Origin of the sequence: Thermonema lapsum (assembly GCF_011761635.1) — a bacterium.
Classification (GTDB): domain Bacteria; phylum Bacteroidota; class Bacteroidia; order Cytophagales; family Thermonemataceae; genus Thermonema; species Thermonema lapsum.
On record NZ_JAASRN010000002.1, the window covers coordinates 346029 to 403699 of the forward strand.

A 57671-nucleotide genomic window follows, 5' to 3' on the forward strand; every position below is an offset into this window, starting at 1 on the left:
ATGCCGGTGGTATCACTTTGCAGCGGTACGACCAGTACATGCTTGGGTTTGCCTTCAATCAACGAGCCGGTAATTACTTTGGGATAATCCTCGGGGATGTCGGTCAGACTTATTTTATCCCCTTCGCGCCAAGCCGCCCCTACGATGCCTTCTCCCCAAGCCACTTTTTTCTTGAGGTATTTGGGGCGTCCGTAGGCATAGCTGGCTTTGAGCTCCAGGTAAGGCGGCTCCTCATCGTCTTCTACAATGAAGAGGGCGCCCATCTGACATTCGGTATACTCTACCAAAGTAGAAATGATTTCATACGACTGACGCTCGAGGTCGTTGTAATTGGAACGCAATATCTCGCCAAAGATAGCCAAGCCTTCGGCAGCCCATTTGCGCTTGGCTTCTTCCCGTATGTATTCTGCCAGTTTTTCGTCGCGCGTTTTGGTTTCTTCCACGCTTGCTTTCAGCTTGGTAACCATAACGCTGAAATTTCTGGCTATATCGCCTACTTCGGTTTCATCGTCAAATTCAGCCAGTGCTTGCGCGGCTTCTTCGTTGTTGATGTTTTCTGTAACAGCGGTGGTGAGCTTGTTGAGACGACCGATAGGACGCGCCACAGCATAGTGCTGATAGAGCGCCACGCCAACCCCCACCAGCAAGAGTATCAACAGAACAGAGGCAAAAATAAGTTTGGCACGCCACCACAAGGTATCTATATGACGAGCCGTGCTTTCGGCAAGCAAACGGCTGTCATTATGTAGTTGTATCATATGTTGCTTGGCTTCGGCACGCAAACCGCTGTCTTCGTTCAGCCCTATTTGTTTTTCCAAAGCCACAACCCTATTGAAAGCCTGCAAATAGTCGTTGAGGTGGTCTTTAACAGTAAGGCGCAACACCGGGCTCATAGATGCTGGAAGAGCGGCTTCCAACTCCTGTGCTGCTTTTTCCACCCTGCGTATCAAACGGGCGTCTTTCTTCAAGAAGAAGTCTTTTTCATAGCGGCGCATCTTTTCAAAAAGTGGCAAAGCAAGGGTGTCCTGCTTTTTCAAAATCAAGTTGAGCTTACGTGCGGCAATATGCATTTGCCCCATCGCACCACTTGCAACATACCCCCTTTCTTTGACGCGTTCCTGCAAGCGTACAAAGGTCTTGTCAAACGCTCGCCACTCTTTGGTCATTCTTTCCAGCAGAGAATCCACGCCCAACTCTACTGCCATACGCTCATGATACACCCCCTCTTGTTGAGCCAAGCGGGCAAGCAATTGGTTGCCTTCTTGCTTTACCTTTTCGTATTCAAAAAGCACACGGCTTTTGCCGGTCTCCATGTAGTGTTCGTTGCGCTGCTCTACTTCTAAAAAGGTTTGCAAGAGTGCATAAGCCCTGTGCACCTGTGCATTCAACTGCTCGCTTTCGCTACGGTAATTGTCATATTGTGCAATATATCGCACATAGAAGAAGGCAGCACCCCCCACTGCCATGCCCAAAAGCAAGAGCAGCGACGCACTTAGCCATAACTTGGAACGAATATGCCTAAATTTCCACATAAACTGCTTCGTTTTATTCTATTTCCTCTTCGAAGCTATAAAAGTCGGGGTCCAAGGATACCGACTGTTTCTGATATGCCTTCACAAACCAATTGATGGTAGAGGCATCGATAGCTTCCTTATTTAAGTATACGTCGATTTCTTCCAAGCAGTTCTCTTCATCACGATAAACTTCCACAGTTTCCTGCACTTTCACTTCTCCTTCCTCGATAAGCTCCTGCACTATCTCTTCATACAGTGCCTGCGCTTTGGCTTGCATGGCTTCGGGCAGCTCATGCACTGTTTCCCATCCTTGCCAAGCAGGCAAGAGGGCTTTCAAGCGCATGCCGGCTTCTTCGTGCAGCTCATAGTGGTAGAGGGTAGCCAAAGTATGAATCACAGCATCACAAAGCCATTGTTTGCCTTCTCCATCATACCGCAAAAAAAGCACATGGGCGTAGAGCCCGTCATCTTCCGGCTCAAACTCGGGATGAAAAATCCACGCTTTTTCTCCGGTTTTCAGCGGTTCCAACCAACGTGCATCTATTTTATTTGCTTCCATTCAATTTGTCTTGTAACGAGTTGAAATTTAGGCATTTTACAAACAAACTCCAAATCTACGATTTTGCATGCGAAAGCCCAAGTGGCTATTTGAAGACTACCACTCCAAAGTTTTTTTTTCAAGAAAAGCAGCAATGCCGCGGCGGCAATCTTCGGTTTCGCGTGCCATAGCATTCATTTGTGCGGCATACTGCAAACCCTGCTCGAGGGTACGTTCCTGTATTTCGGCAATGATGCGCTTGCTCAGTTCCATCGAAGACGCCGAGTTTTGGGCACACAACTGTGCAGCATAGGCTTTTACTTCGGCTTCGAGACGGTCTGCTTCCACAAGCCGGTGCACCAGCCCTATGCTCAAAGCTTCTTCGGCGTCAATCAGACGCCCCGACAGCAGCAGCTCTTTTGCCCGTCCCTCTCCTATCTTGCGCAACAGGAACAAGGAAACGATAGCCGGAATAAAACCTATTTTCACCTCGGTATATCCGAACTTGGCTTCGGGCACGGCAAAAGCAACATCACAGACCGTAACCAAACCGCAGCCACCGGCAATGGCATGTCCCTGTATTTGAGCAATGACCACTTTCTTCAGTGTGTAAATCTTATGAAACAACTCTTTCAGGCGCGAGGAGTCCGCCAAATTTTCTTCGTAATTGTTTTTTTGCAATTGCTGTAAATAGGCAAGGTCGGCACCTGCACAAAAGACGCTTCCTTTTGCACGCAAAACCACCACTTTCACTTGTCCGTCTGCTTCGGCACGGCGGAAAGCGTCGTGCAACGCCTCTACTATCTCATCATTCAAGGCATTGCGTTTGTCGGGGCGGTTCAAGGTGATATAGGCAACGCGCTCCGACACTTCATAAAGAACCACATTTTCCATTGTTATCTTTTTTTAAAATTCTACATAACAAGATAAACACAAACAGAATGGCAAATGAAAGGTTTTCACCAAACAATCGCTTCCTTTCCGTGTGCTTGCAAATAGGCATTGGCTTTGCTGAAATGGCGACATCCCCGAAAGCCCCGTGCCAAGGGCGAAGGATGTGGCGCCTCCAGTACCAAATGCTTGGTTGAGTCTATCACCTTGCCTTTTTCTTGGGCATAGCGCCCCCACAACAGAAATACCAGATGTTCTTTTTGCTGTGAAAGTGCCCGTATAGCTGCATCGGTAAATTGTTCCCATCCTTTGCCGCGATGTGAACCGGCTTCACGCGCCCGCACCGTCAAGATGGCATTGAGCAACAAAACGCCCTGCCGCGCCCAGCGCTCCAGATTGCCCGAGGCAGGCGGCGGCGTCCCCACGTCTTCCTGCACTTCGGCAAATATATTGTGCAATGAAGGCGGGATGGGCACCCCATCGTTGACCGAAAACGCCAAACCATGCGCTTGTCCCGGTCCATGGTAGGGGTCTTGCCCTATGATGACCACCTTGGTATGATGGAAAGGACAGACTTCAAAAGCCCGAAATATCTGTCTGCCGGGCGGATATACCGTATGTTTTTGATATTCTTCTTTTACAAATTGCACCAAATCATGAAAATAGGGCTTGCTGAATTCTTCTTTGAGTACCTCTTTCCAAGAAGGTTCTATTTTGACATCTATGGTTTGCACAACTGTGTGTGTTTTTTTAGGGTCATACATGTATCCTGCAAGAGTCAAAAATAAAAAAGCAGACGCACTACCACCAAAGCCCGCTCAGCGGCTCAAAAAATTGGAAACAAACATTGACAATAAAGACAAAATTTTGAACAAAATATTGAATTAATGATAAAATTTCGCTTTTTTTGAATGCTTCAAAACTGAAAACAAAAACAACCATGAGTTTAAGCACACTGACCGAACGCATGCAAACCCTCGTAGGCGACAACAGCTCACTGGGGGCTACCATCAAGTTTGTAACCGACGCCGGCGTGGTATATGTGGATGCCACCACCACCCCGCCTCAAGTACACAACGAAGACAAAGAAGCCGAATGCGTGGTAGAACTCTCTGCCGAAGACGCACAAAAGCTGCTGGATGGCGACCTCAACCCCATGAGCGCCTTCATGATGGGCAAGCTAAAAGTAAAAGGCAACATGGGCGTTGCCATGAAGTTCATGCAAATTGTTTCCTAAAGCCGTATGGCTTCTACCCCATACGTTTAGTATGCATTCCTAACTTCAACCGCTGCATAACCACAGCGGTTTTTTTAATGTTTTCTTAACAGAAAATTGCTTCTCTTCTAAGAATTTTTATTTTTGTTTTTGCTATTGCAGTAGCTTGAATGAACAATTATTAAAAAAATGAACCCTATGGACTTACAAAAGTTATCCCAAGAAGTAAGTCGTTCTCTCGAATCGGGCGGCAAAAAGTATAATTATTACTCGCTGCCCGCAGTAGAAGAGAAAGGCTTTTCTGTACGTCGTTTGCCCTACTCCATTCGCATATTGCTGGAAAATGCCCTGCGCAACTTCGACAACTTCGGCATTACTACCGAACACCTCGACACCTTACTTCACTGGCACCCCTCGGGCAGCGACAAGGAAATTCCTTACAAGCCGGCACGCGTTTTAATGCAGGACTTCACCGGTGTGCCCGCAGTAGTAGATTTGGCTTCTTTGCGCTCCGAGATGCAGCGCAAAGGCAAAGACCCGAAGAAAATCAATCCGCTCATTCCCGTAGATTTGGTCATAGACCACTCCATTCAGGTGGAATATTTCGGTACGAGCTATGCCTTCCGCCGCAATGTAGAACTGGAATATGAGCGCAACAAAGAACGCTATCAGTTGCTCAAATGGGCACAAAAGGCTTTTAAAAACTTCTCTGTAGTGCCTCCCGGCATGGGCATCTGCCACCAAGTGAACCTCGAATACCTCGCCAAAGGGGTGATGGAAAAAGAGGGGGTGCTTTTCCCCGACACGCTGGTAGGCACCGACTCCCACACGCCCATGGTCAACGGCATTGGTGTGCTGGGCTGGGGGGTAGGCGGTATCGAGGCAGAAGCCGCGCTGCTGGGGCAACCTATTTATTTCCTCACGCCGCAGGTCATCGGTCTGAAGCTCACTGGCGAATTGCCGGCAGGCACCACCGCTACCGACTTGGTGTTGACCATCACCCACTTGCTGCGCAAATATGGGGTTGTAGGCAAGTTTGTAGAAGTATTTGGCGACGGACTGGACAAGCTCACCGTGCCCGACCGCGCAACCATCTCCAATATGTCGCCTGAATTTGGGTGTACCGTTACCTTCTTCCCCGTAGATGAGCGCACCCTCGACTATATGGCGCTCACCGGGCGCCCCGAAGAATGGATTCGCGTGGTAGAAGACTACTGCAAAGCCAATGCCCTGTGGCGCAATAGCCAAGACCCAATAGAATATTCGCACGTGCTGGAACTGGACTTGGGCAGCGTACAGCCCACCGTTTCGGGTCCGAAGCGCCCGCAAGACAAGATTCTGGTAAAAGACTTGAAAGAAAGCTTCAAAAAGCTGCTCAAAGAAGAGCATCAACGCGACTACATAGAGCCAGAAGCGCGTCAAGAGAATGTATGGCTCAACGAGGGGGGCAGCCAAACTGCTTTTAGCGAGCAGGCACAAAACCGTTCGACAGATGCCGAAGTAATCGTGGAAGAAGTAAAAAACAAACAACGCACGGTGCGTGTCCGCCTCAACCATGAAGAGTATTTGTTGAGCGACGGCGCCATAGTCATCGCTGCCATCACCTCGTGCACCAACACCTCTAACCCAAGTGTGATGTTAGGGGCAGGTTTGGTCGCCAAAAAAGCCATTGAGCGCGGCTTAAGTGTAAAGCCTTGGGTAAAAACCAGCTTGGCGCCCGGCTCTAAGGTGGTTACCGACTACTTGGAACGTTCTGGCTTGCTTGAAGAGTTAGAAGCTCTGCGTTTTCATGTAGTAGGCTACGGCTGCACCTCTTGCATCGGCAACAGTGGTCCGCTGCCCGCCCCCATCGCCGAAGCCATAGAAAAGCATCAATTGATTGCTGCCAGCGTGCTGTCGGGCAACCGCAATTTTGAGGCGCGGGTACATCCGCAGGTAAAAATGAACTTCCTTGCTTCGCCCATGCTGGTAGTTGCCTATGCTATTGCCGGTCGCGTAGACATAGACCTTCTCAATGAACCCTTAGGTTATGACCCCAACCTCGAACCGGTCTATTTAAAAGACATATGGCCCACACAGGAAGAAATATTCGAGGTGATGCAGAAGGTCATCGCACCGGAAGACTTCCGCAGAAACTACACGCAGATATTCGAAGGCGACGACTTGTGGCAATCGCTGCCGGCACCTTCGGGCGAGATTTATCAATGGGACGAGCAGTCTACTTACATCCAAGAGGCGCCCTTCTTCACGAACCTGCCAGAAAAGCCTGAGCCCATCAAGCCGCTGGAAGGCGCCCGCGTCCTGTTGTATTTGGGCGACAGCGTTACCACCGACCACATATCGCCTGCCGGTTCGTTTAAGCCCGACTCTCCTGCTGGCAAGTACCTGATAGCCAAAGGTGTGCAGCCCAAAGACTTCAATAGCTACGGTGCGCGCCGTGGCAACCACGAAGTGATGATGCGCGGCACTTTTGCCAACGTGCGTATCAAAAACAAGCTGGCAAAACGTGAGGGCGGTTACACCACCTACCTGCCTACAGGCGAAGAAATGACCGTCTTCGAGGCGGCAATGAAATACCAAGCAGACGGCACCCCGCTGCTGATACTGGCAGGCAAGGAATATGGTAGTGGCTCCTCGCGCGACTGGGCTGCCAAAGGGACCTACCTGCTGGGCATCCGGGCAGTGATTGCCGAAAGCTATGAACGCATTCACCGCAGCAATCTGATTGGTATGGGGGTGCTTCCGCTTCAATTCAAAGAGGGCGAATCGGCGGCAAGCTTAGGTCTCGATGGCACCGAAATATTCAGTATCGAAGGCATAGATGACAACATCAAACCGCAGGCGGTTTTACACGTGAAAGCGCAAAAAAGCAATGGCAACACTGTAACCTTTGATGTGATTTGCCGCCTCGACTCAGCAATAGAAGTGGAATATTACCGCCATAAAGGCATATTGAACTACGTGCTGCGGCAATTCTTGCAAGAGGCGTAAACACCTGCCAAGCCCCTCAACCTGAGGGGCTTTTTTATTTCCACAAGCACAAGAGCCGAAAGTCTGAACAACAAGCAACAGAAAGCTTCGAAGGAAGGAAAGAAAGACTTAGGCACCAGAAGAAACAATTTGCCTCCATACCTGCAAGAACTCATTCAGTATCATGGCTGTGGCTCCCCATATGATGTGCTCTCCCACACGAAAACAAGGGATGTGATATTCTTGGTCTTTCCAAAGACGTACATGCACGTCACGGCAGCGCTCAAACTCATGCAACGGGATTTCGAGTGTAGCGGCTACTTCGGTAGGTTCTGGCTCAAAAACAGGGGCATAGTCTATGACTGCCACCTGTGGATACACCATAAAGTTGCTGGGTGGAATATACAAAGGACTCAGGCTTCCGACGACCTGTGGCGGGCTTAGCGTTACTCCTATTTCTTCGGCTGTTTCGCGCAAGGCAGTATCCACATAGTCGGCGTCGGTGTCATCTACTTTGCCGCCGGGAAAGGCTATTTGCCCACTGTGGACGCCGGGATATTTCTGGCGCACGATGAAAGGTATGTGCCAAACAGCCTGTTTAGGATACAACAGCAATAGCACTGCGCCAAGGCGAGCACCGGGTGGCGGAGGCAAGTCGCGGGGTTCCTTGTCGGGGAAACGCTGCGGCGGTGCCATGCCTATATGAGCACGCCACCCCGGGAGCGGGGCGCGCAGTGCCTGCCACAATTGCTCTTTTAGCTGTCCGGGGGGCGGTTGTGGGGACTGGTAATGCATTAGAATTCGGCGTTACCGGGTGTACGGGGGAAAGGAATCACGTCGCGTATGTTGCCCATGCCAGTAATGAACTGCACGAAGCGTTCCAGCCCCAAGCCAAAGCCACTGTGGGGCACGCTGCCAAAGCGGCGGGTATCCAGATACCACCACATCTCTTCGGTAGAGATGCCTACTTCTTCCATACGGCGTTTGAGCTTGTCGTAGTCTTCTTCACGCTGCGAACCCCCGATGATTTCTCCAATACCGGGAAAGAGCACATCCATAGCGCGGACGGTCTTGCCGTCGTCGTTTTGTTTCATGTAAAAAGCCTTGATTTCCTTGGGGTAATCGGTCAAAATTACGGGCTTTTTGAAATGCTTTTCCACCAAATAGCGCTCGTGCTCTGCCTGCAGGTCAATCCCCCAAGAAACGGGGAACTGAAATTGGTTTTTCTTCTGCGGCTTCGACTGCAGCAACAGCTCGATGGCTTCGGTGTAACTGAGACGCTCGAAAGCATTTTCTACTACGAAATTCAGCTTTTCGATGAGCGGCATGGGGCTGCGTTCGCTTTCCTTCTTGCTCTTTTCTTCGTCGAGCAGGCGTTTTTCCAAGAAAGCCAAGTCGTCGGCACAATGCTCAAGCACATGGCGGATGACGTACTTCACAAAACGCTCAGCCAAGTCCATGTTGTCGTGGATGTCATAAAAGGCGGCTTCGGGCTCTATCATCCAGAATTCTGCCAAGTGGCGTGTGGTGTTTGAGTTTTCGGCACGGAAGGTAGGACCAAAAGTGTACACACGCCCTAAACCCAACGCCATCAATTCGGCTTCGAGCTGCCCAGACACTGTCAGGTTGGTCGGACGTTCGAAGAAATCTTCTTTGAAGTTCACCTCTCCCTCTTGGGTCAAGGGCGGATTTTTGAGGTCGAGGGTCGTAACACGAAACATAGCCCCCGCGCCTTCGGCATCGGAAGCGGTGATGATGGGTGAGTGTACATAGAAGAAGCCTTCTTCATGGAAAAACTTGTGGATGGCATAGGATACATGATGACGGACGCGAAACACAGCGCCAAAAGTAGCCGTACGTGCCCGCAGATGGGCGTTTTCGCGCACAAACTCCAAAGAGTGTTTTTTGGGCTGTAAAGGATATTTTTCCGGGTCAGCTGGTCCCAACACTTCTACTTCTTGGGCTTGCACCTCCACTGCCTGCCCACTGCCCTGCGAAGGCACCAGCTTGCCCAAGACACGCACCGACGCCCCAGTGTGCACCTCTTTCAGCTGTTCTTCGGATATCTGGTTGAGGTCTACTACCACCTGTATGTTGTGAATGGTAGAGCCGTCGTTTACGGTAATGAAAGCTACTTGCTTGCTGCCCCTACGATTGCGCACCCAGCCCAGTACTTCTACCGTTTGTTCTTGCGGCGCAGTAGTCAACAGTTCCTTGATGGTTGGTTTTGCCATAGTGTATGTACGCGTTTAATTGGGTATGGTCGATATAGTTTTTTCTGTCAGGGGCTTAAAGTTAGTGCTTTTTGAAGAAACACAAGCAAGGGCAGCAACCGGCTTTTGCCTCATGGACTTGCTTCGGTCAACAAGCTTGTAAAAAAATTGCCATATTTTGGAAAATCGCTATTTTGTAGTACATACAGGGCACACTGCTGCCCACTACTACGTATAAAACAAAGGTTTACTTCCATGAGTGACAAGAGTCGCCCCCGTGCGCGCGTGTTGCGCCTGCTGTTGCTGCTTATTCAAAGCCCCTATGCCTACACGCTCAAAGAGCTGGCAAAGCATATGGGGGTAAATGTGCGCACCATCAAGCGCGATTTGGAAGAAATCCGCAATGCCGGTTTTGTCATCGATTACGACAGCAAATACCGCTATGCGCTGCGCACCGAAGAGAAGGGCAAAGAACTCCAAGACCTGCTGTATTTTTCTATCGAAGAACAGCAGATGCTCTACCTTGCCATCGACAACCTGCCCTTACAAGAGCACAGAGCGCGACGCCTGCGCCAAAAGCTGGGCTCACTCTACGACTTCCACAAGCTGGGCTTGCTGGCTTATCCCAAGCCTTTTTTGACCAAGATAGAGCACCTGGCAGAAGCAAAAAAGCAAAAGCGGCAGGTGCTGCTAAAAAACTACCGTTCGGTCAACTCCAACGAAACGAAAGACCGTCGGGTAGAGGTATTCGAGCTGCGGGCAGCCGAAGACCTGTGTTTTGCCTATGACCTGCACCACCAAAGCAACCGTATTTTCCGCCCTTCACGCTGTGGCGAGGTGGTAGTGCTCAATGAATCATGGCAATACGAACATAAACACCGCCCCCTGCCTACCGACCCTTTCCTCATCGTAGATGAGCTGCAAGTGCCGGTGGATATCCGCCTGAAAACGGGTGGCTATAACCTGCTCATAGAGCAGTTTCCGATTTGCGCCCAATATTGTGAAAAGATAGATGCCGAAAGCTATGCCTTCCGTTGCAAGGTAAACCACCAGTTCATCGGGCTGAGTAATTTTCTCTTGGGCAATCACGAGCAAGTCATCGCTATTGTGGAGCCCGCCGAGCTGGTCGAGCACTTGCGGTCGCGACTTCAAAAAATGGTCTTTCTGACAAAAAGTGAAAAATTTTCCTGAGGAGGGACAGTTTTTGTCATACCTCCGGTAGTAGCTTTGTTTCGAACAGTTTCAAGCATATAAAACATCATCGCAATGAGGATTCAACTGACACTACAACATCTGCCTGAAGCAAAGGTGGATTTCAACTACCAATACCAAGTGTCGTCATGGATTTACAAGACGCTGGCACAAGCCGATGGCGACTTTGCCGAATGGCTGCACCAACAAGGGTACGTCTATGGCAAACGGGCATACCGTCTGTTTACCTTTGGCAAGCTGCAGCCCCGACGCTATAGCATAGACCAGAAAAACAGAATGCTCGTATTGCTTGAAAACACCTCAACGCTGACGCTCTCGTTCTATGTGCCGGAAACCATGCAACACTTCGTTACGGGCTTGTTCGAACAACAAAGGTTTCGTTTGGGCAGTCCTCGTTATGCCGTAGATTTTGAAGTGCAGATGGTGCGCATACTGCCACCGCCCCTTTTCAAAGAAACGATGCGTTACCGCTGCGAATCGCCTATGCTCATAAGCAAGCAAGTAGAGGGCAATCCCTACCCCCAATATCTGGCGCCCGATGCGCCAGACTACGCCTCCCTGCTGCTACAAAACCTGCTGCGCAAGTGGCGAGCATGGCAAAGGGTAACAGCGCTCAGCAATGAAGCACCACTCGAAGAAAGCCTCCCCCATGGGGTGCCTTTTGGCTTCAGCCTGCTGAGCACGCCTCGCTCCAAGCTGCTAAGAGTCAAAAAGACAGAACTACGTGGCTATGAATTCAGCTTTGAGCTGACTGCCCCCATCGAACTGCATGAAATAGGTTACTACGCCGGCTTTGGCGAAAAAAATGCCGCCGCCGGCATGGGCATGGTGCAAGTGGTGCGTGATGGAAATACGCAAGTAAGAAAAAACGCAGTATTATGAGAATACATTTAAAAATTCAGAGTAAAGGCATAACCATCCCTTACGACCATCAGCACTTGCTCACCGAAGCCGTGCACAGATGGATGGGAATTCAGCCGGGCAGCACACAACAACCTGCCATGTTCTGTTTTTCTAATTTGAAAATTCAAGATTACTCAAGTAAGGGACTGCATCTTGGCGAAAATACCTCCTTTTTTATAGCTTCTCCCAACAACGAGTTGCTGTATCAACTCATCATGGGCATTGAGAGCAACCCAGAAGTATTCTTTTCTCTAAGAGTAAAGGAGGTTTACCTCGAAAGCCCTCCGGATTTAGAAAACAGAGACATATTCTTTCCTGCAAGCCCCATCCTGATAAAACAATACTCAAAAGAAACACGCAAGTCTCGATTTATTAGCTACGAAGACCCCCAAGCCGGAGAGCTTTTGAAAAAAGCTTTGCAAAAGAAAATGTCTGTCTTTGGCTTAGACTTGCCCGACGACTTCTCGATAAGATTTGTTCCGCATGTGGGCAAAGCAAGTACAAGGCTTATCAATTATAAAGGCGTATTCAACAGAGCCAACCTCTGCCCTGTAGAGATTCAGGGCTCCCGCGAGCTAAAAACCTTTGCATGGCTCGCTGGTTTGGGGCATTCCACGGGTATTGGCTTTGGTGCAATCAAATAAAACAAAACAACTATGGAACGAAACATTCACTTGGTGCGCTATGAAGGCACTTTTGCATACATAAAACCATGGACGGCGGTGCGCGATGGGCTAACCTATAGCCAGCAATTCCTGACGCCATCTATGATAGCCGGCATTGAAAGAAAGATTTTTCCAGAGTTACTTTCCAAAGAGTGGGGCATCTATAAAATATGCGGGCACAGACTCAACTACCAAGCCATTACAAAGCAACAGGAAGTAGTACAAACAAGAGGAGTGGATTTCAAGGCAATCAAAAAGGAATTTCCAGACCCTAAAAAACCAGAAAAAGTAAAAACCAAAACCTTTCAGATACCTTTGCGGAAACGCTCTATTCTTCAAAGAGGCTGCTTGCTCTACCCCTCTCTGTGGTTGGCTTTCAAAGAAAAAGAAGATGCCCAAAGGGCATTTCAAGAACATATATGCTTGGCGCGCAACGAAGACATGTTGTTCCCAGTTGAGCTGCTTACAAATATCTCTTGGGAAGACTTCTTACAAGACAATCGTTTCAGCGGCTTTGAACTTGTATTTGAACACAACAACGAGGCATTCCCGGTAGGTTACAACCGATTCAATCACAAGGAGATGATGTATGGTTGTTTACGTGTGGTGGGTGAACCGGTAAAATAACAGACCAACCCATGATGCAAGCTATTCTATTTCCTGAATTAAAGGCTAAGGGAGCACCAGAGTACACTTCTCTGCACGAACACCTATGGCATGTAAGTATGGCTGCCCAACACATAGCCAAAGCCAACAATATGCCCGTCGTAGAAGCCCAATTGGGGGCTATTTTACACGACATAGGCAAGGCAAGTCCTGTCTTTCAACAAAGGCTACAAGCAAGCCAAAAGCCCGACAAGCCCTTCCGACATGAAATAGCCTCTATCTTCTTCTTGTCTTGCTTTCCGGAGCAGTTCCATGTCGTACTCACCGAAATGGTCATAGCACACCACAAATCTGTAAAACACGATATACGAAAAAAGGGGCTGTTGGACTTGATAGAAGAGCGAGAAGACGTATTCGAGATTCACAGCGCCCACTTCGAAGATTGGGCTCCCAAAGCACATAGGTTATTACTTTGCTTGGGCAAAGAACACATTGTGCAAACAACGCCCCCTTCCATAGAAGAAGCCCGTCGTAATTTTGAATGGGCTATTGAATATTGCGAAAAGAGAACAAAAGAAGAAGGCGTTTCTATATGGCGAGGTTTGCTGATGGCTGCCGACCACTTTGCATCTGCCTTGATTCATGAAACCCCCCGCTACCTTCAACACACTTTCCAAAAACCCATTCTTAAAAGCTTCAACAGGCAACACCCTTTGTATCCCTTATCAAGTATAGAGGCTACCTCCGACAAGCCTCACACTATAGTGCTTGCCCCTACTGGTGCAGGCAAAACAGACTTTCTGATGCGCCGCTGCCGCAATAGAGTTTTTTACATACTGCCCTTTCAGGCATCCATCAATGCCATGTATTACCGACTGAAACACATGCTTTTACCCGACAACCCCAATCTCGACATCAGAGTGTTGCATGGTAGCTCAAAGCTCGTCGTCAAAGAAGGAAAGAAAGAAGAGCGCATGTTGCAAAACTTAGTGGGCTCGGGCGTAAAAGTGCTTACCCCCTACCAAATCGCCAACATCATACTGGGCACAGCAGGCTTTGAAAGCATGATGCTAGACCTAAAAAACAGCGATGTCATTTTAGACGAAGTACATACCTACACCGATGTCTCACAAGGCATTGTGCTTGAACTCATAGAAGTCCTGAAAGCTCTTGGATGCCGTATCCATGTGGGCAGTGCTACCATTCCTTCTGTTTTATACCAAGAAATATTGAACCGACTGGGCGCAGAGCTCACCTATGAGGTGCAGCTCCCAAAAGACCAACTCCACACCTTCAACCGTCATATAGTGCATAAAATCTCGCCCGACGACATCTACAGCGAGTTAGAAAAAAAAGTGGCACAAAAACAAAAGATTCTGGTTGTATGCAACCGCATAGAAAGAGCACAAACCGTGTATCAGGAAATCAAAACGAAATTTCCACACATAGACAGCCTGCTTTTACATAGCCGCTTCAAGAGGAGCGACCGCATAAACAAAGAGCAACTACTCATGGGCTTAGACAAGCACAATCATGACATTGGCAGGTTCAACACCTCCAAAGAGGCTTGTATTGTGGTCTCTACCCAAGTGGTAGAAGTAAGTTTGGACATCAGCTTCGACACCATGATAACAGACTGCGCCCCCATCGACAGCCTCGTACAACGCTTTGGACGAGTGAACCGTAAACGCAGCGCCCACACCATAGGCAACTACAAAGAAGTGTTTGTGCTGCCCCCACCCGACGACAGCAACCAAGCCAAGCCCTATGAATTGGAAATACTACAACGCACCTATGAGGTACTACCCAATGGAGAAGTGCTCCAAGAAGCCAACTTACAAAGCATGATAGACTATGTGTTTCCAGAAATTAAAGAAGTATCGATTAAAAATCATAGCATTTTCAACGGCGGCAAGTTCCGCATTGCCCCCCTCACACACATGAGCAAAAGCCTGCTCATGGAAATGCTCGACATCGACACCGTCGCTTGCATTGTCGATAGCGACTACGAAGCCTATCAAGAAGCGTCTGCCGAAGAGCGCAGTATGTACGAAATACCTGTTCGATATTGGCAAGTCAAGCAATACCCTCAACACCCTCGTGGCAATCAGCCGTTTATCGTTCCATCGGAATGCTACTCACCGGAATTAGGTCTTGTATTGAAGCAAGAAGCAAGCTGTTTCACCCTTTAAAATCCATGAACTATGATTAACGTAACCGTAGGCAAATTATTTCTAGAAGCATACAACAAAGCGCACTCGACCCACTACACACCCCGACAATTCTTTGACGAGGTGTTCTTTCCTCTGTTCCTCGACTCGAACAAGTACATGATATGGGTAGGCAACTCGCCTTTTGTGCAATTGAAATCCGGAGAAAAAGTAAGCAATCTATCGAAAGAAAGAAGGCTTGAGCTGTTAGACACTTTCCACGAAAAAGTGAAAGCTGGCTACATAGACGCAAGCACAGCGCCCGGTTTTCCTGCCTCCGAAAAAGAAGAGTTCAACTCTACCTCCGGACAAGTAACTGACATAGCCATTGACATCTCGCCCGAAGATGTCTATTGCGCTTGGTTTGGTGCTGCCCTTGGCGTAGGCGTAGAAGGTGGGTACAGTTTCCTCTTTCAAGACCCAGAACTACTGCTGAAAATAGCCAAAGGCTGGAGCGTGTATCGGCGTTTCTTAGACGACCAAGCTATTCAAATTGCCCCCAACAAGATTTCATCATGGAACGGGCAATGGCTTTCCTACTTTCTTGAAACAAACAACCCAAACCCCATCATCAGAGATTTTGAAGAACGAGGCGCTTTCAAAGAAAGTGATAAAAATATTGAAATCAAAACACTGCCTTGGAGCAAACTCCTTTTTCGACTGTCGAAACACTACAAGCCTGAAAGTGGGTCTAGCTCGCTGCTGGCTTACATTTATTCCTTTGGGCAGACCAACCAAACCCTTGGCTTCTATTCCATGAAGCTGCACGAGGTGCGGTCTTTGATAGCGCTTTACAAAAAACTATTTGGTGCGCAAGCAGCTATACAAGATGCTTCTACCTATGAAGCGCTCTATGGTGATGCCTTAGAATATGCTTGCCAAAAAGGCACATTGGGGCTCTCTGCCCTTGAACCGAAGGCACTGCGAGAAATGTACAATCAAAAGAAAAAAGACACACGAAAACACAAAAATCTCGATGTCATTTCATTTCGAACCTATAAAACATGGTTGTTAGCTATGATTACCAAAAACAAAGAAGAACAACTCGAATACAGCAAAGAAGTAGCGCAGGCTTTGCACGAGCTACTCAAAGAAAAAGCACAAGAGAAACAAGGGAGCACCCGCTACCTCAACTTGGTGAATGAGCTACTCGAGAGTGCAACTAAGTATGAATTTTTCAAGGCACTGAACAACTTAGTGAAAGAGCTCCCTGCTGAGCACGAACGCCTGTCAACCTTCAAAGAATTGCGCGATTATGTGCACGGGCTCCCCGTAGAGGACTTCCGCTATTTCAGCGTATTGCTTCAACTCGACTACGCCTTCATTGAAAAAGAAGCCTAATGTTTCAAGTAAAATCCAAAACAATACAACTATGAGCAACAATCTTTATGTAAGGACTCTCAAAAAAGTAGACTACACCGTATTCGCCGTTGACGGTGGTCAAAAAAAATACTACGACCCCATCTTCGATAGGTCTTTACCATACTCCAGCGGGCAGCAAGTCAAGCGCTGCATCATCGAAGCCATGATGCACAAGCTCAATCAATTGCCGGCACCTACTACCTTCGTATTCAACGTAAACAAGCAGGGAGCGCTTGCCGAAGGGGAGGTATATACTGAATGCGACCCGAGCTACATAGACTTGCTCGTAGGTGGGTGGATGCACGCTTCCTCCGGCGGTAAAGAACGCACTTTGAAAAGAAGAAGCCCCCTGTCGATTTCAGCCATGCGTCCTTTGCACCCCTCGTTGGCAGGCATAGTCAAAGAAAACGCTACCTTCGACCGCTCCAATAGCCCAAACACCAAAGTCGAAGTAAAAGATGCCCAAGGCAAGCCGCTCAGTCCAGAAGAAATCAAAGAACTATTGAAAGGCAAAGACAGAAGCCTCTACCGCAAATGGATACCCGACCAAACAAGAGCCACCGGTTTGTTTGTCCAAGACCTTGCCATCGATATGGACAGACTCTTTTTAGTTACCCTAAACCCCTTTGAGCCTGAAATAAGTGACGAAACCGCCGAAAAACTTCGTCAGAATGGATGGCAAGAAAAAACAAGCCGCTATTATGGGCAAGTGTTGGTGGTGCCAGAAGAAATGAAACAGCAGATAGTCGATGCGCTTGCCGATGCCATTGTAAACTGGCAAATTACTTCCAACCAATCGCGCACCTTCGACCCGATGACAACACTGGCAATCGCCATCAGCGAAAATGCCCACTATATTGCCAATGCCATTCGGTGCAAACCGAACGAAGAGAACCCGGATAAAATGATACCCGTCATCGATGAACAAACACCGGAAGTCGAGCTCTACATCATGCCTGTAGCAGAAGAGTTCACCGATGTGAACAAAACCAACCATAGGGCACTCGAAGAAGCAAAACAACAAATTAAAAACCGCCTACTACAATATAAGCCGCAACACTTAGTAGAATAAACCCAAACAACGGAAGCTCTACAAAAAGAGCTTCCTTTTTTTATTGTTGTATCCCCTCATGCATCTGACCGCCACCCATATCAACTACTACTACCTTTGCCGGCGCAAGTTGTGGCTCTTCCACCACGGCATTCATATGGAGCACAACAGCGACTTAGTACATGCCGGCAAGTTGGTAGAAGAGTACAGCTATGCCCGGCGCAGCGAGTGCAACCGTCAGCTGGCACTGCGTGCCCGCCTCGATGCCCACACCCAGCTGTTGGGCGTCATCGATTACTTCGACCCAGAAGCGCGCCTCATACACGAAACCAAGAAATCGAACCGCAAAGAAGAAGCCCACATCGCCCAAATGCGCTTTTATCAGCTCTTGTTGAAAGAAAACGGCATAGAAGACTGCCGTGGCATCATAGAATACCCCTTGTTGCGCAGCAGCACCGAAGTGCCGCCGCTCGATGCTACCACCGAGGCACAACTCCGCCAAGAGCTGCACACCATGGCACAGATGTTGCGCCAAGCGCACTGCCCCCCTTTGCTGCAGACCCGCTGGTGCCGGCAGTGCGCTTACTACGACTACTGCTACATAGACGAAGCCGAAAACTAAACGCTTATGAAAAAGTCTTACTACTTGTTCAACCCCGGGCGCCTAAGCCGCCAAAACAACACCCTCAAGTTCGTGCCCATAGATGAAGAAGGCAAAGAAGGGCAAGCCCGCTATCTGCCTGTAGAAAGCATAAAAGAACTCTATGTGTTTGGCAGTTTAGATGCCAACAGCGCCCTGTATAATTTCTTAGGGCAACAAGGCATTGTTGTGCACTTCTTCAACTACTACGAATACTACACCGGCTCTTTCATGCCACGCGACTACCTGCTTGCCGGCAAAGTGCAGATAGCCCAAACCAAAACCTACCTAAGCGCCAACAAACGTCTTGCCCTTGCCCGGCGGCTCATAGAAGGCGCCACGCACAACATGCTCAAGAACCTGCGCTACTATGTTGGGCGCGGAGCGCCGCTGCAAAACCCCATCACCCAAATCGAAGCCTTGTGGCAGAGCACTGCCACTGCCCCCGATATCGAAACCCTCATGGGCATAGAAGGCAACATAAGACAAACCTACTACGAATGCTTCGAGCATATTGTTAGCGACTTTGCATTCGAAAAACGCAGCAAACGCCCGCCCGAAAATGAACTGAACACCCTGATTTCCTTTGGCAACATGCTATGCTACACGCTCTGCCTGCGGCAGATATTCCACACCCAACTCAACCCTACCATCAGCTTCCTGCACGAACCCGGCATGCGGCGCTACAGCCTTGCCCTCGACTTGGCAGAGGTATTCAAACCTTTGCTGGTAGACCGTACCATTTTCAGCATGCTCAACAAAAAGATACTGCAAGCATCCGACTTCCGAACCGAACTAAGAGGCTGCACCCTGCGCCCTGCTGCTGCCAAAAAGTTTGTAACCCACTGGGAAGAACGCCTACAAACCACCATCCAGCACCGCACACTCAAACGCAAGGTAAGCTATGAGCACTTGGTACGCCTCGAATGTTACAAACTCATCAAACACGTCTTAGAAATTCAAGACTATAAACCCTTTAAAGCCTGGTGGTAAAAAACGGCAAGAAAGAAAGTGTATGCATTGCCTTGAATACTAAGCAAGTTGAAAACTGTGGTATTATGTACGTAATCCTTGTTTACGACGTAGAGCAAAAGCGCACGGCAAAGATGCTGAAACTCTGCCGCCGCTATTTGCATTGGATACAAAACTCGGTCTTCGAAGGCGAAATCACCGAAGCCAAGTTGCAAGAGCTCATTCATCGGGCGCGCCGGCTCATAGACCCCGAAACCGACAGCTTGATTATCTTCACCAGCCGGCACGAGCGTTGGCTCGACAAACAAATCATAGGAAAAGAAAAATCAAGCACCGACAACTTTTTGTAAAACATTGATTATGAATGATTTGCAAATACAACAGTCGTCGAAGTCCAGCAAATGCCCGTTCAACCCAGCAGAAAATGCCTTTGTTTGAAACAAATACAAATATAAATTATTGATTTACAATGACTTACAAAAGTCGTCGAACTCCAGGCAAAATTACACTATTGCCGTTCGACGACTTCCACCCCGTTTTCAAGCACAAAAAAACACCGCCTGCACTTGCAAGAATGCATTTTTTTACTTAACTTGCCTACGGCTTTTAATCGCACCAATGTGGAATTGAAATTGATTACCTCAAATTTTTGATTTTGGTTCATACTCCTCTTTTAATCGCACCAATGTGGAATTGAAATTGTAATTGTGCTCGTTGGTGAGGCTGGCGTCGGTACTTTTAATCGCACCAATGTGGAATTGAAATAGCTGGTGAATACACACCAGATTCACAGGAGGAGTACACTTTTAATCGCACCAATGTGGAATTGAAATTTTCTGAATGTTAAGCAACTTGCTGCATATCGTTCAGCCTTTTAATCGCACCAATGTGGAATTGAAATCTCTATCGGGGATGCCTCTTAGCTTTACCCACTCTCTTTTAATCGCACCAATGTGGAATTGAAATCTCGTTAAATAAGCGGTACAAGCTAACCATCGCTTTCTTTTAATCGCACCAATGTGGAATTGAAATGAGCAAAAGAGCGTCGATGCCTTCACAGCCTGTTACTTTTAATCGCACCAATGTGGAATTGAAATTGTTTTTTGGTAACTTTTCATTGTTAAAACGGCGGCTTTTAATCGCACCAATGTGGAATTGAAATTGAGGAATTGTATATCATATAAAGCCTCTCAGTCAACTTTTAATCGCACCAATGTGGAATTGAAATAAGGTGAAAGTAAATGGTGTTGGCAGACAAAGACACTTTTAATCGCACCAATGTGGAATTGAAATGTAAAATCTTCTGGCGGTGCCTGCGAAGGCACTACCAACTTTTAATCGCACCAATGTGGAATTGAAATTTGCTGCACAGTATCCCCATGCTCTTCCTCAAAAGCGACTTTTAATCGCACCAATGTGGAATTGAAATGCTTTTATTTCTTGCCACTGGTACTTATCAAATAATGCTTTTAATCGCACCAATGTGGAATTGAAATTGTTGGGTTAAGTTGATGATTCTGTACTGCATAGTTCTTTTAATCGCACCAATGTGGAATTGAAATCGCTCGACAAGCTCGCTGACCACTGCGTTTCGTAATGCTCTACCTAATGGTTGCCATCGCACCAATGTGGAATTGAAATAATTCTGGCTTGGCGTACCAGCTTACGTCCAACCCTTTTAATCGCACCAATGTGGATGTGATTTCTTGGGGCTTTTCTATAAGCCCCAATGTTTTTGTAAGTGTGTTGTTGTAAAATTGAAATGGTCCTATGGGCAAAAAAGTATTGCTTGCTACTGTAATGTGCATTTTCGGCGCATCGTCTTTGCAGGCGCAGGGAGAGCGCTATACTGTTTTTGAATATGAACAGGTGCCCGCCCTCGAAGGTGATTTCAATGGTGATGGTGTCAAAGAATATGCATGGCTCTATGCCGCTCCTACCGTGGATATGGGTTGCGTGTATGAGCCTTGTCTGGGGTATATCGTTTTTTCTAATCCCCGTTTAAAACCCATAGAGGTAAGCAATGCCATTGCTGGTTATTTGGTCAACGAAGGCGACCTAACCGGCGACGGCGCCGACGAAATAGGGGTATTGCCCATGTGGTTTACCAGCAACTACAAGTTTTACCATCTGTTTAGCTACAACCCCAAAACCGCTACCTTCGAAGCACTCATTGAGCCCCTCACCGTCCGGCTCGATATGTACTTGGGCGATACATGGGAGCAAACCCTGCAAAACTTAGTGGAGAGCGTCTCATTTAAGCCGCTTACGCTGTTGATAAATCACGTAGAAACAGACTCCGAAGGACGTCCTTCATGGGTAAGGGAACGCATTACTTTCCGAAATAAGTAGCCTATAAAAGCTGCCTTAGCAAGGCACTTTTCAGCTCGCTGACATACAACTAATTCAAAAACAAAAATTAGCATTTTTTCCTACATTTTCTTGTATGGGGCTGCCTTTCTTAGTACCTTTATTTTACGAAAGGCTTCACCCACAAGAAAATGCAAAGCTATGGTTACACAAGTTACGGAGGGGGTGCGCGTGAGTGTGCTAACCGAATACCAACCCGACTACTCCAGCCCTCTGCATGCGCACTATGTGTTTGTTTATCGCATCATCATCGAAAACCAAAGCCCCTACACCATCCAACTCATGCGCCGCCATTGGTTTGTGTTCGACTCCAACTGGATGATTAAAGAAGTGGAAGGAACAGGTGTACGTGGAAAACAACTCATCATAGAACCCGGACAAAAACATGAATATGTCTCTGGTTGCAACCTACGCACCGACATCGGCAAAATGTATGGCTACTACCTCATGCGCCGCCTGCTCGACGGCAAAGAATTCCACGTGCAAATTCCACAATTTACACTCATAACCCCTTACCGACTGAATTAAGCAAGACTGCCCATACTTTCTCTCAAAAGGCTCTTTCGTAAGAAAGGGCTTTTTTGCTTCTCCTTCCTTGTCGCTTCGAGTGCGAGCCTGCCCTCTCGCTTTACTTCCTGTCATTTGGCTTGATGCTGCTGCTACTCTATTCGAAAAAAAGGCACACTTGAGTTCTTGCCATAAAACTATCAACCCAACCAACGCCAAAAAGAAAAATGGAATTTTTTATATGAAAAAATGTTTATATATTCGCATATCAAAACCATCCTCAAATAAGAAAGACACTATGAAAACCTCCGAGTTTGTAGCCAAGATATTGCAGATTATCCTGCTGCTGCTATTTGCCTTCGGCTTGACAACGCTCATACTCATAGGCTTGAATGTGTGGCTGCTACAAGAAAACGAGCAATTACAGCAGCAAGTAGCACGAGTTGCCCCTGTCGCCTCCCCTACGGTTTCCAAACCTCAAGAAACAGCGCCTGCCAACAAACCAAACTTTTTCAAAAAACCCACACTCGAAGAGTTGGGCAACAGCCCTTACGACAGCTTGGTACGCTATGGCTATGCCCTCATACACGAAACCTATAAGTATTTGGGACCAGATGCACCCAACCCCAAGCTACGCTATGCAGGCAACCGACTGGCGTGCCAAAACTGCCATCTGGAGGCGGGCACCAAATACTACGCCATCCCCTATGTGGGCGTTCCGGGACTTTTCCCCCAATACAGAGGACGCGAAAACAAAGTAGGCACCTTAGAAGAACGCATCAACGGATGCATGGAACGCAGCATGAACGGGCGTTCCCTGCCTGTCGATAGCCGCGAGATGCGCGCCATGGTCGCCTATATGCACTGGGTGAGCCGTGGAGTGCCCATAGGCGAAAAACTCAAAGGCAACGGCTTGCCCGACATAACGCTGCCCGCCCGTGCTGCCGACACCCTGCGCGGCAAAGCCATCTACGAAAGCAAATGTGCTTCTTGTCATGGTAAAAATGGTGAAGGTGTGCGCAACCAAGCCGGCGGTTATCAATACCCGCCCTTGTGGGGTCCCGACAGCTACAACGATGGCGCCGGCATGCACCGCCTAATTACCGCTGCCAAGTTCATCAAAGCCAACATGCCCTTTGGCGCCACTGCCGACTCGCCCATGCTCACCGACGAAGAAGCCTATGATGTAGCAGCCTTCATCAACGCTTATCATAATAAGCGCCCCCGTATGGCAGGCAAAGAAAAAGACTATCCCGGAAGCCTCAACCGAAAACCCGTATCGGCTCCTTATGGTCCTTATGCCGATAGCTTCCCGCCCATACAACACAAATACGGACCCTTTCAGCCCATCATTGAATTTTACGGCGGAAAAAACGTGCAATAAAACCATGCGCACTTACTTTGCTCTTGTCCTCACTTGCTTTACCTTTCATACTCAGCTCATGGCTCAACAAAGCCCTACAGCCGCCGACAGCCTCACTCGGCTGCAGACTTCGGGCGAATGGCGCAACTATTTTCTGTATGAACTCAACCAAGGGGCTCCCAAAGATTTTTATGCTTTAGCTACCGGCGGGCATCTGAAAGCCACTTTCCAAGCAGCCAAGCACTGGCAGGTAGCTGTCGCCTTCTACAGCTCACAACTGATAAGTGGTAATTTCGACACCCCCGACCCCATGACCGGCAAACCTTCACGCTATGCCATAGGGCTGATGGACGTAAACGACCCACGCAATCGCCACATAAGCGACATAGGCGAGGCTTATGTGCGCTTCCATACTAAGCAATGGCAAGCCACCTATGGGCGCATGCTCGTGAAAACCCCTTTCTTCAATCCACAAGATGGGCGCATGATTCCTACCCTTGCACAAGGCGCACAGCTGCAATGGAAAAACAAAACATGGCTTTTGGAAGGCTACGGTATTCAAGCCGTGTGGGTGCGTAATACCAGTGGTTGGCGCACAGTCGAGGAAAGCATTGGCTTGTATCCCATGGGGCGAAGTGCCGATGGCAGCCCCCTCCAATACGCAGGTAAAATAAACAGCGACTACCTGCTCATTGGACATCTGCGCCTAAATGCACAGGGGGGCGCCTTGCAACAACACCTGTGGACCTACCTTGCCGACCGCTTGTTTCAACTCTACTATATAGAAGGAAGTTATCAGGTAAACAAAGCTTGGCAGCTACAATGGCAGGCACACTATCAAAAGAGTACCACACAGGGAGGTAATATTGGTCCAGATTGGTATTACCTCCTCCCAGAAAGCTATAACTACAGTTTGGGTGGAAAAATCACCTACTACTTTCACCCAAAGCACCAACTGGGCATTGCATGGCTTCACCTGAACGGCAATGCGCCCTTCAGCTTCCCGCGCGAGTGGGGGCGCGACCCTTTCTTTACTTTCCAACGGCGCGAACGTAGCGAAGGGCTGAGCACCACCTCTGCCCTTGTGGTGAACTACCACGCCTCCATAGGCAAGCACTGGGCGCTAAACACCGACTGGGGATGGCATCAAACCCCTCGCATCAACGATTACGCCGCCAATCGCTATGGAATGCCTACCTATCAGCATCTAAATACCGAGCTGAGCTATCAAAACACTCACTGGAATGCTTCTCTTTTATTTACCTACAAAAGCCCACTCACAAGAAACATATCTGAAAAGGAAGCATTTGGGAAAGTCAATCTGGCGCTCTTGCATGTGATTGTGAGTTACAAATTTTAAAAACAATCCTTTTAAATAAAAACATGTTTTCATATCTTTGTAATCAAAATCCTAAAGCTATATGGAACAAATTTGGAATCAGTTGTTTGTAGAATCACAAGCTTACCTACCCTGGTACTGGGCAGGTACTGGCATCGCGTTGGTCATGTTGGCACTTTTGTGGTTGGGCGAATCATTTGGCATTTCTTCAAACTTTCGCACAATCTGCGCTATGACGGGCATAGGGCGCCGCTGCGACTTCTTCGACATCGATTGGCGCCACCAAAATTGGAACCTCAGCTTCTTGTTGGGTAGCATGGTAGGTGGCTTTCTTGCTTATCATTTCATGTATCCGGAAGCAAGTGCCCTGAATTTATCGCAAGCCACCCAAGAGCTGCTCCTCTCTATGGGCATAAATCCCCAACAGGGCTTCTACCCCATGGAATTACTTTCGCTTGAAAACTTGGGCAGCCCTGCTGGCATCGTCATGACCCTCGTGGGTGGTTTCTTGGTGGGCTTCGGTGCTCGCTGGGCGGGTGGTTGCACTTCTGGGCATGCCATCAGTGGACTCAGCAACCTGCAACTACCTTCACTCATAGCCGTCGTGGGCTTTTTTATCGGCGGTCTTATCAGTACTTATTTGATTATTCCCTTCCTTTTAGGGTAATGTTCAACCTCAAATTGTAACAACAATGAAAGTAACACATAAACCTGCTGCAGAGCAAAAGAAAAAAGTGTTGTCGCCTCAACTCCTCAGTTTCTTCGTGGTAGGCATTGCCTTTGGCATCATCATGGTGCAAGCAGAAATCATTTCATGGTTTCGTATTTTTGAAATGTTTCACTTCTATTCCTTTCACATGTACGGTGTCATAGGCACTGCCGTAGTACTGGGCATTGTCATTCACTGGCTCATCCGAAAAGGCATCATCCGCAACGTACGGGGCGAAAGGATTGTGGTACCCCCCAAGGCTCCTACCTATAAACGCTACCTACTGGGCGGCACAGTCTTTGGGCTGGGCTGGGCACTTACGGGTGCCTGCCCGGGTCCGATGTTCATTGGTTTGGGTGCTGGCTTTCTACACTTCGCCCTGATGATAGGGGCTGCTGTGCTGGGTACTATGGCTTACGGTTTCTTACACAAGAAGCTGCCCCACTAAGCTGCTTGCTTTTTCTGCAACTCGACAAAACAAGCCTACCCCATGGAAGAAGGTAGGCTTGTTTTTTTGTTTCCCCTCTACCTTTTTTCAAGCGCCCAATGATACTCGCAAGGGCGATAGTACACTGGCATCGTGCCCCAAGCAAACTGCCTTTGACTTGGGGGCTGTTTATTTTGCTATATTTTAAAAAGTGCTTTACTTTAACAGCATCGAACAATACTGCTTTTATGCAAAAGCTCCCTATCAGCTTTCAACATACTTTCAGGCTGCCTATCTGGCGCGTGATTACTGACGATGTAGAGGAATTGCTTGTAGTAGAACTGCGCGACAAAAAGGAACGCAAAGCCTACTTTTCGGTGATAGACCTTATCAAACACGAACTTTTGTGGACAGACAAAAGCTTCGATGACCCTTGGTGGATAAGTGTGGGGGCAGTACACAAAGGAAAAATCGTCTTTTTTTATTACGAAGATGAAAAGCAACCTACTCAACGGGGTTTCTTTGTGTACGATGTGTTCCACCAAACGAAACTATGGGAAAACCATGAATATGCTTACTATACCCTGCTCAAAGAAGAAGACGCCTTAGTAGTATTCAAGCGGGGCGAGTTGTTGCCCAAATACAAGGCGCTGAACCTACACACGGGCAAGCCACAAAGCATCAACACCCCCAAGAAGGGCATTCGCCACCTGTTTGAACAAATGGCAACCAGTCCCTTGCAATACAACGAACACCACCCCAACTTCGATACCCTCAGGCAGTTTATTCAAATATTTTCCAAAGAAAGCCATCCGCAGAGAGTCATCGACTACATAGAACTGGACGATTGGCATATTTTGGGTTACTACTTAAACAACGGACGCCACTTTGATTATTACCTGCTGGTAAGCGATGCCAACGGTAATCCCTATCTGCATTGTATGCTCGACAGCCAACTGCACAATACCTATGCCGATTTGTTCTTTGTATTAAAAAACGAGCTGATTGTTATCAAAAATCGCACGGAATTAATATCTTTCCAATTGGAAAAAGAAGAACCATAAAAACGAAACTGACCATAGGCTATGCGATACACTTCATTAGTATTAAATACTTGCACGCTCGTTGCTTTCCTGTGGGCGATTGCCCTGCCTTCATATGCTACCCCTATACCTGCCGACTCGGTACGCTTGGAGGTATCGAAAGACGGCACCCAAGCATGGATTATTCATGAAGTAGAACCCAAAGAAACATTTTATTCAATAGCCAAACGCTATGCCGTAAGCGTGGAAGAAATACAAGCAGCAAACCCCAACATCAAAACACTGAAAATAGGCGACTTGCTGCGCATCCCCTACAAAAAATACCAACCGGTGTTGTATTCGGCGCAGCGTGATACACTCAAAGGGGTGAAAAGGCACACAGTACAATCCGGTGAAACGCTCTATCGTATCTCTAAGCAATACGGCGTAGAAGTCGAAGACATCAAACGCTGGAACAACATAGTTGACAACAACATATATGTCGGGCAGCAGCTCATTGTATCGGACCCCAAACAAACTACCTATGCAAGCAAACAAGAAAACAGCGCTGCCATCGTGCATGAAGTGCAAGAAGGGGAATACCTCTATATGATTGCCAAGCGCTACGGCGTGAAAGTAAGCGACATCAAAGCGTGGAACCAGCTTGAAAGCGACGCTTTAGAAGTAGGGCAAAAACTAAATATCTACCCGAAGAAGCGCCCCGAGGCTGCTCCTCAAGTCGTTACTCAGCCCCCCAAAGAACAGCCGATAAACAACAAGCCCACTGCAGTAGCCCCCCCAAAAAACCAAAAGAAAGACACGACACCAGTAGCAGAAACCGAGACCGAAACACCCGAATATGAAGACGCCGTGCAAACCGTAGAAGTAGCCGGCTATAAGAAAATCATAGAAAAAGGTATGGGCGAAGTCATCGAAGATGAATCGGTATCGAGCTACGTGGGCTTACACAAAGATGCGCCCATAGGTACCATCGTTGCTGTGAAAAACCAAGCCAACGGTGAAAATGTGTTTGTGCGTATCATTGGCAAGCTCCCCGAAGCAGATGTGCGCAACAAAATCGTTATCAAGATATCGAAAGCCGCTTACGAGGCTTTGGGCGCCAAAGGAAAGCGCTTCCCCGTGGAAGTATCCTACATCCCTTAAGCAAACGGCTGTTTCTCCAGAAGCTCTGCTTACCCCTGGATGTGTAAGCCGAGCTTTTTTATACTCGACTGTTTGAACAACTTCCTGCTTTTTATGATAGACATTGACAACATCCCGCCCGGTGAATTTAAACGCATAGACATAGAAATTGAGCGGCTTCCCTCCCACACTTTGATTGACATGCCCGTTTTTATTTACAAGGGCAAATCTCAAGGACCTACTTTGCTGCTGACAGCAGGCATCCACGGCGACGAAATCAACGGTATTGCCATCTTGCGGCGCCTCATTGCCCAAAAACTCCTGCATCCCGAAGCGGGCACTGTAATTGCCATTCCGCTGGTGAATATTTACGGTTTTTTGCAGGGTAGCCGCACCCTGCCCGACGGTAAAGACCTGAACCGCAGCTTTCCGGGGGCACCTACCGGCTCGCTGGGGCGTCGTATTGCTCATATAATCATGAGCCAAATTGTGCCTCATATCGACTTTGGCGTTGATTTTCACACGGGTGGCAAAGCGCTTAGCAACTTTCCGCAGGTGCGCTGTGTGCTCGATGAAAACCGCAACGTAGAGCTTGCCAAAGCCTTTGCCCCTCCCTTCATTCTCAATTCTTCGTTGATAGATGGCTCTTTTCGTAAGGCAGCAGCCAAACTGGGCAAGCCTATTCTTGTGTATGAAGGGGGCGAGTCGAGCCGTATCGACAAACTGTCCATAGAAGAAGGCATTGCCGGCGTCATGCGTTTGATGCAGGGCTTGGGTATGGTAAAATACGACACACTGCCGCCCCCGGTCTATCCTACCAAGGTGTTACAAAAAACCAGCTGGTTACGGGCTCGCTCCGCCGGTATCTTTCAAAGCTTGGTGGACTATGGCGACTACGTAAAGAAAGGGCAACGCCTTGCCGAAATCACCGACCCCTACGGCAGCAAACGCATTGTGGTGAAAGCCCCTCATGAAGGTTATGTCGTCGGATTAAACAACAATCCAGTAGTCAATGCCGGCGATGCGCTCATCCATTTAGGTTATGATTTACTACTTTTGTAAAGCAGCAAAGGAAATGACTTCATGGAAACACTGCTCGCTTTTGCCCTCTACTTGGCTTTTGTATTGCTCAATGTGCTGATAGCCTTTTATGCAGAGCGTAAAATAGCCGCTTTCATACAAGACCGCATGGGACCTACCGAAGTAGGACCTTACGGGCTGCTTCAGCCAGTTGCTGACCTGCTTAAGTTTTTACAAAAGGAAGACATCGTGCCACGTGCTGCCGACAAGTGGCTGTTTCGCATAGCGCCTTTTTTGATATTCCCCGCCGTCTTTACCGGCTTTGCCGTTATTCCCATAGTGCCCCGCATAGAACATGCTCCTCTGCAAACGGGCTTGCTTTTTCTGCTTGCCATCGTGTCGCTCGATGTCATCGGCATTTTGATGGCAGGCTGGGCATCGAACAATAAGTTTTCGCTGTTTGGTGCTATGCGCTCGGCGGCTCAAATGGTTTCTTATGAGGTGCCACTTACCATGAGCCTGTTGTCGGTGGTGGTGCTTTATCAAAACCTTGACTTGGGCTTCATCGCACAGATGCAGGGCAGTGAGGCGCCCCTGCCCTTGTACTGGCTGGGCTTGGATGCTCTTGCTGTGGATTTGCGTAGCTACGGGGGGATACTCACTTGGAACATCGTGCGCTTTCCTTTCCTGCTCGTTCCTTTTCTTGTGTTTTATGTTACCTCTCTGGCAGAGTGCAACCGCGCGCCTTTTGATATTCCAGAAGGGGAATCGGAAATCATCGGCGGTTATCATACCGAATATTCAGGCTTTCGCTTTGCCATCTTTTTCTTGGCAGAATATGGCATGATGATACTGGTAAGCCTGTTGTCGGTTACTTTGTTTTTTGGCGGATGGCACACCCCACTTCCCAATATCGGTTTCCTACGGCTCAATGATTGGACAGCCGCCGGTACCTCTGTAGCTGGCACCCTCTGGGCGGTAGTGTGGTTGTCGTTAAAAATGCTGCTGTTGGTCTTCTTTCAAATTGTGATGCGCTGGACCTATCCGCGCCTGCGTGTGGACCAACTCATGTCGCTCTGTTGGAAAGTGTTATTGCCCATAGCCCTCGTCAGCTTGTTTTTCTGCACGCTCTGGCGTCTATGCATGGTGCTTGTATGAGATATCTATGGCAGCTGTTGTTTTCATTTGCACGCTTTGAAAACAAAGGGCACAAAAGCCAAAAGAAAAGAGTGCCCGCTGAGCAAGCACTCTTCTAAAAAGGCAGGTGAGAAGCGCTTTATTTCGCCAGCTCTTTGAAGTGTTGGTAAAAGAGCGGCACCGTTTCTATGCCTTTATAGAAGTTGAACAAACCGAAATGCTCGTTGGGCGAATGGATGGCATCGGAATCTAAACCAAAGCCCATCAGCACGCTCTTTAAGCCCAAAACCTCTTCAAAAAGAGCCACGATAGGAATGCTTCCGCCCCCGCGTGTAGGGATAGGTTTTTTGCCCCATGCCTGCTCAAAAGCACGGCTTGCCGCTTGGAAACCGGGCGAGTCGATGGGCGTAACTACTGGCTTGCCTCCATGATGCGGATGCACTTCTACCTTCACATAGGGCGGTGCTATAGAAAGAAAATGTTTGGTAAACAGCTGTGTGATTTCATCGGGGTCTTGGTCAGGCACCAAGCGCATGCTTATCTTGGCATGGGCTTTGGAAGGCAGCACGGTCTTGGCACCTTCCCCCGTATAGCCGCCCCAAATGCCGTTTACATCCAACGTGGGGCGTATCGAAGCCCGCTCGATGGTGGTGTAGCCCTCTTCACCAAAGAGTGCCTCTACGCCCAAGTCTTTTTTATAGGCTTCTTCATCGAAAGGTATTTGAGCCATGAGTGCCCGCTCTTCGGGACTTAGCTCCTGCACTTTGTCGTAAAATCCGGGTATGGTGATACGCCCCTTGGCGTCTTTCAAAGAAGCAATCATCTCGCAAAGTACGTTGATGGGATTGGCTACTGCTCCCCCATAAACGCCTGAATGTAAATCGCGCTTGGGACCGGTCACGGTTACTTCTAAATAAGAAAGCCCACGCAAGCCGCACTCAATCGACGGGGTGTCGTTGCTGATGATGCTGGTATCGGAAATAAGAATCACATCTGCCTTGAGCATGTTTTTGTATTCATGCAGGAAAGGCTCGAGGTTGCCAGAACCACATTCTTCTTCTCCTTCAATCATGAACTTTACGTTACAAGGCAGGTCATGGGTTTTGACCATCGTTTCGAAGGCTTTCAGCTGCAAATATACCTGCCCTTTGTCGTCGCAGGCACCACGTGCGAAAATAGCGCCGTTGGGGTGAATGTCTGTCTTTTTCACCACCGGTTCAAAAGGGGGTGTCTGCCACAACTCATAGGGGTCGGCAGGCTGCACGTCGTAGTGCCCATATACTAAGACTGTAGGCGCCTGCGGGTCCACTATTTTTTCGGCATAAACAATAGGATGCCCCGCTGTTTCGAAGAGTTGGGCTTTATCGGCACCTGCTTCCAGCAGCTTGTCGCGCAGGAATTCCGCCGCACGCCTTACGTCTGCCTTAAATTTAGGGTCAGTACTTACGGATGGAATACGCAAAAAATCGAACAATTCCTGCAGGAAACGTTCTTTGTTTGCTTCGATGTATTGCTGATAGTGTTGCATAATTGAATGTGGATTTAAGAAAAGAGAGGTATTTGAGAAGGTTACACTTTGCGAATCAAAAGATTTTGTAAGAGTTGCTCTAAGGCACTCACAAAAGTAGGGCGGCAATGTGCCCGCAGGGTGTTCAATGCTTTTTCTGCTTTGTGATGGTAGCGCCGTATCTGCTCTTCCACAATGAGGCGCACGCCTATGGCATCATAAATTTCTTTGACGGTATTTACCTTTTCGTTGGGGTCGAAGTTTTCGGTATTCAACCAGAAAAACAACTGCTTTTGTTGGCTTTCATCAGCCCGTTCCATGGCTTCTATCAGCAGCAGGGTCTTTTTGTTTGCCACAATATCGCCCCCTATGCGCTTACCGAATGCCTCTTCGGCATACACATCGAGCAGGTCGTCTTGCAACTGAAAAGCCATGCCCATATTCACGCCCAGCTCATAAAGTCCTTGTTGTTCTGCCAAGCCAGCGCCGCCTACTAACGCCCCCGCCCGCAAACTGAAGCCCAGCAGAACAGCGGTTTTGAGGCGAATCATCTTGAGATATTCTTGCCGACTCACGGCTGCCCTTTGCTCAAAATCCATGTCGTATTGCTGTCCTTCGCATACCTGCAAAGCACAGGTATTGAACAGCGAAAGCAGGTGCGCCAGTTCGGTGGTGGGCGTTTGAACCAGCTGCTCATAGGCTTTCACCAACATGGCATCGCCCGACAGGATGGCAACGTTCTCATTCCAGCGCTGATGCACCGTTGGTTTGCTGCGGCGCAGCGGCGCCTTGTCCATAATGTCGTCGTGCATGAGCGTGAAGTTGTGGAACAACTCAATGGCTAATGCCGCAGGTGTTGCCTTTTCCCATTGTTCATCGAACAAGCCGCAGCCAATCAAAGCAAGCACGGGGCGAATGCGCTTCCCTCCCAAGGATAAGATGTAACGAATGGGTTCATACAAATTGGCAGGTGCTTCGGGGTATGGAATGGTTTGCAGTGATGTTTCGATGTGCTGACGCAAAGTGTCTAACATGTGTTGTGTTTTATTTTGCGCTTAATTTATGAAAAAACACTCAACGGGCAAAGATGGGGAATGGGGAATTGAGAATTGAGAATGGAGAATGGAGAATGGGGGATTGAGAATTGAGAATTGAGAATTGAGAATGGAGAATGGGGAATGGGGAAGTCAAAGTTGTAGTTGCATGGGTATTGGGTTCTGCTGACAAGCAAGGGCAGGCGCTTCTCCTGTGTCGTGAGTACTGCCGTTCTGAACGCTCCTCTTCATCATCTGCCGAACGAAGTTTTGAGTAGCCGCCCCCAAAATACACCAATGTCGTTCCTTTCATACCTCTTCCTCAAAAGAAGCGCCAAAACTCAAAGACACTATTTTTTTCTATGGCTTGTTTTCATAAAACAAAGCGTTTTTTTTTTTTGACCACCAAGCTGCTTAGCTACGATGAAGAGCAAACCAACCCAAGAACAAATCAAGCGCGTGCTTCCTTTGATTTTGGCTACTGCCATCTTTATGCAGATGCTGGATTCGACCATTCTCAACACCTCATTGCCCGCCATTGCTCATGACCTGCACGAAGCGGTAGTGGATATGCATTTGGCTATTGTCAGTTATGTGTTGACCGTAGCCTTGTTGATGCCGGTCAGTGGTTTTCTGGCAGACCGCTACGGCACACGCCGTATTTTTATTGCATCGCTTGTGCTTTTTGCTTTGGGCTCCTTGGCGTGCTCTATGGCACAAAACCTCACACAGCTGGTGCTGGCGCGGGTATTGCAAGGCATAGGTGGCAGCTTGATGGTGCCGGTAGGTAAGCTGGCGCTTATCAAGACTTTTCCTAAGCATGAATTTCTGCGTGCCATCAATTATGCCATCATACCTGCTTTGATTGGTCCTATTTTAGGTCCTTTAGTGGGGGGGTATATGGTCGATTACCTCTCGTGGCACTGGATATTTATTATCAACTTACCCATTGCCTTAGTCGGCATCCTGCTGAGTTTATATTACTTGCCCGACTACCGTGCCTCCATTGCCAAGTTTGATTTCAAAGGTTTTTTGCTGTTCGGCATCGCTTCTTTTTTACTCTCTGCTTCGTTGGAAATGTTGAGCAACAGCCTGCGCCTCACGCCTGTTTTGTTGAGTCTGCTGCTTGGTTTGGCTTTGCTTTATGCCTATTACCGACATGCCCGCCGCGAGCACTCTCCCCTCTTCCCTTTGAATCTGTTTCAGGTGCGCACCTTTCGTGTAGGTCTCCTTGGTGGCTTGGCTACCCGGCTGGGTATCAGTTCGGTGCCGCTGCTGCTGCCACTCATGATACAACTGGCTTACGGGCAGTCGGCGGTAGTATCGGGCTGGATGGTTGCCCCCATGGCACTGAGCGCCATGCTTAGCAAGTCGATGGTGGTGAGCGTACTCAACCGTTGGGGCTACCGACGGGTGCTCGTGGTCAATACGCTCATGATAGGTGCCTTGATTTGCTGCTTTGCGCTGCCCGGTCCACAAACGCCTATCTATTGGCTGTTGCCCCTCATTGCCCTGTTGGGCTTCCTCAACTCCATTCAGTTCACTTCCATGAACACCCTATCGGTTGCCGACCTGCGCCCCTACCATACCAGCAGCGGCAATTCGCTGGTATCGGTCAATCAGCAGTTGGCAATAGGCTTTGGCGTAGCCTTCGGCTTAGTAGTACTCAAAGGCATGGAACAACAGACATGGCTCACAGGCAACTCTACACACGCCGCCTTTCGTTACACATTCTTGGTTGTAGGCTGCCTAACCATGCTTTCGGCACGAGTATTTAGCAGATTGCACGCACGCGACGGGCAAAACCTGCAAGAAAGCAAAGCAAACACACCCGCCTGAGTACAAGGCTACTCCTATTGCGTGAAGTTGTAGCGCAACTGAAAACCAAAGGCAGTGTCTTTGCGCACAAAAGCATTCGACACGCGCGGCGTATTGATAAGACGCTCAAAATAGACTTGAAAGGTCAAGCGTTGGTCTACGTTGTAAGTAATGTTGGGGCGCAGCTGGAAATTGCGGTTGCCCGCCGTAAACACATTCTCTTCGCCTATGCGCCGTTGGATGGTACGTGTGTCGCGTATAGCAAAATCGACGCGAAAAAGCACGTCGTTTTTCAGCACGATGGGCTTGCGGTCGCTGTCGCGAAAAGGCAGCTTCATGTTGCGCGCTGTATAGCCCAAACCTATGATAAAGTCTTCGCTGCGAGACTCCGTTACTTGCGTATTCGAGAGGTTAAGGGTTATATCACGCCCTTTGTTGTAGTCTAAGCGCAAATTCAAGTTGCTGTTGGTACGCAGGTTCACGCCAATCAAAGGGTTGAAGCGCTCCGACAAACGCACCCCATTGAGCACATATACCGGCACATAAAACCCTTGGTCGTTGAGTGCCGAAGGTAGTAGGTAATTGTATTCAAGCACTTGTGCCCCAATGAGTGCTTCGTCTTGATAGCGCAAAGAAGAAGTGTAGTTGTTGATTTGGTATTCTGCCGTATAGTTGTGCGACAAAGCGATGTTATTGAACCACTGTTTCAAGAAAGAAAGACGGCTCAAACCATTGTAGGTAATGCGCCAGTTGGGTAAAGGCAATGCCGGAAAGGCAGATAAGCTCACGGATTGCGCCGACCGTCCGCTATAGGCTGCTGCAAACGCTGGCACCAACACATCCTGCCCGTTCAGGTCATAGCTACCACTGTTGGGGTTGATTGCTTGCAAGCGCTGCTGTATTAGCTGACGATTCGCCACAAAGCGCTCGAAGGTGGAGGAAAGTAGTCCTTTGTCGCTTCGCTCAAAAGCCGTACCGATGAGTATGGTAGAAACAGTGTAGCTACCTGTACGCACTGGCGACAACGAACGGAAACTATTCGTAACGGGGTCGTAGCGGTAAATTTCGTTGTAGCCTACCGTGCGGGAACGCTTGGCATCCAACTGTATTTTAAAATCTTGGAAAGGCTCGAGGTTTGCCTGCGCTGTTAGGTTTTCGGTTATCGTCTGTCGGAACGGCTGATTCAGCAGGATGCCGGTAGTGTCTGCTTTTTGCACCAGCCATCCGTTTTTGGCTGCTATGCGACGGATGTCGGGGTTTTGGCTGCCCAACACAAATTCCCAGCCGGGGGCTTGCCATGCTTCGTCCAAGCCCAAGTATTTGGGACGCGGCAAGAAGCCGGGCAGGGTAGTTCCCTCTTGCTTCGAATAGTTTACATTCACATTGCGCAACATCATGAGCGGGCGCAAGATGGCTTTCAATATTTCGCGGCTTTTCTTTTGTGTGGTGTCTTTTTTGGTTTGGGTGCGGCGACTACTTGCTTGATTGATTTCGTTTAAAATCTTCACTTTGTTGTAGAGTTTCAAGAGGTCAGCACGTGTGCGTAGACTTTGTTCCCGAGCATTCAATATCACATTGCCCACGCTGTCTTCCAAGCCCAACGAAGCTGCCTGCCACTGATAATTGACCGTATAGGCAGCATCGGCACTCAGCCAGTCGGTTAAGGGCAGTTTATCGAGCGGCAATTTGTAGTTTGCCGAAACCGTTTGCTTGAAATTCTTCATACGCCCCAAACGTCTGAGATTTGCCCACACCGAATCGCGGTTGGCTTGGGTATCTATTTCACCGGCGGGCTCGTCTATGACGGCAAAGGCATCGGCATTGTAATTCAAATTCAAGCTCTTGGTAAAAGCAAACTGCAAGCTGTAGAAGCGGTTGAAGGTATAATATTTTTCATAGAAAGGCGCAAACTGAAAAGTTGAAAAGTCGGCATCGCGGAATTGGGTGCGGGTGAAGGTGCGGTCCAGCTCTCCCCGCAGGTTGATAGCCGTAGGCTGCATGATGAGATTGAAATCACGCAACAGGCGCAACCAAGGCGACTGCATCCACGATACATTCTTGAAAGGCTCCCATGGTTTGGGTTGAAAATTGAAATTATAGGTAAGGGCATTGCGCCAACGCTGTTGCCTATACGAGGCGGTGGTCATGTCGCTGCGTTCAATTTCGCTGTATGACCAGCTATAGGCGAAGTTGGCAATATCCCACAAATGCGGCTTGGTGTTAGGGTTGGTTTTCAACTTGCGCACGTTGGTAAAGTTGATGCTACGGCGCGTTTCGTTGGTTTCTACCAGTTGGCGGTACTGACGCCGCTGGGCATCACTATCGAATTTACCCAAAGAGGCGTCTAACTTTACGTCTGGGTCCAGAGGGTCATACTCTGGCGATATGTTCGTGCGCTGATAACTCACAAAGAGGGGAATACGCAAGCCTGCTTTGGCAGGGAAGAATTTATCCAAAGCAACGTTTGCCTGCACATCAAAGCTTTTGGTGTTGTTCAGTGTGCGTTGATAGATGCGCTGATTCAGCCCGCCAAAACCAAAAGTCTCCAACTTGGCATTGGCTGAGATGTTGGCAAAATCAGCCATTTGCAGATTCAGCCGCGAGGTAGCAGCCACGCCTTTGGTTTGTTCGTAGCCTGTGGCACGGAACTCATTGAACCACACACACACCGACTTGGCTCTTCCGTCATCGCCGCTGCTTAGCTTGGGGTTTTTGATGCCGAGCATCAAAGTAGTAACAGCGCTCAGGTCGGGATTGCCCACCACCGTAATGCGGTAATTACCCACTTGGCGCGTATAGGGAAGGAAGACATCTCTGCGGAAGCCTCGTTCGTTGTTTCTTGCTACTTTGGTTGCCACCAGCTCGTCCAAGGCTATGTCCAGCTCATTGGCACGCTTCCAAATCAGCTCTTGGCGCGCCTGCCGTGTGGGGGCACTCAATACCTCTTGCAGGGTGGTCAGCTCCAAAGGCACTTCTATTTCGTAATAGTTTTGGGTGAAGTCCGTTCCTACTCGTATGATAGCCGCTACCTCGCCGTCTTGAGTAACGCCCGTCAGGTCGTGAGCATGGATGTACATCTTCAGCCGCTTGTAAAACAGAAGGTTGAGATTCACATTTTTAAAAGCGGCGCGGGCATCTCCGTCTTGCAGGTCTTGCACACACAACTGAATGGACTGCTCGTTGAGTTCGCGGTTGTTGATGCTGGTTACGTCGCGGTCGCGTATAGCCCCCGGCGGCAGGTCATAAGGCATGCTTTCGCCGTCGATGGCAGCGTTTTCTTCCAAGTTTACTGTAGAAAGCACGAAGGAAGGGTCGTAGGGCTCGGAAGGCAGCTGGTAGCCTTTCTGACTGAGGTCGCCCAGATAGCGGCGCCACTGGTTGGCAACCAGTTGAAACTGAGCCATGCGCAGCACTGCTGGCTGTGAAAAGCCGGTTAAAACCAAACGCATGAAACGGATAGACTTAAAACCCTCGATATTGCCTACTTTGCCGTCGGGCTCTCGGATGGGAATACGGAATTGGTACCATGTAACTTTATCGCCTTTGGTGATGTTGGGGTCCGACACTTCTACCTTATCCACAATGTAGTTTTTGCCCACCACCAAGTCTTGTGGGCGCAGCGAGATGCGATATTCATAGTAAGCATCCAAGTCGTTGAGCGTATTGTCTTGGTTGAGGTCTTCGTTGTCGGGCAAGTTGGTGCCGGCAGGGGTAATCAAGCCACTGCCTGCATTCTCGGGCGAGTTGTTTTCGGTGTTGTTATAGTACTTGTAGCGCTCAATGATTTTGGCATTTTTGGCATCCCAGCGGCTGTCGAAATAAAAGCGGAAGTTGTCGGCAGAGGGGTCTTCCTCAATGGCGGCACGCACTGCTGGCGGCAAGCTGTTCAAAAAGCTTTGGTAGAAAGTGGCTTCTTCATCATTACGCACACCGTCTAAACCTACGTCCTGCAAGGCACGCGCCCCCGGCTCATTACTGAAAGCATTGACAAGGAAAGGCTGATTGGGTACATAACCCCAAACGGTTTGGTCTTTGCTGCCTTCCGGGGTTACGGGCAAGCCATTTTCAAAGAAGTGGCGGCTGTCAGGAATCACATCTTCGCTGATAGTTCCCAAGTGGAAATACAGCTCTCCGCCGGTGGTGTTGTTCACGCCGTTGGTGCCGTCCACAATCACGCGCCCGCGCTCGCCGCTAATGAAGGGGTCGAGCAGCCAGAACTCGATGTATTCCACATTGGCATTGTCGAAGTCCACTTGGTTGAGGATGGCATGAGTAATAGCCCCAAAGTTTTGCGTAGGATTGAGCAGCTTGCCTTCGGCTGTCAAGTTAGGGTTGAAATTGTAAGGACCACGCTCGTCGGGGAAAAAAGCCAAATCAAAGGTAGTTTCGTTGGTAACGATGTTACTAAATTGCCGGTTGGGAAATATTTCTTGGGGTACAATGGGGCGCATGTAATGGTTTTGTAGGTCTTGGTCGCTGATGTTTGAAGGACGCCCGTTGACCCCACTGCGAAAGAAGGTATTGTCTATGTTATACCAAGCCAGGCGTGCACGGCGGTAGTTGGCTTTCAGGGGGTCGGGGTTTGAGGGGTCTATAAACTGCGGCGGGGTAGCACCCAGTTTCCAACGCAAGTTGGCAGTGCGCCCCAAGTCGAAAGGGGTGCGGGTACCTTCGAAATCATCGATATAGGAAACAGCGCCGCTCAGGCGGGCAGCCCCAGGGTGCAGCTGCGCTACTTCAGCCTGAAAGGTGATGCTTGACTTTTCTTTGGTCTGTATTAAAGGCAAAGCATCGGTGAGGCGTGTCAAGAAGCGCGACTCTTTCTTCAGCGATACATCCGCCCCAATCATGGTGTTGTTGATGGCTTCGGACCCCATCGCCACACGGGTCAGGATGGGACGCTCACGCAGGTTCACAATTGTGGCGCCTATGTTCACATCGCGGTCAAGGGCATAATCAAAGCGGGCACCCATATAGGTGCGGGTTTGTAAGTTGAAGAAGTCTGCTTTTTCGTAGTCAATAGTAATCTCTTTGCCCGATGCCAAGATAGCATCATTGATGATGGTTACCTGCCCGGTGCTGTAGTTCACGATATAGTCGGTGCCTTCGGTGAGCTGTATGCCGCCGGCTTTGACTATCACCGAGCCTTGTGCCACATTGATACCGGGTAGGAAGACACTACTACCCGAGCTGCCTTCGTATTGCCCCACTAAAAAGAATTTGTTTTTGTTGGCGTAATTGTTTTCAGCGTCGTTGCGGGTAGTTTTATACAGCTCTTCAAACACGTACTTGTCTATCAGCAGTGCTTCTGCCACCGGGTCGAAATATTGCTTGAGATACTTTCCGAAAGGTTCAAGCACAGGGAATATAATCAAGCCTTGTGCGGTGTTGATGGTTAGCCCTTCCACAAAGTCAAAGTTGCCATCACCTATGGAATTGCCTTGTGCATCTATTTGACGGTCGCCCCGAGGGTTTAGCTCGTCCAAGCCAAACAGCTTGAGCAAGGGCACATTCTTGGTGTTCCTTCCTTCATGCAGTGCGGGGTTATCCAAGCCGGTGAGGTCATCGCGGTAAATTACCCGCAATCGAAAGTTGTCGGCTTTGATTTGCGAGGCATTCAACGAATAAATGTTCTTCATCATCAAGTCCCAGGTGGGCAGATTGGTGCGTATAGCCGGCGGACGCAACATTTTCAAAAAGATGGCTTCACTTTCTGGGCGGTTCAGGTAATCGTCAGACAACTCCCCCACACGATAGACATTTCCGTTATAGGTGTATTCGAAAGCTACCGCCAACACTTCGTCGTTGCGCAGCGGTGTGTTCAGTGTGATATAGCCCAATTGAGGATGAAAGCTATATTCGTTAGGCTCGAGTTTGCGTGCCGAACGCAAAACCGTGAAGTCGTCGCCATTGCTGAGCCCCTGCGCCTGCAATGCTGTAACCAGCTGCTCTATGTCTCTGTAAACAGCGTTGGCAGTAAGGTTGGCAAACAGCTGATTGGCATTGTTGCTTGCCGGCTGTTGTGGATTGCCACTCCCCACAAACGGATTGCCACTGCGGTAAGGGTTGCCTTCGCCCAAATCAGTAAAAGCCACAATATTGCGCAAGCCGGTAGCCGTGTTGGCACGATTGGTTACATACACCTCTACCCGTGTAACAAGCACCCCAGAATTGACCAGCGGCAGAGTGCGCAGTGCCGGCTCGTAGCGGCTGCGATGGAAGTGCGAAAGGAAGAAGTGGCGGTTTTCGTCGTAGTTGCTAGCACGTATTTCGTATTTGCGCAGCTGTGCCCCGCCCTGTATCGATATTTGGTCTGCGGTAGAACGTTTTTGCGAGAAGACCCCTTGCACACGCAAACGCCCAAACTGAAGCTCGGTTTTCAGCCCAAACAGGCTTTGACTGCCTTGAATCAAAGAAGTAGGCAAAGCAAAATTCACATTGCCGAATTCTATCTTCCGGATAATCTCTTCGGGATAGCCGGTATATTCTACTTTAAAGTTGTTTTCGAAGTCGAAGCTGGCTTGTGTGTTGAAATTGGTCGTGATGCGCAGCTTGTCGCCCACCTGCCCCGTCAAATTCAGGTTGGCTTGTGGGTCAAAGTCGAAAGTACCCGTGCGTTGGCGTGCCGCTGGAATCGCCGGATTGGCAATACGCTGTGAACGGTAGGCAAAATCCAAGTTCACATAACCTGTAGGGCGGAATTCGACGTAATCGCCGCCAAAGATGAGCCCAAACAAACGGTTGGTTACCGGAATACGCGGACGAAATCCCTTTGCCGTGGCAGTGGTGGACTCTTCGCTCACGCCTCCCCCTTCACGCCGCCAAAACTCTTGTTCGGCAAACTGCTCTTCCAGACGAAACAAAGTATCGTAGGGCAGCAAAGTGGGATAACGGTAGGGTAGGTTGCCGATGCGCTCGTCTATATAGAAATAGCGTAGGCTGGTGTCCAGACGCACCTCCCGCTGCAGCGCCGAAGGCTGAAGGTCGAATAGCGAGCGGCTGGGGCGGTAAGAAAAGGGGTCTGCCCAACGGTAGCGCGGGCGAAAGGCAGGGAAGCGCTCCGGCTTATATTTCTTCAAGGTGTCGAGCGTGTCTTTGGGCAGTGCCTCCTTGAGTTGCATAGACACCGGCACCTTCAGTTGTGTGGGTGCAGCACTACGGTGCCACGACAAACCAGCAATGCCAAGCCAAAGAATGAGCGATAAAACTATATTTCCGGGGGTCAAGGCTGTTTCTTTTTTGACTTTAATTCAATGCACTACGATTTTGAAGCCCCAAAGATGGCAGTTATACATTGAGTGCCCGTTTAATCAACTCCTCCAAGGCAATGTCTTCGCCTTTGAGGCTTCTGAGCACCAAACGCACATTTTTTTCGGCAGTGGCTTTGGGTAACCCCAAGACCACTAAAGCTTGTACGGCTTCGTCCTGCAGACGATGGTAGGGTTGTGTGATGCCTTCTCCGGGTAGCAGCTCGGGCATTTGTTTGCGCGCCTTGTCTTTGAGTTCCACCACTGCCCGCATGGCGGTTTTCTCTCCTACGCCCTTGATGGACTTGAGGCGTTTGACGTCTTCTTGAACTATAGCCATAGTCAACTCCTGTGGACTCATCGCCGAAAGCATCATCAATGCCGTATTGGCACCTATGCCGGATACACTCATGAGCATCAAAAAAAGCTCTTTTTCTACCTCCGACGCAAAACCATACAAGCTATGAGCGTTTTCTTGTACGTGAAAATGCACATATAGTTGCTGTTCTTCGCCTTTTTGGGCGCTTATTTGAGCATAGGTGTTCAGCGATATTTTAATGAAATAGCCCACCCCCTGCACATCAAGCACCACATGGGTAGGCTCCTTCTGCACCAAAACACCGCGTATGTAGGAAAACATAAAACATTATTTTGTCAACGGACGCAAAATGTAGGCAGTTATTTTACAAACAAACTGCTTACACAAGCTTCAAATCTAAGTACAATGTAAGAGAAAAACAAAAGTGCAAGCACTCAGCTTTTGTAAGGAGGACTTTTGTAGCGCATCCGCCATTGGTCAAGCCATAGCAACAGGCGTTCCAACCAACGCCAGTACAGTGCCCAGTAAAGCACAAAGGTCATTGCCCAAAGCACCAACATATTCACATAAAAGGTATCCCATGCTGCGCCCCATTTCCATTTTACTGGTGCAAAAAAGTGTGTAAAAAAGCCGTTGCCATCCAGATAAGCCAAATAAACGTTCGGGCGGTAGCCTTCGGCGGTCAAGCGCACGAAGTTGCCCATGTCTATATTGTTCACGAAGCGCTCTACGGCTTCATTGTGGGAATGCAGATACAGCCTCTGGTAGGTTTGTTTGGCGGTGGCATTCCGCGTTTGTAGTTCGCTCCAGCGCTTCAGGCTTAAACGTGCCTGCTCGCCCCGCTCCATATAATATGCCCGCATATGGCGCAGCAGCGAATCCAACAGGGGTACTACAGCAGGGAGCTTTTCATTGGTAGCCTCACGCAACACAGCTACTACTGGCAGATAGCGCGGATGTTGCTCTAAAAACGGCTCCCCTTCCATGGTATTGCCGATGACAGTTGCCCAGTAAATTGCACGCTGTCCCATAGCTATTGAGTCTTTGGCTGCCATCAAGCGCTCATGCAAAAAGATTGCTTTGTATTCGCTTTCGGCTATTTGCTTCTTCCATTCATACTGGGGACGCATGAAGCTATTGTCGCGAAATTGCTCCAGCATAAGGGCTTCAAAAGCCCAGCGCGACGCTACCCAGTGGCTGATGGATGGTATATGGGTGGTGGCATGTGCCACTAAGGTAGGGTTCATGCGATCGAAGCGCACCACTACACCCCCTAAAATAAGCTGTGGAATCAGCAAGATGGGAATGGATATGTAAATCACGGTAGACTTCTTGAAGGCAGATGAAAGGTTCAATGCTAATAAATTGGCAAAACAAGCCGTAGAGAATAGTATCAGCCAATATTCATCAAACAAAGCCCATTCTATGCCTATGGTCAAGTTACCCACCAGAGTAAGCAAGGTGGTCTGTACCGCCGAAAGTCCAAACAAAATAGTGGCTTTTGCCAGCAGGTAACTGTGTCGGTTAAGTGCCAAAAAACGCTCTCGGAACAAAATGCGCTTGTCTTTGAGTATTTCTTCTGCTCCGATGGTCATACCCATAAACAAAGCAATGATGACCGCCACGAAGATATAAGCCGGTAAGTTGCTGTTGTGAAAGAGGGTGTAGTTTGTATGACCTTCTTCTAAAGGATAGTAACGATTGATATAAGCCAACAGAAAAGCCAAGACCGGCGCCTGAAGTATGGCAAGGGTCATATAAGAAGGTGAACTTAGTTTTATGCGGGCATCGCGCAAGGCAAACAAAGTCCATTGTTTGAAAAAAGAAGGACGCACCAGCTGACTTGTCAGGGGCTTCAGCTCGCCTGCCGAACCCGCCATCCCAGCAATTTCTTTGCTGTATTGTTGAAAAAGCTCATGCCATTGGCGTGGGGTGCGTTTCCGTTTATTGGTAAAGCGCCCATATTCATCTACCACCCGCATTTCGATGATATCGAAGAGTTGCTCCACAGCTATATTACCGCATTCGTGGCATTCTATGTACTTGCTATTGACCTGACTGGCTGCGTTCTTGAAATAAGTCAAAGCATCGACAGGCTTGCCTGCGTAAATCAAATAGCCGCCCAAGTCCAAGATGTACAAGCTGTCGAGCATTTTGAAAATGTCAGAAGAGGGTTGATGCAAGACGGTGATGACCAGCTTGCCTTTCAAAGCCAATTCTTTGAGCAGGTCCATGACATTTTCCGAGTCGCGCGACGACAGACCGGAAGTAGGCTCGTCGACAAAGAGCACCGCCGGCTCGCGCAGCAACTCAAGCGCTATATTCAGACGCTTGCGTTGCCCGCCACTCAATATGCGGTCCAGCTCGTCGCCTACGGTCAGATGCCGCACCTCGTATAAACCCAAATCCTGCAGCGTTTTGTTTACCTTTTGTTTAATGGCTTCTTCTGTCAAGTTGCCAAAACATAGGCGCGCAGCATAGTAAAGGTTTTCATATACGGTCAACTCTTCAATCAAGAAGTCTTGCTGTGGCACGAAACCGATGATGCCCGCCATGCCTCCGGCGTGTACATCTACTCCATTCACAGTTACTTTGCCTGCTTGTGGTTTTTTGATACCTGCCAGCAACTCAATCAAAGTAGATTTGCCACTGCCACTGGCGCCCATAATACCTACTAAGTTGCCGCCATATTCTTGGATAGACAGTGTTTTGATGGCTTCCACCCCTGAGGGAAAGCGATAAGCTATCTGCTCAGCACGTAAAACGATGGGCTGGCGGTGCCTTTCTTGTAAAAAAGAGCGCACAATGTCGCTATAGTAAATAGGCTCGATACGCGCCCCCCGAATGCTACTGCCGGGCGGCAAAGGGTAGATATGCAGTGGGTGCATCAACACGCCGTTGAGATAGTACTCTTTGTCGCCAATATATTTTGCGAAGTAAGCCTCCACACTGGGCACCCTCAGTATCACGAGTGTTCCTTGCAGCTGTGGCACGATTATGCTACGTCCATAGACGAGCGGCTCTGCAGAGGGTGCATGCAAGCACAGCAAAAGCGGCTCTTGCAAGCGAGGCAAAGGGGCTTCTTCTGTTACAAAGTGTTTGATGGCTGCATATTCGCCGGGCTCTATGTTGAAAATGGTGGCTACGGTATCCAAAAAATCTTCTTCTTGTAGGCTAATGCGGTGGTCCACGTTCACCAGTTCAAGCAGACGAATCAGTACCACTACTTTTTGCTGTTGCGTCAGCTCTTTGATGATTTGGGTAGCCAGTCGCAGCATACGCGACGACAAACGCACCGGTGTGAGCTTCATTCCTTCTTCATACACTTCAGAGGTGCTCTGTGTGGCATATTGTTCAAATATGTTGAAGTACTTCGGCACATCCTGCTGGTTGAGCTGCTGGTTCAAGAAGTCTTGCACCAGTTGGCGCTCTACGTCGGTTACACCGTCCAGACGGGCGGTGATACCAAACAACTGCATCAGGGCTTTCAGTACCTCTTCACTCATAAAATTAGGGTTTGTTTCTTAAGATAACACCTGCGCAAAAAAAAGCAAAGTTTTGAGGTTTCATAGAAAATAAAAAAACAACCACGCCGAATGGGTTGTTCGGGTGGTTGCACTATCTCGTGTCTTTAAAAGACCGCTTTAGGGTTTTACTATCATCTGGCGTATCTTGCTTATCTGCTTGTAGATAGCATCGAAAGTGGCTTTGTCTATTTTTACTTCCTTCACACTATTGATAACCACTTCTTGGGTGAGTTCTTCAATGTTTTGCACCTCGGCAATGTCCACAATTGCCTCCTCTTGGCTACTTGCCTCTACTACTTCCACTTTGGCATACAAAGCGAGCAGTTTTTTGAGTTCAGCGACAAGGGCTTTTACCTCCTCCACGTCGTCTATTTTTTCGAGCATAGTAATGATATTCTCCAAAGAGCTCTTTTGCGCACCAATACGATAAATCAAAGGACGGTATTTTTTATCTTCGAAATAAGCGGGCAGTGCAGTCAAAATATAACCGCCACCATGAAGCCCTTCTATCCAAGCCCCCGTAACGATAAGCGCTGCCAAATCGGTTTTTTCATTCTCACGCAGGTATTCGTCTATAGAATAGTATGCTTCGCGCGTGATGGTAAGCAAAGAGTCGCGGTTGCTGAGGTTGGCTTCGAAGCGCTTGAGGTAAGTGTTGGTTGCTTGGTTTAGTATGTTGAGCTGGTCTGATAGCTGCTTGGCAGTCTTGAAGTACTGCATCGCCGCTTCGCTTTTCATGTAAATAGATTGATAGCCCAAGTCTGACAAGTAAACACCCAAATTCAAAGCAGCTTTTTCGGGGCGCCCCAAGTATTCGTTCACTCGGTTGACGGGGTTCAACCAAGCGTTTTGATACTCCAGATTGGCGTGGTTAATGTAAGAAACAAAATCCACCGGCGACGGGAAATGTGCCGTCACTTTTTGAATGTCTGCCACAGTTACGCTATCCTCAGTAGCCTGTTTCAGAGCCATTGTATCAGCTTCTTCCACCTTGCCTTTTCCTTCACGGTTGTTTTGGCAGGCAATCAAGGCAAGCAAAGAAAATCCTAACAAGAATATTTTCCACTGACGATTCATCTTCTTTCAATTTATTTTTTGATTAACTGCATGATAACTTCTTCGAGCAATATAAGAAAATAGTTGCTTTGTTTCATAAATTTTTAAGATGAAATATTCTTCCAAGTGCCAGAATATTCAGTCACAATCCCATTCTAAGAGTTCATCTTCTCTCATGGATTGCTCAAATAGTGTATTCCCTGCGGCATCTTTCCAAGCCACTATCCACTGCTGCGGGGACTCACTGGCGACTTGCTCCAGACGGAAAAGCCACTGCCCCTGCACACAATGGGGGCTTACATACCCTGCCGCCCAAGAGAGCCACCCTCCGTCTTTCCATATTTTAAGGATTTCGCCTTGATGAAGCAACAGCAAGCAGGAGGAAGCACAATGGAAGACTTCCACCCTGTTCCCTTCCCAGTATATTTGCCGGCTAAGAGGCTGCACCAGCTGCCATTGCAAGTCTTGTTTTGTCAGTATCAGGGTGTCGTTGATAAGCCGTATGGCATCATAGCGAAAGGGTAACAGTTTGTTGCCCTGCTCGTCCAGCAAGCCCCATTTGCCACCAACACGGGCACGCCAGTAGCGCCCTTCCGCATGCAACAGCGATTCAAATTGGGGTTCAATGAGTGTTTTGTGTGGTACAAAGACCCCAAAGCGCCCCCTTTTCATCAAGGGGATGGTGCCCTCTATCAAATCGCCGATGCCCTCATAGTCGAGTGGTAAGATTTCACGCCCGCTGGTATCGACCAGCCCCACCCTGTGTTTGGCGTGCACTTTTATGAGGTAGTTGTCCAACATATAAACTGCCTCGTAACGAAAAGGAAGACGCTCTTGCCCATAGCGGTCTATCACCCCTATTCTGTCACGCCGGTTGCGCATTTGTATAAAATAGCGGGAAGCATCGTGCGTAGTGCGCAGCAGTTGAAAATCGTGGTAATCGCTCCAATCTTGCCATCTGCCGTTTTCAAGCAATGCCGTTGTTTTTTTGCCTGTCTGCAGCACCACTGCCGAGCCTAAAAACCAAGCCGTATCGGCAACTTGGCGCTCTATACATTGCCCCAAATAGTCGTAAATGTGCCAGAGGTTGTCGCGCCGGGCAAGAATATAATGGCTACCCGGCTGCACCAGCGCAAAGGTGTCAGCCACCAAAGGGCGCCCGCTCATGCGCAAAAGGCGCATACCTTCATCGGTATGCACTATCCATGTGTTCTTTTTGAGTTGTATGTCTTTGTACGCTACTTCCAAAACTATCTCCAGATTGGCACTTAAAACACCATAATAATCACCGGATTTTACTTTCAAAAAGCGGTCATCGAGCAACTCCACCACATCGAAAACAGCCAGCGGATAGTAGGTATTGCCTTGTTGCAAAGAAGTAAGCAACTCCACAGGTATCAGTTCTGTGGTGGTGCTTTTGTAAAGCACTATCAGTTTTTCGGCATTCCATAGTTCTATTTTGTCGTAGTCGAGGGGAATCAATACCCTCCCATAGACATCCAGCACCCCCCAACGCCCTTGCTTCTCTGCAAGGAAAGTGTGATTGACAAAAGGCTCTAGGCGGTCATAGGTGGCATCAATCAACCACAAGCCGGTGATATGTATCAAGCCTTCGCCGGCGGAAGTAGCTACCCATGCCAAGCCGTCTTTGAGCCACTCCAGCTTTTCGAACAGTGGGCTGAATATCTTACGCCCTTGACGGTCATAAATACCCAATTTGCCTTGGCTGTCTTGCACTACAATGAAGTCGTCGGTGATGGGCGCACAACCATACGCCTCCCATAAGCCCTCCAAATGGGGCGATATGAGCAATTCGCCACCGGCTACTGCCAGCCCCCACAAGCCATTTTTGAGATAGGGAAACAGGGGTCGGTTACGCAAGTGGGCATATTCTTTCCAGCGCTGCACCTCAGGCTCTTGTGCATAAGGTGTAAGCAACGACCAATCGCCAGCAAGCATGCTCAAATAAGCAGCCATATCCAAGGCATGCTGCCGCATGGAACTGTGCGGGAAGCGTTCCAGAAAGTGCACGAAGTCTTCGAGTCGGAAGGTAGCAGTACTTAAATAGAAGACACGCCGCTCGGCTTCGTCGCGAGCATGAGAATTGGGAAAGCGTGCCAGGAAGTCGAGATAATCGCTGAGCCTGCCTTCACGTGTCCATTCTTCGAAAAGCAACATATCACGGCGCTGCCGTGCCAATGCCACTTGGGGCGCCCCCGGATAGCGTGCAATGAACTCTTCATAAGCATCATAGGTACCGGCAGCTTCGGCTTGGGCAAAAGCAAGGCTGTCGCGCCAACTCAAAGCCTCCACCTTGTAAGGCGAGTGCTCATGCTCTTTCAAGTAGTGCTCTATGGCTTGCAGCTCGCCACTTGCTTTAGCTTGCAGCAACAAGCGGTAGTCGAGGTAGTCGCGGTAGCCCAAGAGGGAGTCGAGCGATGGGAGGCGCGCTATTTTCAACCAACGTTTTTGGTCGCGCGCCTTCGCTGCCTGCCAGCTATCCATAGCACGGTTGAGCACAAAATGAGCTTCCTCGTAATTGTGATTTGGCAGACTGTCGATGCCGCGATAAAGCGCCCATAGCCAATAGCGCAAAGGATGATGCAAATGGCGCTTAGAGGAGCGCTGAATGGCAGTTTCTACCTGTGCATAATCGCCGCGGATAAGTGCACGCATGCCTTTTTTCAAAACCGACTGCGCCCACAGGGGCTCTACCCAAAACAGCAAAATGTAAAATATCAGCAGAGTATGACGTCTATTCATAAGCCTTCCAAAAAACAAGGTGGCAATTATATGAATTTAGCGATTTCTTGCGTTTCCTTTTTAGGGTAAAAATACAAAAACAAATGTTCGAAGCGTTTTTTAAGCTTGGCATGCGCCATATCACCGATTTTAACGGTTTTGACCATATGCTTTTTTTGGCAGCTTTGTGCGCTACCTATACGCTGGCACGCTGGCGCGAGGTCGTCATTTTGGTTACAGCTTTCACCGTAGGGCACTCCATCACTTTGGCACTGGCTACCTTTGATGTCTTTCGTTTACCTGCTGTCTGGGTCGAATTTCTCATTCCACTGACCATCGTGCTCACCTGCCTACTGAATCTATGGACGCTGCCACAACTCTATCAAAAACGAGGCACGGCGGCACTGCGCTATGCCGGCGCCCTGTGCTTCGGCTTGATTCACGGTATGGGCTTTTCCAATTATCTGCGCTCCCTGTTGCAACAGTCGCAGTCTATTTTTCAGCCTTTGCTGGCATTTAATTTGGGACTGGAAGCAGGTCAGTTGCTTATCGTTTTGTGTATCTTAATCATTGGCAGTATCTTTGTTTACTGGCGCAGCCCACGCGACTGGGCTGCCCTTTTGACCGGCAGCGCCTTGGCTCCCGCTTTGTGGATGCTCATAGAACGCATACCCTCTTAATCAGAGAAACCGATATGTCTCATTTCAAAACCCATTGGCTTATGTTAAAAAAACTGCATTATGCTCTCGGTTTGCTACTCATGGGGGGGCTGAGTATGCAGGCTTATGCTCAACAGCAAAAGCCGGAATACCGCAAATACCCCGCCACTAAATTTGAGCAGCTGGATGAGCTGCTGCCTACTCCCAACGTGTACCGGGCTGCCGATGGCTCGCCGGGGCACCAATACTGGCAGCAGCGTGCCGACTACAAGATTCAAGTAAGCTTGAACGACGAAAACCAAACCCTCAAAGGCAGCGAAACCATCACCTATTACAACTACTCGCCCAATGCCATCAGCTATTTGTGGTTGCAGCTTGACCAAAACCGCTTTCACAAAGAGTCGAACACCTACAAAAGCATGACGTTCGACATAGACAACGACCCCTCTTTCCAAAGCATAACGTGGTGGACGGGCATCAATTCCGAACACGGCTATAAAATCAGCCATCTGCGCGACGTCAACGGCAAGCCGCTACCTTATACCATCGTGGGTACTATGATGCGCATAGACCTGCCGAAACCCATTGCCCCCAAAGGGGGTACCTTCACTTTCTCGCTTGACTGGGAACACAAAATCATCGATGCCAACAAAATGGGCGGTCGCGGCGGTTATGAGTACTTCCCCCAAGACGACAACTACCTCTACGAGATATCGCAGTGGTTCCCGCGCATGTGTGTGTATGACGATGTGAACGGCTGGCAAAACAAGCAGTTTTTAGGACGTGGCGAGTTTGCTCTTCCCTTCGGCAACTACGAGGTGGCTATCACCGTGCCTGCTGACCACATAGTGGCAGCCACCGGCGAGCTGCAAAATGCCAAAGAAGTATTGAGCCCAATACAACTGAAACGCTTGGAAGAAGCCAAAAAGGCAGACAAACCAGTGTTGATTATAACCGAAGAAGAAGCCCGTCAGAACGAAAAGTCGCGTGCCAAAGGCACCAAAACATGGATTTTCAAAGCTGAAAACGTGCGCGACTTCGCCTGGGCAAGCTCTCGCAAATTCATCTGGGATGCCATGCAAGTAGATGTAAACGGGCGCAAGGTGTGGGCTATGTCTTACTATCCGAAGGAGGGCAATCCACTCTGGGGCGAAAAATCGACCAACGTAGTGGCGCTTACGCTCAAAACCTATTCGCGCTACACTTTCGATTACCCCTACCCCGTAGCCATCTCGGTGCATGGTCCCGTCTTTGGCATGGAATACCCCATGATTTGCTTCAACGGGGGGCGCCCCAATCCAGACGGCAGCGTGCCCGACCGTACCAAATACGCCATGATTTCGGTGATTATCCACGAAGTAGGGCACAACTTCTTCCCCATGATTGTGAACTCCGACGAACGTCAATGGAGTTGGATGGATGAAGGGCTCAATTCTTTCTTGCAATATCTGACCGAGCAGGAAGTACCCCAACAGCCTTGGGCAAAAGACATCAGCGCACCTTATCCTTCGCGTCGTGGTCCTGCCAAAAACATAGTACCCTATATGAAAAGCGACCCCGACAAGATGGTACCCATCATGACCAACTCGGAACAGATTCTGCAGTTTGGCAACAACGCCTACGGCAAACCTGCCACTGCCCTGAATATCCTCCGCGAAACCATCTTGGGACGTGAGCTCTTCGACTATGCCTTCAAAACCTATGCTCAACGCTGGAAATTCAAGCATCCGCAGCCGGCTGATTTCTTCCGCACTATGGAAGATGCCTCAGGCGTGGACTTGGATTGGTTCTGGCGCGGCTGGTTCTACAGCACTGAACCCTGCGACATAGCCATTGAGTCGGTAGTGCACTACACCACCCAACCAAACGATGGCAAGAGCCCCTTCGAAACGAAGATGTTTCCGCAAGACAAATACCGCCAGATGATAGAAAACATGGAAGCCACCACAGGCATCCGCTTCACCGACGCAGAAAAGCGTATCTATCAAGATACCAAACTGCACTTTTATAGTGTGAAGTTTAAAAACGAAGGCGGCTTGATTATGCCCATCATCGTAGAGCTGAAATTTGCCGACGGTAGCTCGCTTATCGAACGCCTACCCGCCGAGATATGGCGCTACAACGACCAAGAGGTAACCAAAGTATTCGCTACCGAAAAACCAGTGGTTGCTTTCGTACTGGACCCGAACGAAGAAACCGCCGACATCGACACCTCCGACAACGTTTTCCCGCGTGAAGAGAAAGCCAAAGGCTCCAAGTTCGACGAGTTCAAACGAAGCCAATAAAGCCCCCTTTTTAACAAACCACAGAAGGGCATGCCTTAGCAGCGTGCCCTTTTTCTTATTCTTCGCTTTTGCCTCCTCTTCTTTCAGTTTTCAAGAATTTCTCTCTTTTAGCTTTCAAAAGCGGCAGTTCTATGAGTTGGTAATTTCTTTAAACAAGCTTTCGAGCTCCATGTTTTTATGAAAGTCGTTCAGGTCGGCGACGTAGTCGATGCCCAAGAGGCGGGCTTTGCGATGGACAAATTCGCGCTGTGCCGACAAATCGACCAATGCCAAGACCATTTTGCGGCAAGCAATGCCCAATTGCAGGGCTACGGTAACGATACGGTAAAAAGCGTCGTTGTGCACTTTGGTAGCTGCACTTTTGCCCCTCAGCACCTTGCACTCGACAAGGTAAAGGCGGTTTTTATACACAAAGGCGATGTCTATTTCGTTGTCGCTATTGGCGGCATAGTGTTCGGCAGGCATTAACTGCATGTTTTGCACTTTGACGCCACAGGCAATTGCCTCGTCGCGAAGCTGGAGTCTTTTCTTAATCAGCTGCGTGCAATACAGTTCGAACCACTCACCACTCAGGTATTTTTTTTCTGCTTCGCTCATATTGGGGTTTTCTAACATAGCTTTGTTGTCGGGCATTTGCCACTTGGTTTTTTTGAGCGACTGCATCATCTCCTCTGGTGTGCTGCATCCCTTTGGTGGATTCGCCCCTCTCCCACGGGCTTGTATGTGCATGCCACAGGCAGTGAAATATTCTTCGAGGCTGAGTTTGATGTGCAAAGGGTGCACCGCAGTGGCAGGATACACTCCGTTCACTTGGTTACGCCCCAAGGGCAGATAAAAGAAGTAACTGTGGGCGAAGTGTTCTTTGAAATAGTTGAATACCGCTAAACTCATGATTTTAGTGCCGCCGGTCAGATTCACCAGAAAAGGCGTGTGGGGGGGCAACTTTTCCCCCTCAACGAAGCGCTGCAGGTCGTTGAAAATAGCGCTATAGCCTTCTGGGAAAGTTTGCATACTGAAAATGCGGTAGTTGCCTTTCTGCAGCCCTGTAGCTTGAAGTATCCATTGCAGATGCTGTTGGGTGCGGTCGGTATAGATGAAAAGATAGTTTTGCACTTTTGCCTTCAGTTCTTTGATAAGCATCACATTGGGTATGGTCTGTTCAGAGACCAAAGTAACCAATACACTATCGGGTGGGGAGGATTGCAGTATTTCCATAAGCAAAGCAGAGTAAGATTACATTTTTTTGATTTTTTTGTATCCTACTTGAACAATTTGCTTCTTCTTGTCCAGTTGATTGATAGATACTTCGCAGTAGGTGCCTTTTTCGAGTTCGGCGCTGTAGCCGCTCATAGGCACAAGTTCCCCTTGATAGTGCTCGTATTCAATCAGTAGGCGCACTTTGTTGGGCTTGCCGGGCTCTTCCACCACTGCAGGCACCACTGCTCCTTGTTTTATCTTGCCGGTGTAAATCGTGGGGGATTGCTGTGTTTCTTCTGGTTGTTGCGACTTTACTTCTGTTGCCTGCGGCTTTTCCTCCGAAATTGGTTCTATCTCTTCCTCTTCGTCCAGAATTAGTTCTATCCAACCCATGGGGGTAGCTTGTGCAGAAGTCAAAATACGACGACTCTTGGGAAAGTCCTCCGGGTTCATATAACCGCTTTTGGGCTCTGATTTGGGTGGCAAGCCTATTTTATAGTGCTCTAATAAGCGGATGTAATCTTTTATTTCCTGAAATGCCAGAAAAGCAGTAGTGCCATGGAAGCCGGTGGCATAGCCTACATGCAGAATACAAGCTTTCTTTGATTGCTGTATGAGTTCTTCGTTGCTTTTTTTCAGTCCTTCGAATAGCTTCCGATTCGATTGAGCATGAGGCTCAAGGGTCTTGAGCCACTGGCTATCGCGCCCAAGCTGTGCAGCCGAGAACTGGCGAATGGCATTCCATATATGGGTCAGTATTTTTTTCCGGGCTTCCTGCATGCCTTCTTCAGCGTCAGGATTAAATTCTTTCCAATCGAAATCGAAAGCATAGCGCATCTTTTTGGCAATATCTTTCCATAGAATGCCCTCTTTTTCACTGACAATTTGGTCATTTTTAGCGTCCCAGCGCTTACGCAAGACAGCCATTGCCTCCATGTCGATGTCCAGCTCAAAGTAAAAACAACTCCCTCGGGTTATCACTTCTGCCCATGAGGTTTGTTCTTGTATTTCTATTTTTCCTTTTTTGAGGATGCAGATTTTGACCTTATCGACCATAAATTCCGGTGGCTGCTGCTGGTCAGCTATGGGGTCGCTCAGGCGCAAAAATTTCAGCACGTCAAACTTTTCATCTTTGTAACTGATTTTTTGTTCTTTTCCCACACCTGCATAAAATGCCATATACTCTATGCCTGCATCTATTTTTTCTTTTTTCACTTCTCTTTTCTTGGCTTCTTGCAAAGCCCCTTGAATGGACTTCTCTAAGGTCTCTCTATCGGCGCGGCGGGTGAGAAAATCGAACAAAAGCGCAGTGCGGATGGCACCCTTCAAAGAAGTAGCTGGGATATAAAGCTGTCCGTTGATTTTTTGATGCGCCTTGATTTCCTGTTCGGGGTAGCCATGGTCACGCAAGGGCACCCCTTGTCGCCCCCATCCTTCGAGGCATTTGGCGAACTTTCGTTTCAGGTTGGGGTCTTGTTCCTGCAAGAAGGCAGCAAAAGAGCTCTCTCTACGCAGTTTGCTCTGCGCCTTATTATCAGAAGATGAAGTCAGCTTTTGGGCATACTTCTCTACATGCTTCACGTAAGCTTCTATCAAATTGGGCGCTTCTTCTTTCAAAAAGCGCTGTACAAGAGTCTCCGTCTGAAAATAGACCTTATCTTGGTAAACAAAGTAATCGAAAGGCTGATAATCACGCCCAGAGCCGATATGTACGGGGGTCAATACACGTAGTTTTACTTTCATGACAACAGGCTTTTGTAGGATTATGAGTAATAGGCAGGAACGCTAAGAGCAAAACCATAATGAAAAAGGTCGTGAGGAACTGGAACTTTCAACTTAGACAAGGGTTTTACCTTGGTGAGAGCGCCATAACAAGTGCCGTCCGACTTGAAAGGCAGTACACTGCCCTCTTTTAGGCATACGACTCCATCTTTAGTAGCATTGTAAAGAAAGCCAGCCTTACCTTGCCGCACTTCCAGCTCATAAGCTGTAATTGCTGCGTGGGCTTGCATCTGCTTCACTTCTTCTGTGGTAGGGCAGCACAGACTCAAAGTAACCTGCGCATTGGCTTGTGCAGGCTGCTGCAATTCGAAAGGCTCGGGCGGTAGCACTGTAAACTTGCCTTTGCCTATGCTGCGGTTGCCACCTAAGCCGATGTGCGCCATAAAGTGCAAAGCGCCCAGCATCATCTCTTCGATGTAGGGGTCAGAAGTAGTGTAAAGGAAATACAAGCCGGCTTCGAGCGGCAGCACTTTGCCTTCACGCCGTTTTTCAGCTATCACCTGCTTTTCTTCGACATAGAAGACCAAACCGGCTCCCGATTTCATCTTGGTACCTCCGGTCAAACGGTTCACGCCTATGTGCACATGTTCTTCGGAAACGATGCGCACTGAAAGGTAATCTTCTGCCTGTTCAAGCTCTTTGACGATACTCCGCAATGCCTCGAGTTTATTAGGGGCTGCCAGCAGCTTTTCGAAATGACGCTTAGGTAGCCATTTTACTTTTTTCAGCTTTTTGCGCTCGGTGGCTTCTGCTTTGCGCTCTTCTATGGAGCCTCCTTTGCGCATGCCTTCTGCCTGCGGTAAAAACAAAGGGTTGGGCAGGAAGTACTCGAAGCCTCCGTTTTTATCTTTCACACAGGGGAAAGCCGAGCTAAGCAACAGCGGAGGCTGCCCCTGCTGTTTATAAGCATCCAAGAAGCGTTCGAGACGCTCATTGCCATACACCATCCGTATGCCCCAGCAAATCAAGCCCCACAGGGTATCAGACCGTAGGTCGGTGCGGAAGGCGCTCTCCGAACGCAAGCGTATTGCTTTCAGTTTGGTCATGAGAAGCTTGCTTTTTAGGATAGTTGTTCAATAATTTTTTCGTAGATGTTGCTGGTAGTATTTTCGCAATCTTTGATACCAAGACTTTTCTGTAATGCTTCGAACTTATCTTTTGCTCCCTTTTCATAGTCTTCTCTCGAAAGAACCACTGGGGGGGCAAAAAGCAACTTCACCTTGCCGTATCCCCGGCTGCCCGATTTGCCCAAATAGTTGTTTTCGAGCAACTTTAAGGCGATACACAAGCGCTTGAGGTCTTCTGTCTTGATTTTTTCTAAGTCGTTTTCCTCCATAAGAAGGACAGTAAAGACCATTTCGAGATTGAAGGTAGAGCCCGGCACCACGCGTTCAATAAAACGGGGGTTGGCAGCCGACGTCAAGCGGTTGAGCGTGTTTTCCGCTTTGTATTCGGTATAAAGCAATTCGCTATCGAGGTTTTTCCACATCTCTACGGTTGCTTCGTCGGGCATGGCGTCGCGCACCACCAGACGAGTAGGACCTGTCTCTTGTTCTTCATCAGCACTTTTGCCAAAGATGCGCACCACCTCTTCGGCAGTCGATACCTTGCCATCCTTATCTACCACACCCAAAAAGTACTCCAGCAGGCTACGCATTTTGCCTTTGATAGAACTGCCGGGCAGATAAGGATAGCGGGTGCGGGGGTCACGCACTACGGGCGAGTCCACCCCACCGATTTCGAGCTTCTCTTTTGAGCCGCCAATGTGCAAACCGGTCTCGACTTTTATCTTGCCACGTAAAATGATATTGGCAACCAACTGCGGATATTGAGAGGTATTGCTCATATTCGTTCGGTTTTTGAATATCGGTTAATTGTTTTCTTCGTTAATTGTCACTTCCATAACATTTGTGGTAAGCCACCACCGACTCTACAAAGAGGAAAAAGCGCTTGAGTCCTTCTTCATTGCCAGCTTTTAAAGTTGCCTCTACTACCTCTCTCATGTCATCGGCAAAGTTCCCCACATCTTCATTCCTACCAGCAGCATAGGCAAGTTTGGGTTTGAGCATCAGTAGCGCCAGGTGCACATCCTCATATTTTCCACTGGCTGCAAAGTCGGTTTTGATGCGCAACACAGCGCTGAAGAAGTTGCGTAACTGATTGGTTTTTACATCCTTGCTGCGCTTTGCCAGCTCTTCGCTACATTCGATGAGCGCTTCTTCCTTCCATTGGTCGATGGGACCTGAGGGGAGTTTTAAAGGCGGTTTTTTATTGCCTCCCTTAGACGAGTTTTGTGTGTTTTTATAGCTTGCCATAGGTTTTTATGTTTTGTTTTTGTACAAATGCTCAGTTCTTGAGTTTACGTGTTTTGATTAGCACATAAGAAGTGGGTAAGATGTAAGCACGCAGCAACATATCCTTCGGGGATGCGGGCTTTTCTGAGAATGCCTGCAGTATCACTTTGATGACCTCTTTCACCACCTCCAATTCGGCTTTTT

General features: G+C 48.7%; 44 protein-coding genes and 1 CRISPR repeat array (2 of these 45 cut by a window edge). Of the genes, 25 read left to right on the forward strand and 19 right to left on the reverse strand.

The window, feature by feature from the left end; all coding sequences use genetic code 11:
• The 4 genes from FHS56_RS06835 to ung form a co-directional block, all read right to left on the reverse strand.
• A protein-coding gene (locus FHS56_RS06835; protein ID WP_166919150.1) for a GAF domain-containing protein crosses the window boundary here: on the reverse strand, positions 1-1532 show its 5' portion. 676 nt of this gene lie to the left of the window's left edge; the window shows 1532 of its 2208 coding nt (coding positions 1-1532); it begins with the start codon at positions 1530-1532; its stop codon lies beyond the left edge, outside the window.
• 13 nt (positions 1533-1545) lie between these two features.
• Positions 1546-2073, reverse strand: a complete 528-nt coding sequence (locus tag FHS56_RS06840; protein ID WP_166919151.1) for a hypothetical protein — start codon at positions 2071-2073, stop codon at positions 1546-1548.
• A gap of 96 nt (positions 2074-2169) precedes the next feature.
• Positions 2170-2946, reverse strand: a complete 777-nt coding sequence (locus FHS56_RS06845) for an enoyl-CoA hydratase/isomerase family protein (RefSeq protein ID WP_208409645.1) — start codon at positions 2944-2946, stop codon at positions 2170-2172.
• 65 nt (positions 2947-3011) lie between these two features.
• On the reverse strand, positions 3012-3668 hold the full coding sequence (gene ung, locus FHS56_RS06850) for a uracil-DNA glycosylase (RefSeq protein WP_166920164.1): 657 nt from the start codon (positions 3666-3668) through the stop codon (positions 3012-3014).
• 215 nt (positions 3669-3883) lie between these two features.
• On the opposite strand from ung, the gene FHS56_RS06855 reads away from it, so the two are divergent.
• Together FHS56_RS06855 and acnA are read left to right on the forward strand one after the other, a co-directional pair.
• Entirely contained in the window at positions 3884-4180 is a 297-nt protein-coding gene (locus FHS56_RS06855; protein WP_166919152.1) for an SCP2 sterol-binding domain-containing protein, read from the forward strand.
• A 177-nt stretch (positions 4181-4357) separates the two neighbouring features.
• Positions 4358-7150, forward strand: a complete 2793-nt coding sequence (gene acnA / locus FHS56_RS06860) for an aconitate hydratase (RefSeq protein WP_166919153.1) — start codon at positions 4358-4360, stop codon at positions 7148-7150.
• Between the two features lie 108 nt (positions 7151-7258).
• Here the strand turns inward: acnA and FHS56_RS06865 are convergent, their stop codons facing one another.
• Together FHS56_RS06865 and asnS are read right to left on the reverse strand one after the other, a co-directional pair.
• Complete coding sequence (locus tag FHS56_RS06865; protein WP_166919154.1) at positions 7259-7924, reverse strand: NUDIX hydrolase; 666 nt, start codon at positions 7922-7924, stop codon at positions 7259-7261.
• Positions 7924-9363 (reverse strand): asparagine--tRNA ligase, encoded by a 1440-nt coding sequence (gene asnS / locus FHS56_RS06870; RefSeq protein ID WP_166919155.1) that lies wholly within the window; start codon positions 9361-9363, stop codon positions 7924-7926. Before asnS ends, FHS56_RS06865 begins: the two co-directional genes overlap by 1 nt.
• A gap of 234 nt (positions 9364-9597) precedes the next feature.
• On the opposite strand from asnS, the gene FHS56_RS06875 reads away from it, so the two are divergent.
• The 20 genes from FHS56_RS06875 (at position 9598) to FHS56_RS06970 (ending at position 30021) form a co-directional block, all read left to right on the forward strand.
• On the forward strand, positions 9598-10533 hold the full coding sequence (locus tag FHS56_RS06875) for a helix-turn-helix transcriptional regulator (protein ID WP_166919156.1): 936 nt from the start codon (positions 9598-9600) through the stop codon (positions 10531-10533).
• A gap of 75 nt (positions 10534-10608) precedes the next feature.
• Entirely contained in the window at positions 10609-11436 is an 828-nt protein-coding gene (gene cas6 / locus FHS56_RS06880) for a CRISPR-associated endoribonuclease Cas6 (RefSeq protein WP_166919157.1), read from the forward strand.
• Positions 11433-12101 carry a CRISPR-associated endoribonuclease Cas6 gene (gene cas6 / locus FHS56_RS06885; RefSeq protein WP_166919158.1) on the forward strand — a complete coding sequence of 223 codons (669 nt, stop codon included), beginning with the start codon at positions 11433-11435 and terminating at the stop codon, positions 12099-12101. The genes cas6 (FHS56_RS06880) and cas6 (FHS56_RS06885) overlap by 4 nt, the downstream gene beginning before the upstream one ends.
• 12 nt (positions 12102-12113) lie before the next feature.
• Entirely contained in the window at positions 12114-12749 is a 636-nt protein-coding gene (locus FHS56_RS06890; protein WP_208409647.1) for a hypothetical protein, read from the forward strand.
• 11 nt (positions 12750-12760) lie between these two features.
• Positions 12761-14920, forward strand: coding sequence for a CRISPR-associated helicase Cas3' (gene cas3 / locus FHS56_RS06895; RefSeq protein WP_243844177.1), 2160 nt, complete (start codon positions 12761-12763; stop codon positions 14918-14920).
• 12 nt (positions 14921-14932) lie between these two features.
• Positions 14933-16279 carry a hypothetical protein gene (locus tag FHS56_RS06900; RefSeq protein ID WP_166919159.1) on the forward strand — a complete coding sequence of 449 codons (1347 nt, stop codon included), beginning with the start codon at positions 14933-14935 and terminating at the stop codon, positions 16277-16279.
• A 31-nt stretch (positions 16280-16310) separates the two neighbouring features.
• A complete protein-coding gene (locus FHS56_RS06905; RefSeq protein WP_166919160.1) occupies positions 16311-17372 on the forward strand; it encodes a CRISPR-associated protein Cas7 in 1062 nt (353 codons plus the stop codon).
• A gap of 43 nt (positions 17373-17415) precedes the next feature.
• Positions 17416-17973: a CRISPR-associated protein Cas4 gene (gene cas4, locus FHS56_RS06910; RefSeq protein ID WP_166919161.1), complete on the forward strand. Its 558-nt coding sequence runs from the start codon at positions 17416-17418 to the stop codon at positions 17971-17973.
• A gap of 6 nt (positions 17974-17979) precedes the next feature.
• On the forward strand, positions 17980-18984 hold the full coding sequence (gene cas1b / locus FHS56_RS06915; protein ID WP_166919162.1) for a type I-B CRISPR-associated endonuclease Cas1b: 1005 nt from the start codon (positions 17980-17982) through the stop codon (positions 18982-18984).
• A gap of 65 nt (positions 18985-19049) precedes the next feature.
• Complete coding sequence (gene cas2 / locus FHS56_RS06920) at positions 19050-19313, forward strand: CRISPR-associated endonuclease Cas2 (RefSeq protein ID WP_166919163.1); 264 nt, start codon at positions 19050-19052, stop codon at positions 19311-19313.
• Between the two features lie 253 nt (positions 19314-19566).
• A CRISPR array of direct repeats spans positions 19567-20668; the repeat unit is 30 nt; unit sequence CTTTTAATCGCACCAATGTGGAATTGAAAT.
• Positions 20669-20733: 65 nt separating this feature from the next.
• Positions 20734-21315 carry a hypothetical protein gene (locus tag FHS56_RS06925; protein ID WP_166919164.1) on the forward strand — a complete coding sequence of 194 codons (582 nt, stop codon included), beginning with the start codon at positions 20734-20736 and terminating at the stop codon, positions 21313-21315.
• A gap of 159 nt (positions 21316-21474) precedes the next feature.
• The gene (apaG, locus tag FHS56_RS06930) at positions 21475-21861 is read left to right on the forward strand and encodes a Co2+/Mg2+ efflux protein ApaG (protein ID WP_166919165.1); all 387 of its coding nucleotides are present in this window, start codon (positions 21475-21477) and stop codon (positions 21859-21861) included.
• Positions 21862-22138: 277 nt separating this feature from the next.
• Positions 22139-23224, forward strand: a complete 1086-nt coding sequence (locus tag FHS56_RS06935; protein ID WP_166919166.1) for a c-type cytochrome — start codon at positions 22139-22141, stop codon at positions 23222-23224.
• A 4-nt stretch (positions 23225-23228) separates the two neighbouring features.
• Entirely contained in the window at positions 23229-24563 is a 1335-nt protein-coding gene (locus FHS56_RS06940) for an OprD family outer membrane porin (RefSeq protein WP_166919167.1), read from the forward strand.
• Positions 24564-24624: 61 nt separating this feature from the next.
• On the forward strand, positions 24625-25209 hold the full coding sequence (locus tag FHS56_RS06945) for a YeeE/YedE family protein (protein WP_166919168.1): 585 nt from the start codon (positions 24625-24627) through the stop codon (positions 25207-25209).
• Positions 25210-25234: 25 nt separating this feature from the next.
• Positions 25235-25699 carry a DUF6691 family protein gene (locus tag FHS56_RS06950; protein ID WP_166919169.1) on the forward strand — a complete coding sequence of 155 codons (465 nt, stop codon included), beginning with the start codon at positions 25235-25237 and terminating at the stop codon, positions 25697-25699.
• Positions 25700-25926: 227 nt separating this feature from the next.
• Positions 25927-26742, forward strand: a complete 816-nt coding sequence (locus FHS56_RS06955; protein WP_166919170.1) for a DUF4905 domain-containing protein — start codon at positions 25927-25929, stop codon at positions 26740-26742.
• Between the two features lie 21 nt (positions 26743-26763).
• Positions 26764-27864: a LysM peptidoglycan-binding domain-containing protein gene (locus FHS56_RS06960; protein ID WP_166919171.1), complete on the forward strand. Its 1101-nt coding sequence runs from the start codon at positions 26764-26766 to the stop codon at positions 27862-27864.
• 93 nt (positions 27865-27957) lie between these two features.
• Complete coding sequence (locus FHS56_RS06965; protein ID WP_166919172.1) at positions 27958-28905, forward strand: succinylglutamate desuccinylase/aspartoacylase family protein; 948 nt, start codon at positions 27958-27960, stop codon at positions 28903-28905.
• 21 nt (positions 28906-28926) lie between these two features.
• On the forward strand, positions 28927-30021 hold the full coding sequence (locus FHS56_RS06970) for a complex I subunit 1/NuoH family protein (protein WP_166919173.1): 1095 nt from the start codon (positions 28927-28929) through the stop codon (positions 30019-30021).
• 118 nt (positions 30022-30139) lie between these two features.
• Here FHS56_RS06970 and FHS56_RS06975 read toward each other — a convergent pair whose 3' ends face one another.
• Both FHS56_RS06975 and FHS56_RS06980 read right to left on the reverse strand, forming a co-directional pair.
• Complete coding sequence (locus FHS56_RS06975; RefSeq protein WP_166919174.1) at positions 30140-31528, reverse strand: dipeptidase; 1389 nt, start codon at positions 31526-31528, stop codon at positions 30140-30142.
• 41 nt (positions 31529-31569) lie between these two features.
• A complete protein-coding gene (locus FHS56_RS06980) occupies positions 31570-32541 on the reverse strand; it encodes a polyprenyl synthetase family protein (RefSeq protein ID WP_166919175.1) in 972 nt (323 codons plus the stop codon).
• Positions 32542-32964: 423 nt separating this feature from the next.
• Here FHS56_RS06980 and FHS56_RS06985 point away from each other — a divergent pair, with 423 nt between their 5' ends.
• The gene (locus tag FHS56_RS06985; RefSeq protein WP_166919176.1) at positions 32965-34380 is read left to right on the forward strand and encodes an MFS transporter; all 1416 of its coding nucleotides are present in this window, start codon (positions 32965-32967) and stop codon (positions 34378-34380) included.
• Positions 34381-34394: 14 nt separating this feature from the next.
• Here the strand turns inward: FHS56_RS06985 and sov are convergent, their stop codons facing one another.
• From sov to FHS56_RS07010, 5 genes are all read right to left on the reverse strand, one after another.
• Positions 34395-41585: a T9SS outer membrane translocon Sov/SprA gene (gene sov / locus FHS56_RS06990; RefSeq protein WP_243844178.1), complete on the reverse strand. Its 7191-nt coding sequence runs from the start codon at positions 41583-41585 to the stop codon at positions 34395-34397.
• Positions 41586-41646: 61 nt separating this feature from the next.
• Complete coding sequence (gene ruvA / locus FHS56_RS06995; RefSeq protein WP_166919177.1) at positions 41647-42246, reverse strand: Holliday junction branch migration protein RuvA; 600 nt, start codon at positions 42244-42246, stop codon at positions 41647-41649.
• A 113-nt stretch (positions 42247-42359) separates the two neighbouring features.
• A complete protein-coding gene (locus FHS56_RS07000) occupies positions 42360-45431 on the reverse strand; it encodes an ATP-binding cassette domain-containing protein (RefSeq protein ID WP_166919178.1) in 3072 nt (1023 codons plus the stop codon).
• A gap of 138 nt (positions 45432-45569) precedes the next feature.
• Positions 45570-46529 carry a hypothetical protein gene (locus FHS56_RS07005; RefSeq protein ID WP_166919179.1) on the reverse strand — a complete coding sequence of 320 codons (960 nt, stop codon included), beginning with the start codon at positions 46527-46529 and terminating at the stop codon, positions 45570-45572.
• A 117-nt stretch (positions 46530-46646) separates the two neighbouring features.
• Positions 46647-49271, reverse strand: a complete 2625-nt coding sequence (locus tag FHS56_RS07010; RefSeq protein WP_166919180.1) for a WG repeat-containing protein — start codon at positions 49269-49271, stop codon at positions 46647-46649.
• An 83-nt stretch (positions 49272-49354) separates the two neighbouring features.
• Between FHS56_RS07010 and FHS56_RS07015 the strand changes: the two genes are divergently transcribed.
• Entirely contained in the window at positions 49355-49930 is a 576-nt protein-coding gene (locus FHS56_RS07015) for a HupE/UreJ family protein (RefSeq protein ID WP_166919181.1), read from the forward strand.
• Between the two features lie 41 nt (positions 49931-49971).
• Entirely contained in the window at positions 49972-52194 is a 2223-nt protein-coding gene (locus FHS56_RS07020) for a M1 family metallopeptidase (RefSeq protein WP_166919182.1), read from the forward strand.
• A 129-nt stretch (positions 52195-52323) separates the two neighbouring features.
• On the opposite strand, the gene FHS56_RS07025 is transcribed toward FHS56_RS07020, so the two are convergent.
• The 6 genes in view from FHS56_RS07025 to cas10 are tightly spaced (at most 40 nt apart) and all read right to left on the reverse strand, a layout consistent with a single transcriptional unit that may run on beyond the window.
• Entirely contained in the window at positions 52324-53409 is a 1086-nt protein-coding gene (locus tag FHS56_RS07025; protein WP_166919183.1) for a Card1-like endonuclease domain-containing protein, read from the reverse strand.
• An 18-nt stretch (positions 53410-53427) separates the two neighbouring features.
• Positions 53428-55134 carry a type III-A CRISPR-associated RAMP protein Csm5 gene (csm5, locus tag FHS56_RS07030; RefSeq protein WP_166919184.1) on the reverse strand — a complete coding sequence of 569 codons (1707 nt, stop codon included), beginning with the start codon at positions 55132-55134 and terminating at the stop codon, positions 53428-53430.
• Between the two features lie 20 nt (positions 55135-55154).
• The gene (gene csm4, locus FHS56_RS07035) at positions 55155-56219 is read right to left on the reverse strand and encodes a type III-A CRISPR-associated RAMP protein Csm4 (protein WP_166919185.1); all 1065 of its coding nucleotides are present in this window, start codon (positions 56217-56219) and stop codon (positions 55155-55157) included.
• A gap of 14 nt (positions 56220-56233) precedes the next feature.
• On the reverse strand, positions 56234-57019 hold the full coding sequence (csm3, locus tag FHS56_RS07040; protein ID WP_166919186.1) for a type III-A CRISPR-associated RAMP protein Csm3: 786 nt from the start codon (positions 57017-57019) through the stop codon (positions 56234-56236).
• Between the two features lie 40 nt (positions 57020-57059).
• Positions 57060-57488, reverse strand: a complete 429-nt coding sequence (gene csm2 / locus FHS56_RS07045; protein WP_166919187.1) for a type III-A CRISPR-associated protein Csm2 — start codon at positions 57486-57488, stop codon at positions 57060-57062.
• A gap of 31 nt (positions 57489-57519) precedes the next feature.
• Positions 57520-57671 carry the final stretch of a type III-A CRISPR-associated protein Cas10/Csm1 gene (cas10, locus tag FHS56_RS07050; RefSeq protein WP_166919188.1) on the reverse strand. 2164 nt of this gene lie beyond the right edge of the window, so only the last 152 of its 2316 coding nucleotides appear in the window; its start codon lies beyond the right edge, outside the window; the stop codon is at positions 57520-57522.

Coding starts and splice junctions, on each gene's coding strand:
- FHS56_RS06960 (WP_166919171.1), top strand. CDS start 26,764: ATGCGATACACTTCATTAGTATTAAATACTTGCACGCTCGTTGCTTTC.
- FHS56_RS06955 (WP_166919170.1), top strand. CDS start 25,927: ATGCAAAAGCTCCCTATCAGCTTTCAACATACTTTCAGGCTGCCTATC.
- csm5 (WP_166919184.1), bottom strand. CDS start 55,134: ATGAAAGTAAAACTACGTGTATTGACCCCCGTACATATCGGCTCTGGG.
- FHS56_RS06840 (WP_166919151.1), bottom strand. CDS start 2,073: ATGGAAGCAAATAAAATAGATGCACGTTGGTTGGAACCGCTGAAAACC.
- cas6 (WP_166919157.1), top strand. CDS start 10,609: ATGAGGATTCAACTGACACTACAACATCTGCCTGAAGCAAAGGTGGAT.
- FHS56_RS07020 (WP_166919182.1), top strand. CDS start 49,972: ATGTTAAAAAAACTGCATTATGCTCTCGGTTTGCTACTCATGGGGGGG.
- FHS56_RS07000 (WP_166919178.1), bottom strand. CDS start 45,431: ATGAGTGAAGAGGTACTGAAAGCCCTGATGCAGTTGTTTGGTATCACC.
- FHS56_RS07025 (WP_166919183.1), bottom strand. CDS start 53,409: ATGGAAATACTGCAATCCTCCCCACCCGATAGTGTATTGGTTACTTTG.
- csm4 (WP_166919185.1), bottom strand. CDS start 56,219: ATGACCAAACTGAAAGCAATACGCTTGCGTTCGGAGAGCGCCTTCCGC.
- FHS56_RS06950 (WP_166919169.1), top strand. CDS start 25,235: ATGAAAGTAACACATAAACCTGCTGCAGAGCAAAAGAAAAAAGTGTTG.
- FHS56_RS06865 (WP_166919154.1), bottom strand. CDS start 7,924: ATGCATTACCAGTCCCCACAACCGCCCCCCGGACAGCTAAAAGAGCAA.
- FHS56_RS06985 (WP_166919176.1), top strand. CDS start 32,965: ATGAAGAGCAAACCAACCCAAGAACAAATCAAGCGCGTGCTTCCTTTG.
- FHS56_RS06855 (WP_166919152.1), top strand. CDS start 3,884: ATGAGTTTAAGCACACTGACCGAACGCATGCAAACCCTCGTAGGCGAC.
- FHS56_RS06980 (WP_166919175.1), bottom strand. CDS start 32,541: ATGTTAGACACTTTGCGTCAGCACATCGAAACATCACTGCAAACCATT.
- FHS56_RS06940 (WP_166919167.1), top strand. CDS start 23,229: ATGCGCACTTACTTTGCTCTTGTCCTCACTTGCTTTACCTTTCATACT.
- csm3 (WP_166919186.1), bottom strand. CDS start 57,019: ATGAGCAATACCTCTCAATATCCGCAGTTGGTTGCCAATATCATTTTA.
- FHS56_RS06900 (WP_166919159.1), top strand. CDS start 14,933: ATGATTAACGTAACCGTAGGCAAATTATTTCTAGAAGCATACAACAAA.
- FHS56_RS06945 (WP_166919168.1), top strand. CDS start 24,625: ATGGAACAAATTTGGAATCAGTTGTTTGTAGAATCACAAGCTTACCTA.
- FHS56_RS06925 (WP_166919164.1), top strand. CDS start 20,734: ATGGGCAAAAAAGTATTGCTTGCTACTGTAATGTGCATTTTCGGCGCA.
- FHS56_RS07015 (WP_166919181.1), top strand. CDS start 49,355: ATGTTCGAAGCGTTTTTTAAGCTTGGCATGCGCCATATCACCGATTTT.
- cas1b (WP_166919162.1), top strand. CDS start 17,980: ATGAAAAAGTCTTACTACTTGTTCAACCCCGGGCGCCTAAGCCGCCAA.
- ruvA (WP_166919177.1), bottom strand. CDS start 42,246: ATGTTTTCCTACATACGCGGTGTTTTGGTGCAGAAGGAGCCTACCCAT.
- csm2 (WP_166919187.1), bottom strand. CDS start 57,488: ATGGCAAGCTATAAAAACACACAAAACTCGTCTAAGGGAGGCAATAAA.
- FHS56_RS07010 (WP_166919180.1), bottom strand. CDS start 49,271: ATGAATAGACGTCATACTCTGCTGATATTTTACATTTTGCTGTTTTGG.
- FHS56_RS06875 (WP_166919156.1), top strand. CDS start 9,598: ATGAGTGACAAGAGTCGCCCCCGTGCGCGCGTGTTGCGCCTGCTGTTG.
- cas3 (WP_243844177.1), top strand. CDS start 12,761: ATGATGCAAGCTATTCTATTTCCTGAATTAAAGGCTAAGGGAGCACCA.
- FHS56_RS06965 (WP_166919172.1), top strand. CDS start 27,958: ATGATAGACATTGACAACATCCCGCCCGGTGAATTTAAACGCATAGAC.
- acnA (WP_166919153.1), top strand. CDS start 4,358: ATGGACTTACAAAAGTTATCCCAAGAAGTAAGTCGTTCTCTCGAATCG.
- FHS56_RS06975 (WP_166919174.1), bottom strand. CDS start 31,528: ATGCAACACTATCAGCAATACATCGAAGCAAACAAAGAACGTTTCCTG.
- asnS (WP_166919155.1), bottom strand. CDS start 9,363: ATGGCAAAACCAACCATCAAGGAACTGTTGACTACTGCGCCGCAAGAA.
- FHS56_RS06905 (WP_166919160.1), top strand. CDS start 16,311: ATGAGCAACAATCTTTATGTAAGGACTCTCAAAAAAGTAGACTACACC.
- FHS56_RS06845 (WP_208409645.1), bottom strand. CDS start 2,946: ATGGAAAATGTGGTTCTTTATGAAGTGTCGGAGCGCGTTGCCTATATC.
- FHS56_RS06970 (WP_166919173.1), top strand. CDS start 28,927: ATGGAAACACTGCTCGCTTTTGCCCTCTACTTGGCTTTTGTATTGCTC.
- cas6 (WP_166919158.1), top strand. CDS start 11,433: ATGAGAATACATTTAAAAATTCAGAGTAAAGGCATAACCATCCCTTAC.
- FHS56_RS06890 (WP_208409647.1), top strand. CDS start 12,114: ATGGAACGAAACATTCACTTGGTGCGCTATGAAGGCACTTTTGCATAC.
- FHS56_RS07005 (WP_166919179.1), bottom strand. CDS start 46,529: ATGAATCGTCAGTGGAAAATATTCTTGTTAGGATTTTCTTTGCTTGCC.
- cas2 (WP_166919163.1), top strand. CDS start 19,050: ATGTACGTAATCCTTGTTTACGACGTAGAGCAAAAGCGCACGGCAAAG.
- FHS56_RS06935 (WP_166919166.1), top strand. CDS start 22,139: ATGAAAACCTCCGAGTTTGTAGCCAAGATATTGCAGATTATCCTGCTG.
- apaG (WP_166919165.1), top strand. CDS start 21,475: ATGGTTACACAAGTTACGGAGGGGGTGCGCGTGAGTGTGCTAACCGAA.